The 57671-nt window shown below is 66.9% G+C and carries 50 protein-coding genes and 2 pseudogenes (1 of these 52 running past the window's edge); 20 read left to right on the top strand and 32 right to left on the bottom strand.

All coding sequences use genetic code 11. The features are described 5' to 3' along the window. Window positions 1-794, top strand: the 3' portion of a protein-coding gene (locus H6717_38340; protein MCB9582960.1) for a DUF4388 domain-containing protein. Its footprint begins 181 nt before the window's first position; only the last 794 of its 975 coding nucleotides appear in the window; its start codon lies beyond the left edge, outside the window; it ends in the stop codon at window positions 792-794. A 1100-nt stretch (window positions 795-1894) separates the two neighbouring features. Here H6717_38340 and H6717_38335 read toward each other — a convergent pair. The 5 genes from H6717_38335 to H6717_38315 all read right to left on the bottom strand — a co-directional run bounded on the left by H6717_38335 (window position 1895) and on the right by H6717_38315 (window position 12477). Continuing rightward, a complete protein-coding gene (locus H6717_38335) occupies window positions 1895-6448 on the bottom strand; it encodes a hypothetical protein (protein MCB9582959.1) in 4554 nt (1517 codons plus the stop codon). Between the two features lie 260 nt (window positions 6449-6708). Continuing rightward, window positions 6709-8046, bottom strand: coding sequence for a histidinol dehydrogenase (gene hisD / locus H6717_38330; GenBank protein ID MCB9582958.1), 1338 nt, complete (start codon window positions 8044-8046; stop codon window positions 6709-6711). Beyond that, window positions 8007-8555, bottom strand: a complete 549-nt coding sequence (locus tag H6717_38325; GenBank protein MCB9582957.1) for an SMI1/KNR4 family protein — start codon at window positions 8553-8555, stop codon at window positions 8007-8009. The genes hisD and H6717_38325 overlap by 40 nt, the downstream gene beginning before the upstream one ends. 225 nt (window positions 8556-8780) lie before the next feature. Then, complete coding sequence (locus H6717_38320; GenBank protein MCB9582956.1) at window positions 8781-9818, bottom strand: hypothetical protein; 1038 nt, start codon at window positions 9816-9818, stop codon at window positions 8781-8783. 4 nt (window positions 9819-9822) lie between these two features. After that, on the bottom strand, window positions 9823-12477 hold the full coding sequence (locus H6717_38315; GenBank protein ID MCB9582955.1) for a protein kinase: 2655 nt from the start codon (window positions 12475-12477) through the stop codon (window positions 9823-9825). A 212-nt stretch (window positions 12478-12689) separates the two neighbouring features. On the opposite strand from H6717_38315, the gene H6717_38310 reads away from it, so the two are divergent. Further along, a complete protein-coding gene (locus H6717_38310; protein MCB9582954.1) occupies window positions 12690-13739 on the top strand; it encodes a hypothetical protein in 1050 nt (349 codons plus the stop codon). 57 nt (window positions 13740-13796) lie between these two features. On the opposite strand, the gene H6717_38305 is transcribed toward H6717_38310, so the two are convergent. From H6717_38305 to H6717_38285, 5 genes are read right to left on the bottom strand one after another with little or no spacing between them, the layout of a single operon-like run. After that, window positions 13797-14954, bottom strand: a complete 1158-nt coding sequence (locus H6717_38305) for a CoA transferase (GenBank protein MCB9582953.1) — start codon at window positions 14952-14954, stop codon at window positions 13797-13799. A gap of 3 nt (window positions 14955-14957) precedes the next feature. Continuing rightward, window positions 14958-16472, bottom strand: a complete 1515-nt coding sequence (locus H6717_38300; GenBank protein ID MCB9582952.1) for an acetyl-CoA carboxylase biotin carboxylase subunit — start codon at window positions 16470-16472, stop codon at window positions 14958-14960. A 33-nt stretch (window positions 16473-16505) separates the two neighbouring features. Then, window positions 16506-17429: a cysteine synthase A gene (gene cysK / locus H6717_38295; GenBank protein ID MCB9582951.1), complete on the bottom strand. Its 924-nt coding sequence runs from the start codon at window positions 17427-17429 to the stop codon at window positions 16506-16508. Window positions 17430-17432: 3 nt separating this feature from the next. Then, window positions 17433-18323, bottom strand: coding sequence for a sulfite exporter TauE/SafE family protein (locus H6717_38290; GenBank protein MCB9582950.1), 891 nt, complete (start codon window positions 18321-18323; stop codon window positions 17433-17435). A gap of 3 nt (window positions 18324-18326) precedes the next feature. Beyond that, on the bottom strand, window positions 18327-18473 hold the full coding sequence (locus H6717_38285; protein MCB9582949.1) for a hypothetical protein: 147 nt from the start codon (window positions 18471-18473) through the stop codon (window positions 18327-18329). 95 nt (window positions 18474-18568) lie between these two features. On the opposite strand from H6717_38285, the gene xseA reads away from it, so the two are divergent. From xseA to hflC, 8 genes are all read left to right on the top strand, one after another. After that, complete coding sequence (gene xseA / locus H6717_38280; protein ID MCB9582948.1) at window positions 18569-19909, top strand: exodeoxyribonuclease VII large subunit; 1341 nt, start codon at window positions 18569-18571, stop codon at window positions 19907-19909. Continuing rightward, the gene (locus H6717_38275; GenBank protein ID MCB9582947.1) at window positions 19906-20724 is read left to right on the top strand and encodes a shikimate dehydrogenase; all 819 of its coding nucleotides are present in this window, start codon (window positions 19906-19908) and stop codon (window positions 20722-20724) included. The genes xseA and H6717_38275 overlap by 4 nt, the downstream gene beginning before the upstream one ends. After that, entirely contained in the window at window positions 20721-22724 is a 2004-nt protein-coding gene (locus H6717_38270; GenBank protein ID MCB9582946.1) for a glycogen debranching enzyme family protein, read from the top strand. The genes H6717_38275 and H6717_38270 overlap by 4 nt, the downstream gene beginning before the upstream one ends. After that, a complete protein-coding gene (locus H6717_38265; protein ID MCB9582945.1) occupies window positions 22724-23650 on the top strand; it encodes a two-component sensor histidine kinase in 927 nt (308 codons plus the stop codon). The genes H6717_38270 and H6717_38265 overlap by 1 nt, the downstream gene beginning before the upstream one ends. After that, window positions 23637-24332, top strand: a complete 696-nt coding sequence (locus H6717_38260; protein ID MCB9582944.1) for a response regulator transcription factor — start codon at window positions 23637-23639, stop codon at window positions 24330-24332. Before H6717_38265 ends, H6717_38260 begins: the two co-directional genes overlap by 14 nt. A gap of 57 nt (window positions 24333-24389) precedes the next feature. Further along, window positions 24390-24857: a DUF3293 domain-containing protein gene (locus H6717_38255; protein ID MCB9582943.1), complete on the top strand. Its 468-nt coding sequence runs from the start codon at window positions 24390-24392 to the stop codon at window positions 24855-24857. A gap of 75 nt (window positions 24858-24932) precedes the next feature. Continuing rightward, window positions 24933-25931, top strand: coding sequence for an FtsH protease activity modulator HflK (gene hflK / locus H6717_38250; protein MCB9582942.1), 999 nt, complete (start codon window positions 24933-24935; stop codon window positions 25929-25931). 1 nt (window position 25932) lies between these two features. Further along, the gene (hflC, locus tag H6717_38245) at window positions 25933-26784 is read left to right on the top strand and encodes a protease modulator HflC (protein ID MCB9582941.1); all 852 of its coding nucleotides are present in this window, start codon (window positions 25933-25935) and stop codon (window positions 26782-26784) included. A gap of 34 nt (window positions 26785-26818) precedes the next feature. Here the strand turns inward: hflC and H6717_38240 are convergent, their stop codons facing one another. The 4 genes from H6717_38240 to H6717_38225 are packed head-to-tail and all read right to left on the bottom strand — an operon-like array spanning window position 26819 to window position 33625. After that, window positions 26819-28555 (bottom strand): VCBS repeat-containing protein, encoded by a 1737-nt coding sequence (locus tag H6717_38240; protein MCB9582940.1) that lies wholly within the window; start codon window positions 28553-28555, stop codon window positions 26819-26821. A gap of 50 nt (window positions 28556-28605) precedes the next feature. Continuing rightward, a complete protein-coding gene (locus H6717_38235; GenBank protein MCB9582939.1) occupies window positions 28606-30720 on the bottom strand; it encodes a hypothetical protein in 2115 nt (704 codons plus the stop codon). 23 nt (window positions 30721-30743) lie between these two features. Further along, a complete protein-coding gene (locus H6717_38230; protein MCB9582938.1) occupies window positions 30744-32828 on the bottom strand; it encodes a molybdopterin-dependent oxidoreductase in 2085 nt (694 codons plus the stop codon). Then, on the bottom strand, window positions 32825-33625 hold the full coding sequence (locus H6717_38225; protein ID MCB9582937.1) for a class II aldolase/adducin family protein: 801 nt from the start codon (window positions 33623-33625) through the stop codon (window positions 32825-32827). The genes H6717_38230 and H6717_38225 overlap by 4 nt, the downstream gene beginning before the upstream one ends. Window positions 33626-33733: 108 nt before the next feature. On the opposite strand from H6717_38225, the gene H6717_38220 reads away from it, so the two are divergent. Beyond that, window positions 33734-34468 carry a triose-phosphate isomerase gene (locus H6717_38220; GenBank protein ID MCB9582936.1) on the top strand — a complete coding sequence of 245 codons (735 nt, stop codon included), beginning with the start codon at window positions 33734-33736 and terminating at the stop codon, window positions 34466-34468. On the opposite strand, the gene H6717_38215 is transcribed toward H6717_38220, so the two are convergent. Both H6717_38215 and H6717_38210 read right to left on the bottom strand, forming a co-directional pair. After that, window positions 34455-34913 carry a hypothetical protein gene (locus tag H6717_38215; protein ID MCB9582935.1) on the bottom strand — a complete coding sequence of 153 codons (459 nt, stop codon included), beginning with the start codon at window positions 34911-34913 and terminating at the stop codon, window positions 34455-34457. The genes H6717_38220 and H6717_38215 overlap by 14 nt on opposite strands. A 167-nt stretch (window positions 34914-35080) precedes the next feature. Further along, window positions 35081-35503, bottom strand: a complete 423-nt coding sequence (locus H6717_38210; protein ID MCB9582934.1) for a hypothetical protein — start codon at window positions 35501-35503, stop codon at window positions 35081-35083. Between H6717_38210 and H6717_38205 the strand changes: the two are divergent. Further along, window positions 35492-35959 (top strand): annotated as a pseudogene (locus H6717_38205) (hypothetical protein). The gene H6717_38210 and the pseudogene H6717_38205 sit on opposite strands and share 12 nt — an antisense overlap. A gap of 259 nt (window positions 35960-36218) precedes the next feature. On the opposite strand, the pseudogene H6717_38200 reads toward H6717_38205, so the two are convergent. From H6717_38200 to deoC, 10 genes and pseudogenes are all read right to left on the bottom strand, one after another. Continuing rightward, window positions 36219-36743, bottom strand: a pseudogene (locus tag H6717_38200) (Uma2 family endonuclease). A 61-nt stretch (window positions 36744-36804) separates the two neighbouring features. Beyond that, the gene (locus H6717_38195; protein MCB9582933.1) at window positions 36805-37077 is read right to left on the bottom strand and encodes a hypothetical protein; all 273 of its coding nucleotides are present in this window, start codon (window positions 37075-37077) and stop codon (window positions 36805-36807) included. Next, the gene (locus tag H6717_38190; protein ID MCB9582932.1) at window positions 37074-37355 is read right to left on the bottom strand and encodes an ethanolamine utilization protein EutN; all 282 of its coding nucleotides are present in this window, start codon (window positions 37353-37355) and stop codon (window positions 37074-37076) included. The genes H6717_38195 and H6717_38190 overlap by 4 nt, the downstream gene beginning before the upstream one ends. Then, a complete protein-coding gene (locus tag H6717_38185) occupies window positions 37352-37990 on the bottom strand; it encodes a BMC domain-containing protein (GenBank protein ID MCB9582931.1) in 639 nt (212 codons plus the stop codon). The genes H6717_38190 and H6717_38185 overlap by 4 nt, the downstream gene beginning before the upstream one ends. Window positions 37991-38037: 47 nt before the next feature. Next, window positions 38038-39483, bottom strand: coding sequence for an aldehyde dehydrogenase EutE (locus tag H6717_38180; GenBank protein MCB9582930.1), 1446 nt, complete (start codon window positions 39481-39483; stop codon window positions 38038-38040). A gap of 21 nt (window positions 39484-39504) precedes the next feature. Next, a complete protein-coding gene (locus H6717_38175) occupies window positions 39505-39819 on the bottom strand; it encodes a EutN/CcmL family microcompartment protein (GenBank protein MCB9582929.1) in 315 nt (104 codons plus the stop codon). 81 nt (window positions 39820-39900) lie between these two features. Next, window positions 39901-40221: a BMC domain-containing protein gene (locus tag H6717_38170; protein ID MCB9582928.1), complete on the bottom strand. Its 321-nt coding sequence runs from the start codon at window positions 40219-40221 to the stop codon at window positions 39901-39903. 88 nt (window positions 40222-40309) lie between these two features. Continuing rightward, window positions 40310-40933: a hypothetical protein gene (locus H6717_38165; GenBank protein MCB9582927.1), complete on the bottom strand. Its 624-nt coding sequence runs from the start codon at window positions 40931-40933 to the stop codon at window positions 40310-40312. Between the two features lie 3 nt (window positions 40934-40936). Continuing rightward, the gene (locus H6717_38160) at window positions 40937-41572 is read right to left on the bottom strand and encodes a hypothetical protein (GenBank protein MCB9582926.1); all 636 of its coding nucleotides are present in this window, start codon (window positions 41570-41572) and stop codon (window positions 40937-40939) included. 7 nt (window positions 41573-41579) lie between these two features. Next, entirely contained in the window at window positions 41580-42989 is a 1410-nt protein-coding gene (gene deoC, locus H6717_38155) for a deoxyribose-phosphate aldolase (protein MCB9582925.1), read from the bottom strand. Between the two features lie 213 nt (window positions 42990-43202). On the opposite strand from deoC, the gene H6717_38150 reads away from it, so the two are divergent. Beyond that, on the top strand, window positions 43203-44666 hold the full coding sequence (locus H6717_38150; protein ID MCB9582924.1) for a M48 family metalloprotease: 1464 nt from the start codon (window positions 43203-43205) through the stop codon (window positions 44664-44666). On the opposite strand, the gene H6717_38145 is transcribed toward H6717_38150, so the two are convergent. Both H6717_38145 and H6717_38140 read right to left on the bottom strand, forming a co-directional pair. Beyond that, window positions 44651-45964 carry a hypothetical protein gene (locus H6717_38145; GenBank protein MCB9582923.1) on the bottom strand — a complete coding sequence of 438 codons (1314 nt, stop codon included), beginning with the start codon at window positions 45962-45964 and terminating at the stop codon, window positions 44651-44653. The genes H6717_38150 and H6717_38145 overlap by 16 nt on opposite strands. Before the next feature lie 212 nt (window positions 45965-46176). Continuing rightward, entirely contained in the window at window positions 46177-46779 is a 603-nt protein-coding gene (locus H6717_38140; protein MCB9582922.1) for a hypothetical protein, read from the bottom strand. Between the two features lie 86 nt (window positions 46780-46865). Between H6717_38140 and H6717_38135 the strand changes: the two genes are divergently transcribed. After that, entirely contained in the window at window positions 46866-48305 is a 1440-nt protein-coding gene (locus tag H6717_38135) for an aldehyde dehydrogenase family protein (protein MCB9582921.1), read from the top strand. Between the two features lie 41 nt (window positions 48306-48346). Beyond that, entirely contained in the window at window positions 48347-49318 is a 972-nt protein-coding gene (locus tag H6717_38130; GenBank protein MCB9582920.1) for a hypothetical protein, read from the top strand. Between the two features lie 31 nt (window positions 49319-49349). Here the strand turns inward: H6717_38130 and H6717_38125 are convergent, their stop codons facing one another. Then, window positions 49350-51608 carry a bifunctional salicylyl-CoA 5-hydroxylase/oxidoreductase gene (locus H6717_38125; protein ID MCB9582919.1) on the bottom strand — a complete coding sequence of 753 codons (2259 nt, stop codon included), beginning with the start codon at window positions 51606-51608 and terminating at the stop codon, window positions 49350-49352. Window positions 51609-51754: 146 nt separating this feature from the next. Between H6717_38125 and H6717_38120 the strand changes: the two genes are divergently transcribed. Next, the gene (locus tag H6717_38120; GenBank protein MCB9582918.1) at window positions 51755-52057 is read left to right on the top strand and encodes a hypothetical protein; all 303 of its coding nucleotides are present in this window, start codon (window positions 51755-51757) and stop codon (window positions 52055-52057) included. A gap of 79 nt (window positions 52058-52136) precedes the next feature. Here H6717_38120 and H6717_38115 read toward each other — a convergent pair whose 3' ends face one another. After that, on the bottom strand, window positions 52137-53132 hold the full coding sequence (locus H6717_38115) for a hypothetical protein (GenBank protein ID MCB9582917.1): 996 nt from the start codon (window positions 53130-53132) through the stop codon (window positions 52137-52139). Between the two features lie 61 nt (window positions 53133-53193). After that, window positions 53194-53988, bottom strand: a complete 795-nt coding sequence (locus tag H6717_38110; protein ID MCB9582916.1) for a thioesterase family protein — start codon at window positions 53986-53988, stop codon at window positions 53194-53196. Between the two features lie 57 nt (window positions 53989-54045). Here H6717_38110 and H6717_38105 point away from each other — a divergent pair, with 57 nt between their 5' ends. Beyond that, window positions 54046-54318, top strand: a complete 273-nt coding sequence (locus tag H6717_38105) for an oxidative damage protection protein (protein MCB9582915.1) — start codon at window positions 54046-54048, stop codon at window positions 54316-54318. Window positions 54319-54320: 2 nt separating this feature from the next. Then, entirely contained in the window at window positions 54321-55334 is a 1014-nt protein-coding gene (locus tag H6717_38100; GenBank protein ID MCB9582914.1) for a hypothetical protein, read from the top strand. A gap of 1 nt (window position 55335) precedes the next feature. Here the strand turns inward: H6717_38100 and H6717_38095 are convergent, their stop codons facing one another. Beyond that, window positions 55336-55662 carry a TerB family tellurite resistance protein gene (locus H6717_38095; protein ID MCB9582913.1) on the bottom strand — a complete coding sequence of 109 codons (327 nt, stop codon included), beginning with the start codon at window positions 55660-55662 and terminating at the stop codon, window positions 55336-55338. Between the two features lie 193 nt (window positions 55663-55855). Here H6717_38095 and H6717_38090 point away from each other — a divergent pair, with 193 nt between their 5' ends. Both H6717_38090 and H6717_38085 read left to right on the top strand, forming a co-directional pair. Further along, entirely contained in the window at window positions 55856-56416 is a 561-nt protein-coding gene (locus tag H6717_38090; GenBank protein MCB9582912.1) for a transglycosylase SLT domain-containing protein, read from the top strand. A gap of 45 nt (window positions 56417-56461) precedes the next feature. Continuing rightward, the gene (locus tag H6717_38085) at window positions 56462-57430 is read left to right on the top strand and encodes a hypothetical protein (protein ID MCB9582911.1); all 969 of its coding nucleotides are present in this window, start codon (window positions 56462-56464) and stop codon (window positions 57428-57430) included. Window positions 57431-57671 lie beyond the last annotated feature (241 nt).

The following is a 57671-nucleotide window of genomic DNA, read 5'->3' as shown; positions in this document are numbered from 1 at the left end:
CGCGGCGGCACGCCCAGATCGAGATGCGCAATGGCGTCATCACGATTCAGGACATGGGTTCGACCAACGGAACGTTCGTCAACGGTGAAAAGATCCAGTCCGCGATGTTGCGGGAGGGGGACCGGGTCCTGATCGGCACCTCCATCCTGAAGGTGGTCGCAGTCAGCGCGGAGGCTCCCTCCAGCAAGCGCGACCTGGAGGGTCTGGCCGCTCGCCGAGCCGCGCAGCGCCGTGGCAAGGACGACGCGCCGCGCATGACCGGCAACCTGGAGGAAATCCCGCTACCGGATTTGCTCCAGCTGTTCGGAACCTCGCGCAAGACCGGCGTACTCGTGCTGCGCACGGACACCAGCATCGGTCGCATCTACCTGGACCAGGGGATGATATCGACTGCGATGATCGACGGTCAGCCGGAGCTCGGTGCGCTCAAGGCGTGTTACCGCATGCTCACCTGGGCCCACGGCCTCTTCGAGCTGGATCCCCCGGCGGAAGAGCCCATCGAGAATCCCATCAGCGTGAGCGTTCAGGAAATCCTGATGGAGGGCTTCCGCCAGCAGGACGAGCTCAACGCCCTGCTCGACAAGATCCCGTCCCTCGACAGCCGCTTGGTGCTGCGCACTCCGCTGGAGGCGCCGCTCCATGAGCTCGAGCCCACGCATCTGGATCTGCTTCAAACCGCGCTCAACGCGCCCAGCATCAAGGCGCTCTTCGATCGCACGCAGCTCACGGACTTGGAAGCCGCCGAGATCATCGCCAGTCTCATCAAGCGCGGCTACCTGATGGCCGCGCCCTGATCGCGCTCCGCCACCTGATGACCGCGCCCTCATCGCGAGCCACGGCGGTGATGAGCGCGCCCTGATCGCGCTCCGCCACCTGATGACCGCGCCCAGAGCGCGCGCTTCGTTCGCCAAGACGCGCGCGCGACATTCTCGCGCGCCCGCCGTCCTTCGCCCGCGTCCCTTCAACCCCGCGTGTCGCCCTTGTCCATTTGAATGTCGGTGCGCCGCGGAACCAACTCGGAACGGACGTCGCTGCCGTCATTGCCCCACGGACGAGCTTGCAGTCGTCTTCGCGCTGCACTCGCGTTCCGACCTTGAGCGCGCCGCTGCGCCGCCATCGGCGCCGGCGATGGACAGGCGTGGTGCCGGCCGACGCTAGCCGGCGCGTGCACCGTCGCCGGCGATGGACGGCGTGGTTCCGGCCGACGCAAGGCGGCGCGTGCACCGTCGCCGGCGATGGACGGCGTGGTGCCGGCCGACGCAAGGCGGCGCGTGCACCGTCGCCGGCGATGGACGGCGTGGTGCCGGCCGACGCTAGCCGGCGCGTGCACCGTCGTCATGCGTCGCCCCGTGTTTCAGCGCCGGGCACGCTCTCGTCTGGGCGAACCTCGCGCTTGCCGAGCAACACAGGGACCCGCGCGAAAGCGGACGTGATGGCCGAGGCGCGAAGCGAGGTCTGGGCGAGATTGGCAGGACGAATCTGGGGGACGCCGCAACGCCGCACTCAGTCGTCTTGTCTGCTCGGGTGCAGGCGGGACCGGCCATCGCAGGGCGGGAGCGCGCGCGCCGGAGCGGCGGTCTTGTCCGGCCATCGCAGGGCGGGAGCACGCGCGCCGGAGCGAGCTCGCTCCGGCGCGCGTGCTTCGCGGTGTCGGACCGGCGTTCTTTCGACTCAGAAGGACGTCCGGGACGCGTCGTGGCCGCGGCGGACCAACATCATTTCGAAGAAGGCGGGGAGGGGACGGGGGACGACGAGACGAGGGGACGAGGGACGACGGGATGGCGGGACGACGGGACGGCGGGACGAGAACGAAACGAAAAGGCCCGGTGACGAGCACCGGGCCTTTCGGGCGTTCGGCGAGGGCGGCGAAGACCGCCCTCTACCGTGTTTGGGACTAGTTGAGGTCGATGCTGCCCCAGCCATTGAACGGGCCGTAGCCGACCATGTGGCCCAGCTGTACGGAAGCGTCCAACAGACCAACGTAGTTCCGGAAGTCCGTGGCTGCGCTGCCAGCGTCAGCCCGCTTCTTCGGGAACCCATCGGCATCCAGCACGTACTGCACTCGACCATAGGCGTCCAACGTGGGGTTGGTCGCAGTTCCCTGCACCTCGTAGGCCAGGGCAGCAAGCAGGTTCGCCATGTGCAACATGCGCGAAGCGATGCCCTTGTCCACGGTCTTGCCGTCGATCTGCCAATTACCATAGCGGCGAGCCACGTAGGTGTAGCCAGATTCGGGGTCGGTGAAGAGTGCCTTCTGAGCGTCCGGGATGTTGATCTGGTCGACGCCGCCGTCGATCCAAATGCGCATCTTGTTGGCGAGAGTCAGGTCTCCATTGAGTCGAGCGAAGATGTGCGCGAAGACCAGCGTTCCGACCTGCTGCTTGTAACCCACGTTGGGGAACAGCAAGTACGAGCCAGCAGGACGAGTGGGTTCGGCAGCACCCCCCAGCTGGAACGAATGAACCGGCGGGTTAGGTCCGTCCGCCGCGAGCACGTACGGGGCGACGGTCTCGAAGTCTCCGGAGAGAACACCACCCAAAAGACGATCGATCGCCTCGGGCATGTCGCTGCGGAAGTTGATGTTCACGTTACGGCCGTCCAGGTAGTTCTCACGCGAGATGGTGAACAGCACCGCACGTCCGTCCGTCAGGGTGCGAGACGCATCCGACTTCTCGAACGTGAAGCCCGCGTGGTTCACGTAGTTCTGGTAGTCCCAGGAACCGCCACCACCAGCCGTCGAATCGAAGTCCGGGTCGACGTACCGCCCAGTGGCGGCATCGATGCTGAACGACGATGCGATGTTCAGACCACAGTCCGAGTCCCACAGCGTAGCCGTGGTACCTGCCGGCTTGATGCAGCTCTGATACTCGCCGATCTGCGGGGCCATGAAGGCTTCCGAGATTGCGTCGAACGTCTTGGTTTCAGCCATGATGTAGGGACGCCACCAGTCGTCGCTGCCTGCGGCCTGAGCGAAGCTGCCGTTCTCTTGGAGTCGCGCGTTGTTGATCGCGGTGTTCCAGTGGTATGCGCGCAGCCGCTCGTAGAACTCGCGGGACACGCGCGACGGCAGGTTTCGGTAGTTCCAGTCGCGGTTCTGACGCCGGAAGTAGGTCCAGGGATATCGGTCCTGGAACTTGTTGATGGTCTGAACCGTGGCCTCGTACATGTCCGCGCCCGCATCCGACGGGTTGGTGTGGAGGTACGCGTTCGAGCTCACACCCCAGCGGTAGGGCCAGCGAACGCTGCCCGCGTTGGGGATGTCGGCCTTCACGTGCACGCGCGGGGCGGTACCCCAGCCCTCCCAGCCTGACACCGTGGTCGAATCGAAGTCCTGCCAGAAGGCGTAGTCCTTCGGAGCGGCGGAGCAGACCTTGCCGTGAACGATACGCCATTCACCGCGGGCATAGTCGTCTTCCGTGGCGTCGCGGCAGCGTGCGGGATCGAACACCTTCATCAGGCGTGCTTGCTCCGTGTAGTGAACGACTCCGACGCCAGAATTGACGAGGTTGAAGTCGACGAGCTGGCTGAGGAGCCGGGGCGCGAAGACCTGCTGTTCGTCCGTGCTCATGATGTCGGGATCGAACGTTTGGAGCACGCGGCCGTACAGCACGTTCATGGTGTGCAGATCGTACTGACCCAGACCCACGTTCTCGAAGAAGCGCTCGTTCTGGTACTCCATGGTGGAAGTGTTGGCGAAATAGTTGATGCCGGGGCGCGATTCCGAGCCCTGACCCATCTCGTCCGCCGTCTCCGGATCGAGGTAACGGGGACCCATGCAGGTGTCGTTCTCGATACAGGCAGTGTCGCCGGGATTGCATCGGGCCGCACCGTTGCAGCTCTGGGATGCCGTGGCGTCGCCGTCGTGGGTCCGGAGCTGCCAGTACTGCGGGTTGTAGTTCGCGCTGTCGAAGGACGACGCAAACTGGTGCAGCATGCCCAGGGAGTGACCGACCTCGTGGAGGGCGATGCCCTTGTAGGTTTCCTTCCACAGGTGATCGTAGATGAGGTCCGCACGCTTCTTGGACAGCGCCGCCGCATCCGCTTCCGCGTACTCGGGGAAGTTCTGCTTGATGCTGTCGTCGTTGTACTTGTTGGCGAACCACTTGGCGACGCCCTGGACATCCAGGTTGCCAACGTTGCCAGCGTAGATGTCGCCAAAGCAGATGCCGCGAGCCTGCATGCGCAGATCCACGAGCTGGTTCAGCTTGTCGGTCTGGGCCACGTCCATGCCTCGCAGGGGCGAGACCATGTCCATGATGTTATCGGCGGTGACGTCAGAGGGATTCATGCCAGCGACGTCGAGAGCCCAGTTCGGATCCACCATCTGAGTCTCAATCGGCTGGCCACGAACCTTCTTCGCGATGGCATCGTACTCAAGGTAGGACGTGGACTGGGGTCCGGGCCATGCGACACTGTTCTTCTGTGTTTCGGCGATTTGCATCAGCGATTGCCGGGCCGTCGACGGTGCCGCCTTCTTGAGCGGGCTGCCGATGGAGAGGGACGCGTGCTCTGCGTCGATCATGCTGACCCGACGCTGGATCTCGTCGTTGCTCATGACTTCCGGCGTGCGGCCATCCCGCAGGCGCTTCTCATACAGGGCTGCCGGGGTTCCGTTGGTGATGTCCTCGAAGGAGAGCTCGCCGTTGGCCACCATGATGATGTCGCGAACCATGGCCGCGGCGTAGGTCGCGGAACGACCCATGGTGGTGGCGGCGGCACCGATGATCATGCCGGTGACCGGATCCGCTTCCCAGTTGGCGATGCCGCCCCAGGGCGCGCGGGAGGCGTAGGGCCAGTAGTACATGAAGTTGCGACGGATATCGCCGACGCGAGCCGTGGTACCCCGAGGGCCGCAGGCGGCATTGTCGTACGGGCGCACGGGGTTGTGGCACATGGTGAGCACCTGGTCCTCGAGACCCGCGGCGTTCTCCTGGCTGCCGTCGTTCAGGCGGGGCTTCTCGATGTCCCAGGCGCCGAAGCTCACCATCTCCGTCTGGTTTGGATAGAAATAGTAGCCGTGGCACGTGCCCCGGTCGCCGGTGTTCGTGCGGCGGCACTCGACTTCTCGAGCCTTGGCCACGCTGAAGCGCATCAGCTGGTTCCAGGATTCGATCAGATCCTCGCTGGACCCGACGTCCAGACGCTGCCCGCTGTTCGGATCCCAGTGGTCCAAAAGCTCCGCGGGGATGTCCTGGTTGACCCAGTAGGTGACTGGCTTGATGCGCCGGTCGCGGATGGGCAGCGTGCACCAGTTACGGCTGCTGCATTGCGAGCCCTGGTTGCCGCTGTAGCCAGTGTTGGCGTTTTCACACTGGTCGTCCGTACCGTTGTTGTCGGCATCTCCGCGCTTGTCGTAGCTGCAGGGTACCGTGCAGGCCTTGGCGCCGTTGCCGTCCGGCGTGAGGACGCAGGAGCCGCCACCACACTCCGCATCCGTGGTGCAGGAGCCGCGCATGATGTGGCTCTGCTTCCAGATGTTGTGGACGTGCATGTGGGATTCCATGCCGGCGTCCGTGTAGCCGTACTGTGGATCCCACTCGACCCGGGGCGGCGTCACGATGCCAACCTGGAAGCTGTCGCCCAGACCACCGGGGTTGCCGACGATGTCCAGCGCCGCGTGCGTGTTCTCGAGCGGCTCGAAGTCCGCCGCCGAGGGCACCTTGTCCATCTTCCAGTAGGAGCTGCGGACCACCGCTTCTTGCGGGTCGCAGCTGTCGACCGCAGAGCCAGTGTACAGGCCCTGGATCACGCAGGAGGGGATATCCATACCCCACATGTGCGTGGACTCGGGCTCGACCCAGAACTTGCTGGTGACGTCGAAATAGCCCTGCTCCGGCTCGAAGTGCGGCGCGTCCGGATTGCTGCGGTCGTTCACGTAGTACGCGAGGGGGGTGACCTTGATGTCACCGAAGACCTTGCCGGCGAACATGTCGAACCACAGCGGGGTATCCACCAGGTTCAGCGACCAATCCACCCGCATGTGGTCGCGCTGGTACCAGACTCGATCCGTCGTGTTCTCGGTGACGACGTTCAGGTCCTCGCCCGTCTGCGGGTTGTAGGCACGCTTGATGTCGAAGTGCTTGGTGATCGGGTAGGCGGCGACGATTGAGCCGTTGGTCTTCCCGGGATCACCCTTGTTGTCACCCGCGATGTTGTACGCCCTGCGGGCGATCAGCATGTTCTCGGTGATTTCCCACTTGATGCGGTCCACACCGCCCCAGGACCCGATGCCCACCATCGATTGGGCCTCGGAGCCATCCACCACGAAGTTCCGCCAGTAGAAGATCGGATCGTCAGACGGATCCGAAATCTTCCCGACGAAGAACTCCTTGGACAGGGCGTCCGCCTGAACCTGGTTGATGGGCTCACGCTCCTGGGCGCAGCCCACCGCGTTCAGCGCGATGAGTCCAAGGCCCGCAATGAGCCTTCTCGTCCATCTCGAGTTCATGCCGTTCTCCTTCAAGATCTCAGTGCTTGTTCGGTCGCTTTTTGTCGCTCGGGGGGCGTCGCCGCGACACCGTGTTCCCGAGGACAAAGTCGAAGCCGTCGCGGTATAGGCAAGAGCCGAGCCAGAACGTTTCCCCTCAGAAACAGCCCGTTTTGGCGTGGTGCTCACCGGCCGGGAAGGCGGCGCGCACCCTAGCCGTTAGACCTCTAACTGGCAACGAGGATGTGACGTCAGTGTGACGCGCTGCGTTACGCGACGCGTTACGAGGTTCGACGCGTCCGGATGCTGACGGCGCGGGCGTGGCCGCCGAGGCCTTCTGCCTCAGCCAAGGCCTCGATGGCGGGCCCATGGGCCGAGAGGGCCTCCGCGGTGTACTCGATGACGGAGCTGCGCGAGACGAAGTCGTAGACGCCGAGGGGCGCGGCAAAGCGCGCGGCGCCCCCAGTGGGCAGGACGTGGGAGGGGCCGGCCAGATAGTCGCCGGCGGCCTCTGGGGTGTTCGGCCCGATGAACAGCGCGCCGGCGCGCTCGATCTGGTCCGCCAAGGCGCGTGGGTCCCGCACGTGAAGCGCCACATGCTCCGCGGCAAGGAGATTGGCGACCTCGGCCAAGCGCTCCCGAGTGGACACGACCAAGGCCATCCCGTTGTCTCGCAGCGCCGCCGTCGCCACCGGTCGGCGCGGGAGGTCGGCCAGCTGGGCCGTGAGCTCGCGGCGCACCGCCGCGACCAACGACGCTTCGGTGGTCAGCAGCAGGGCGTAGGCCGCCTCGTCGTGCTCCGCCTGGGACAAGAGGTCCGCGGCGACGATTGCGGCGTCTGCGGTCTCGTCCGCGATGACCAAGATCTCGCTGGGGCCCGCGATGCTGTCGATGGCGACCTCGCCGAATACCAGACGCTTCGCCGCTGCGACGTAGATGTTTCCGGGGCCGACGATCTTGTCGACCTTGGGAACGCTCTCAGTGCCGTAGGCCAACGCGGCGATCGCCTGGGCACCGCCGGCGTCTAGAATGGCGCGGACTCCCGCCAGGTGGCACGCCGCCCGCACCTCGGCGCTGGCGTTGGGTGTCGCCACGAAGATCTGGCGAACGCCAGCGACGCGGGCGACGACGGCGCTCATCAGCACGCTGGACGGATAGCGCGCCTTGCCGCCCGGCGCGTAGACGCCTACTCGTTCCAGCGGCGTCACGCGAGCACCGAGACGCACGCCGTCTTCGTCGTAGACGAAGCTCCGAAGCTCCTCTGCCTGACGTTGGTGGAAGCGAGCGATGCGATCTGCGGCGGCGCGAAGGGCATCGGCGACGGCAGCTGGGAGCGACGCGAGGGCTTCCGCACCCCCGTAGTCGCTGACGAACAACGGGTCGGGCTGCCGCCCTTCGAACTGCTGCACCAGCGCGAGCACGGCCTGATCGCCGCCGTCGCGGACGGCATCCAGTACTTGCCGCACCGCGGGCTCGACCCGGGCCAGATCCGTGGCCCCGCGCTCGCGCAGCCGTTTCAGAGCTGCTTCGAGCTCCGGCGTCCCCTCCACCGCCTCGACGGAGAAGGGAGACGAAGACGTCACGTCCAGTGACCCGCCTTCAGGGCTGCAGGGTCGTATTCGCGGATCTTCGGACCGAAGGTGTCCCGAAACACCTGTTCGTCGTCCATGTCGATGTCGTCGTCCGCGAACCCTTCTGCCAGCTCCATGCCCAACGCCAGGATGCGAACGAACAGCGCGAAGCTGGACGCGCACAGGCGCGGCTTCCACAGGTCCGTCCCGCTCATGGCGGTGAACACAGGACAGTCGCCTTCGGCGTCGGGACTGGAGATGTCGAGGAAGTAGGGATCACCCAAGAGCGCACTGTGCCCGACGATGATCCAGCTCGGACGCCAACCCGCGGCCGTTGGCTTGTCGATCAGCTCTCCGGCATCCGTGAGGGCGAAGTCCTTTTGCTCCTCTTGAAGCTGAGCGGCCGGAACCAAGCGCACGCGCTCGGAAGGCGTCCGCGTTTCCACATCCGCTGGATCGGCGTGCAGTAAGAACTCACGGTAACGCCGAGGGATGCGCAGCAGGCCCCGCAAGCTCTCGACGAGCGCTGGGTCGGCTTTGGCGAAGTTGGCTGGCACGGCGCGGCGTTCGAACGCCGCCTTGAGCGCGGAAACCGCTTCCGCAAGATCGCTGTCCACGTGAAAACCTCTCCTCGGGCCGGGGGGTGCGCCCTCGAGGCCTCGATCAAGGATGGGGCCGGTCGGCAACCTTGGCCGACGGGGACCTCACCCTAGCGGTAGCGCGGACGGTTTTCCAGGGCCGGCCGAAGGGCCGGTGCTGGTTGTGGTCGTTTCGGCGTTTCATTAGCGGCGCCGGTGCCGGTTTCTCCCGCCACGGTGCCGCTCCGCGAGCTCCAAATAGTCGAGGGCAGGGCGCTCCAGACCCGGGTGAGTGGTCTCCGCGGGCAACTCGGCCAACGCCTCGCACATCCGCTCCACCTCCACCGCCCCGGCGAGGCGCCCATCCAGGGCGCGCTGGGCGGTCAGCAGCGCTCGAGGCAGCGCGCCCGCCTTCAAGTGACCACGGCGCATCAGCTCCTGATAGCTGCGCGCCAGGGCGTCGGAGTCGAACCGGTGCTGGGTGACCAGCTCCGAAGCCACCCGCAGCACGGCTTCGGCGGGTAGGCAATCGTCGGCGGCCAGGACGAAGGCGGCTTGCAGGTAGTTGTAGAACGGAACGACACGAGCGCCGTAGTCCGCGAACTTGCTGGGAGGCGTCTGGCGATCCAGATGGATCAAGATGCGCCGCACCACGGGTGCTCGTTCGAGCTCGTCGAAGGCCGCCAGGGCTGCCTGTGCCTGGTCCGGGTAGAGCTCACCTCGGGTCAGAATGCGTGAGAGCTCGCTGCGCGATACCTTGCCGGCGCACACGTCCGCGTATAGCGAGTACACGAAAGCGTCGGCTTCTGCGTCGTCGCCGACCAGCACTTCGCGCACCTCCTGGTTGGCGTCGAAGGCATGTTGATCTCGCGCGCGCGCCGCGAGCAACATGGGTAGCTTGTAGCCCAGCTGATCCCGCATCGCGCGAAAGCGTAGCCGCATCATGTTGCCGAGATTGGGCTTCAGCGTGAGGTCGTCCCAGCGCACGCGGTCTATGAGGAGCTTCTCCTCGAGGCGGCCCCGCATTTGGCGCGGGCTTCCGCTCAAGATGTGGATGCGTGCACCGCTCTTTCCGATCTCGCGGAGCAGCGCGGCCGCTCCCGGGACGCTCCTCTTGCGGTCCGGTCGTTCCACGGCCGTGCGCAGCAGGTCGGAAAACGTGTCGAACTCGGTTCGCAGGTAGGTCTTGTCCAGATCCCAGCGGGCGACGAGCTGCACCGCCCCATCCGCTGCCGTGGTCATGGCTTCAAGAGGCCCAGGCGCGTCGCGTGTCGCTGAAGGCGCTGACTAGGTCAAAGGCCCCCGATTCGCGGGCCGTTTCGATGGCCTGATCGATGTAACCCAGGGCTTCGTCTCCGCGTCGCCGACCATGCGCGACCTGGGCAAGGCTTCCGAGCACCTTGGCGCGGTCAGGGCCGCTCGGCCCGGCGATGTCCAGCGCCTCTCGCAGCACGCCTTCGGCATCCGCGAAGTTGCCTGCGCGCGTCAGCGCCGCGCCGAGCTTGCGGCTGAAGATCAGCACGGCGCGCAGGGGATCGTCGAGCTCACCGCGGGCGATCTCGCGACGCGCTACCTCGAGCCCGCGCCGAAGAGCCTCCACTTCGGTCGCCGTGTCACCGCGGGACGCAGCCCTTTCGGCGACTTGCTCCAGGAGCAAGAGCGCTTGGAACGAGTCCTGTGCTTCGTATGCGTGCAGGGCTTGGGCTTCGATGGGTGCGGAGCGCTTCTCGCAGGCTCGCAGCGCCTTGGCGTGGAGCTCGCGGCGCACCGCGGCGGGGAGGCCGGCGAGGACGGTCTCCCGAAGCAGCGGGTGATCCGCGGACACGGTGCCGTCGTCCCGACGGATCATGCCCGCCCGGACCAGCACCGACAGCGCCTCTTCCACCGGGTGGCTCGCCGGTAGAAGCTCCGCCATGGCCTTGAGGTCCGTCTGGTCACCCAGCACGGCGAGGGCCTGCAGGGCACGCCGCGCGTCGGGGTCGAGCATGTCCACGCGCTGCGCGATGAGATCCGCGAGGCGGGGTGGCGGATCGTTGCCTCCGTCGATGGAGAAGCGAGTCAGCTGCTCCACGTACATGGGGAGCACGCCGCGCCCGGGATCTTCGTCCGCGACGGGTGAGAAGTTCGAGGGCAGCTTGCGGAGCAGTCGCGACAGCGCTGGGGGCGGCAAACCCCCGAGCAATCGGGCGGCATGCGTCGCGCCCCAGCCGGATTCGAAGCCGGGAGCGTGGGTGCAGATCATGAGCACGCCGGCCTCCGGCGGCTCGCCGATGGCGTCAGCGAAAGCGAAGCGACTCGGAGGGTCGACGCGGTGAAGCTCGTCCACCGCCAGGATCACGCGGCGACCGTCGGTGCGCTCGAACGCGCGAACCATGGCCCAGCGTAGGGCCTCGGCGACGGCGTGTCGCCGCTCTGGGGGCGAGTGCTTTCCGTCGTGGCGTCCGTTGTGGAAGACGTCCTCCAGTCCCCGTCGGGCTTCCGAGCTGGAGCTGGGGAAGCGCTTGGCGGCGATGTCCTCCAAGCTCAGGCCGGCCAAGTCCGTGATCGCCTGCCGGACGGCGTGGTAAGCGACCTCGGACCAAAACGGATCAGGAGACGCCTGAACGACCAAGTCGCCCTCCGCCTCGGCGCGCTCCAAGAACTCGCGGAGGAGCCGGGTCTTGCCCGAGCCGGGTTCCCCGACGATGCGAGCGCCGATCACCGTGTCCGCCAGCTGCTGGCGACGGTCCTCGAGCCACGCGAGATCTTCGTCGCGACCCAGGAAGGGCAGCGGCAAGGTGAGGGCGGTGTCCTGCGGATTGGCCTTGACCGGGAGTCGGATGCCGCACTCGCAGCAGAAGCGAGCGACGGGGACGACGGAGTTGCAGTCGGGACAGGCCATGGTGCTGCCGGGCACCAGGGACATGGGCGGCAATGAGCTGGTGCGATCGGGGGGGCCGCTTTCGGCCAGGGCCAGCGCTTGCTTGAGCCCATCCGCGAACTCGATGGCGTCCTGGTAGCGGGAGGCCGCGTCCTTCGCCAAGGCCTTCAAGCACACGTCCACCAAGGATTCCGGGATGTTGCGCTCCGGCGCTACCTGCCGGGGATCCGGCACTGGAATCGACAGGTGCATCATCACCACCTGCGTCGGGCTGTCTGCCTCGAAGGGCAAGCGACCGGTCAGCAGCTGGAACAAGATCACGCCGACCGCGTACAGATCACTGCGCCCGTCGATGGGATCTCCGCGGCCTTGCTCCGGCGCCATGTAGTCCGGCGTCCCGCACACGATGCCGGGGCTGGTGACGCTGGTCGATTGGCCATCCGTCGCCTTGAGCTTCGCGAGGCCGAAGTCCACGACCTTGACGAAGTCGCCCCCGCGCCGAAGCGGCTCCAGGATGACGTTTTCCGGCTTGAGGTCGCGGTGCACGATCCCGAGATCGTGCGCTTCTCCAAGAGCTGCCAGCACTTGGCGCAACACGTCCACGATGCGTGCGAATGGCAGCGGGCCTTCCTCCCACGCAACCCGGGCTAGGTCCTTGCCTCGCAAGAACTCCATCACCAGGTACGGCTGGCCGTCGTCCGTACGTCCAAAATCGAAGACGGCGATGGAGTTTGGATGGTTGAGCTGGCTGGCTGCCCGCGCTTCCGTCATGAAGCGCACGGCGGAGTTCTCGTCCGACAGCAGGTGCGGGTGGATGACCTTCACCGCGACGGTGCGCCCGAGAACGCTCTGCTCCGCTCGATAGACGCGGCCCATACCACCGACGCTGATCAGATCGATGATGTGGTAGCCGCCCGGCAGAGTGCGTCCGATGAGCTTGTCCTCGTTGGACTTGCCCACGGTGCCCACGGGAAACCCGCACGCAGGGCAGTAGTGGTGGTCCGCCGAGCACGCCGAACCGCACTGAGGGCACGGTCGCATCGCGTTCGAGGAGGTTACCACGGGATCGAGGTCTTTCTGCCCGCGCTCGGGCCCGCGGGCCTGACCAGTATTGACCCGGCGGCGCCGGGCGCAAAGGCGAAAAGGGGAGGGGCGCGGACCGCGCGGGGTCAAGTGTGGGGTCGGGGCGGCGTCCGCGAATTATCGCAGAAACATTCCAGTGACGGCGAGCGCGGCTGGTAGACTGACGCGGAATGACGGCGCCGAGAGTCCCGCTCGGGGAGCTTCTGGTCGAAGCTCAGATCATCACCCGAGAGCAGCTCGAAGAGGTTCTGGAGCTGCAGAAATCGGATGGGCGCCGGCTAGGTACGCTCTTGGTGGAGACTGGTGTCGTCACCGAAACGCAGGTGACCCAGATCTTGAGCCAGCAGCTCAGCGTACCGTGGGTGTCGCTGTACCACATCGACTTCTCGCGTCAGCTGCTCAACTTGGTGCCTCGAGAGCTGGCTGAGCGCCATTGTTTGGTCCCCATCTTCGTCCGGCGGGTGCGCGGGCAAGGGAACACCTTGTACGTGGCGATGGATGATCCGGCGAACCAGGCCGCTCAGCAGGACATCCAGCAGTTTGCCGGCTTGCCCGTGCGGGCGATGATCGCACCGCCGTCCGACATCCTGTCGGCAATCCGCGTGTACTACGGTGGCGGTGGAGAGCGCTCCGCGTCCCTGTCCGAAGCGGAGGCCGAGGTCGCAAGTGAAGCGCGCCCGGAGCCTAGAGGCGAATCCTCGGAGCCTCCGCCGAAGCCAGTTTCGACCCCGCCAATGGCGAAGTCGACGTCGGAGCCCCCCGAGCGCACATCAGAGCCCCCCGGGCGCACGTCGGAGCCCCCGGAAGCTCAGCCGCCAGGTCCTGCGGCACTTCGGGAGGCGGTGCTTCGGCCGCGCACGGAGACCCCTCCCCCCGAAAGCGCGCCTGCGATTTCCGCGCGTGAGGTCCACATGCCGGCGCCCAAGCGAGGCGCTCCCGGTCGCATGATCACCCTGACCTTGCTGGACGGCACCCAGGTGAACCTTCCGGCCAAGCGCGCCGCCTCCACCACGAGCAGCGAGGAAGCCGCGCCGGGTGCGGATCTGACGGCTCGAGATCTGGTGGCGGCGCTGCGCGCCGTGGCTCATGGTGCGGACGCCACCGAGATCTTGGGGGAGAACGTGCGCTGGGAGGCCTTGTTTGCCGCCCTGCTCAGTCTGCTGCTCAAGAAGCACCTGATCGCCGACTGGGAGTTCGTCGAGGAGTACAAGAAGATCTGAGTGTCCGGGGCGCGACGGGATCGCGCCGGACCAACAAAAGAAGATCCGGGATGCGCGTCAGCGGATCGCGCCCGCGGCTCTGAGCTCGGCGATCTCTTCGGCTGAGAAGCCCGCTTCGGCGAAGATGGCGTCGGTGTGCTCGCCGTGCCTTGGAGCCGGGCTCGGCACGTGGGCCTTGTCCGTGATTGGCGTGCGGTACAGACCCACGCTGGCGTCGCCCACGGGCGCGTCGAAGAAGACGCCACGCTGGGAGAGCTGCGGGTCGGCGCGCAGCTCGTCCGGGCGCAGCACGGGCTCGAGGCACACGTCGTGCTCGGCGTTGAAGGCTTCCCACTCCGCTCGCGTGCGTGAAGCGAAGACCTCGGTGAAGCGCGCCTTCAGGGCCGCTTGGTGGGGGCCTGGCAGAAGCGCGCTCATGTCCGCCTGGATGCCGGCGGAGGCGCAGAACTTCATGAGGAACTTCGGCTCCAGCGCGCCGAGGCTGATGGCTTCGCCGTCTTGGGTGGCGTAGGTGTCGTAGGGGGCGATGCCGCCGGTGAGGAGCTCTTGGCCGCGGCTGGGGAGCTCACCCCCGAGCAGCCGACTGAGGGTGACGGTGGCGAAGGGGATGACCGAATCGAGCATCGCGATGTCGATCACGCGGCCCTTGCCGGTACGCTCCCGCTCGAAGAGTGCTGCTTGAATCGCGATCACGCTCCACAGACCACCGGACACGTCCGCCAGCTGGAACGACGGTAGCTGCGGCTTGGCTTCGGCGGGACCTTGCAGGCCCAAGAGACCCGCGCGTGCCATGTAGTTGATGTCGTGCCCGGCGCGATCCCGGAGCGGGCCGTCTTGCCCGTAGCCGGTGAGGGCACAGATGACGAGGCGTTCGTTCTCTCCGAGCAGCGTCTGGTGACCGACGCCGAGGCGCTCCAGGACCCCCGGTCGGAACTGTTCGAAGACGACGTCGTAGTGGCGGACCAAGCGCTTCAGCGCGCTGACTCCGGCGGGCGACTTCAGATCCAGCGCGGCGCTGCGCTTGCCTCGATTGAGCACGTGGAAGGCGGTGCCCAGGTCGCCGACCATCGGAGGCGTGTGGCGCAAGTAGTCGCCCGCTCCAAGGTCTTCAATCTTGTCCACCTGGGCGCCGAGATCCGCGAGCACCAGCGTGGCAAAGGGCCCTGGCAACAGCCGCGTGAGATCGAGAATGCGGACGTGATCGAGGGCGGCCATGGCTCAGGCCCGCGGTCCGCGACCGAGGCGGGCGCGATGCTGCGAGACCCAGGCGGAAGGGCCGCTGGTCTTTGCAGCGCCGTTGTCGCCGCGGTGATGGCGCTCCGCGCGATACGCCGCGACCGCCACGGCGGCGGCGAATTCCGCCTTGGCGTCTTGGGGGATGCGGGTGCCCTGGAGCAGTTGGTCCTTGTGGCGATCGATGAAGCCCGTGTCGTAGTCCCCCGCGACGAACTCCGGCTGTTCGAACAAGCGCTCGTGGAACGGCAGGTTCGTGCGAATGCCGGTGACTACGTACTCGCCGAGCGCTCGGCGCATGCGTTCCACTGCTTGTGCGCGCGTGGGTGCCCACACGCTGAGCTTGCTGATCAAGGGATCGTAGTTGCCGCTGATGGTGCAGCCCTCGTAAGCGCCACTGTCGTCTCGCACGCCGGGTCCGGCGGGGGTGCGCAGCTTCTGGATCACGCCAGGGCTCGGCAGAAACCCGGTGCTGGGGTCCTCCGCGTAGACGCGGCACTCGATGGCAGCGCCGCGACGAGTGACGTCCGCCTGCTCGAACCCGAGCTCTTCTCCCGCGGCGATGCGGATCATCTCACGTACCAAGTCGAACCCGGTGCAAAGCTCGGTGATGGGATGTTCCACCTGCAGCCGGGTGTTCATCTCCAAGAAGTAGAAGGACTTGTCCTGCGACAGCAGGAACTCGAACGTGCCGGCGGAGTAGTAGCCCACGGCCTTGGCGCCCTGAACGGCGGTCTCGCCCATGCGTTGGACGATCGCGTCGTCGATAGCCGGACACGGCGACTCCTCCACCACCTTCTGATGGCGGCGTTGAATGGAGCAGTCCCGCTCGAACAGGTGCACCACATTTCCGTGCTTGTCGCCGAGCACCTGGATCTCCACGTGACGCGGGCGAATGATGGCCTTCTCGAGGTAGACGGTCTCGTCCCCGAATGCCTTCTTGGCTTCGCTCTTGGCGCGGTCGAGGGCGCTCGAAAGCTCGGCCTCCGAGGACACCAGGCGCATACCCTTGCCGCCGCCGCCGGCGGTCGCCTTGAGCATGACGGGATAGCCGATCTCCGCGGCGGTCTTCTTGGCCTGCTCCAGCGTGTCGGCGCTACCCCCGGGGACCACCGGCACGCCGGCGGACGCCATCTTCTCGCGAGCTGCGGTCTTCAGACCCATGGCTCGCATCGCGCTGGCCGGCGGTCCGATGAAGGTGATGCCTGCGGCCTCGCAGGCCGCGGGCAGCTCCGGGTTCTCCGACAAGAAGCCGTAGCCTGGGTGCAGGCCGTCGCAGCCCGCCCGGCGTGCCACGTCCATCAGCTTGTCGATGCGCAGATAGCTTTCGGCCGCGGCGGCGGGTCCGATCTCGTAAGCTTCGTCCGCCACCCGGACGTGCAGCGCGTCTCGATCCGCCTCGCTGTACACGGCCACCGGGCTGATGCCCATTTCGCGCAGCGTGCGCGCGACCCGCACGGCGATTTCACCGCGATTCGCGATCAGGACTTTCTTGAACATGGCGGCTCGCGTCATATCACGAGCGGCATCCGCTCAGCCACCGAGAGCGCCGAACCACGGCGTGGACGCATAGCGTTCGCCGGTGTCCGGAAGCACCACCACGATGCGCCGCAAGCCACCGCGCTTGGCAAGGACCGTTGCGGCGGAGAGCGCTGCGCCGCTGGAAATCCCGCCGAGCACTCCGTCCCCGCGTGCCATTCTTCGGGCGGACGCGATGGCCTCGTCTTCGTTCACCGTGATGATCTCGTGCACGACGCTACGGTCCAACACCGGGGGCACGAAGCCCGCGCCGATCCCCTGCAGGCGATGCGGCCCCGCCGAGTGCCCGGAGAGCACAGCGGCGGAGCTCGGCTCCACACCCACTACGCGTGCGCTGGGCAGTCGCTTCGCCAGCACGCGTCCGACGCCGGTGATGGTGCCGCCGGTCCCGATGCCGGCGACGAAGGCGTCGAGCTCGCCGCCGGTGTCGCGCCAGATCTCTTCCGCGGTGGTCCGCTCGTGGATGCGAGGATTTTCCGGGTTGTCGAACTGCCGTAGGAGCACTGCACCCGGCGTGGTCTCGCCCAAGAGCTCCGCTTGCTCCACCGCCTGGCGCATCAGGGTGCCGGGCGTGAGCACTACCTCTGCGCCGTAGGCCCGGAGCAGCGCCACCCGCTCACGGCTCATCGCCTCCGGCATCGTCAACGTGAGACGGTAGCCGCGTGCTGCTGCAATCATGGCCAGCGCAATGCCGGTGTTGCCACTGGTGGGCTCGATGATGGTCGCGCCGGGGGTGAGCTGGCCGCGCTGCTCGGCATCTTGGACCATCGCATGGGCAATGCGATCCTTGACACTTCCGGCGGGGTTTTGGCCTTCGAGCTTGGCCAATACCTCGACTCCGAGCTCCGAGCTCAAGCGCTCGAGACGAACCAGGGGCGTGTTGCCGATGACATCGGTGATGGCGCTGGAGATGGGCATGGCTCACGTGAAGCGGCGCACGAGGTCCCACAGGATGGCGCCGATGGTCAGGAGGACGAGGCTGGCGAGTCCGCGCCGCAGCAAGCCGGCGGGGAGCTTGGAGGTCGCCAGTGCACCGAATTGTGCGCTCACGCTGGCGCCGATGACGAGCACCATCGAGAGCCCGAGATGAACGTTTCCGGAGAGGGCGTGGGCGATGGTGCCGCCGACGGAGGTCACCAACAGCACCACGATGCCGGTGCCCGCAGCTTGCCGCAGGGGGAAGCCGAAGCCGTACATCAACACGGGCATCAGAGCGATTCCGCCACCAACTCCCAAGACGCCACTCAAAAAGCCGAGGCCCAATCCCACGTAGGCCACCACGATGGCGCTCACGCGAGCGAGGGGCAGGCTCGGAAGGTCCACGTAGGGAGGCAGGCGCACCCTGGCGAGGGGACCGCGCCGCACGTAGCTCAGCACTTCCACGTTGCCGCGGGAACGCTTGAGCAGGACGAAACCGCAGCACACCAAGAACACGACGTAGGAGCCGTACAGCGCGGGGGTGACCACGGGAACGCTCTTTCCGAACAGCGTGGTGGTTCCCGCGTGCTCGAGGGCGTTCACCACGCGGGCGCCGGTGGTCACGCCCACCAAGCTGCCTGCCAGCATCAGCGCGTCGAAGCGCAGCTCGCCCTGACCCAGCTTGCGATGACGCAGCAGCGCGACGGTCGCAGTGCCGACCATCTGGCACAAGCCACTTCCCACGGCGATGGGCAAGGGCACGCGCAGTACCACGCTGAGGAGCGGGGTCAGGATGAAGCCCCCGCCCACGCCGAACAGCCCGGCGACGAAGCCCACGATGACGCCGAGGGCAATCAGCGCCGGGAGGCTCACGCTTTGGCCGGCGACGTCCACGCTCTAGATCGAGTAGTCGATGGGCGGCGGCCCGTCTTTGGGCGCCCGCCGCCGGCGCGCGTCCCAGTAGCCGAACACGAAGTACATCAGGACGCCCCAGACCGCGGGTACGACCACGCAGGCCAGGGCGTAGGAGAGCGAGGAATTCACCGAGACACAGTCTAATCGAGGCGGAACGTCGGCGAAAATGACCTCCATCCACCAGGCCCGGCACGCGCTCACGAGCCCTGCTATAAGCCCGCGCCGTGAGTGGGACGGAGGACATCATCACGGTCGCGGAGCTCGACCGGCGCCTCAAGCGCGCGGTGGAGTCCGCCACCGGGTCGGAGTGGGTGCAGGGGGAGATCGGCTCGCTCAAGATCCCGCCCAGCGGTCACGCCTACTTCACGCTGAAGGACGAGGCAGACGACGCCGTGATCGATTGCGTGCTGTATCGCTTCAACGCCCAGCGGGCCCGCCGCCACCTGGCCGAGGGCGCTCGGGTGCAGATCTTCGGACGCGCCACGGTGTGGGCGCCGCGAGGACGGCTACAGCTGGTGGGGGAGCGGCTCCGCCCTGCGGGCCGCGGTGCCCTGCTCGAGGCGCTGCAGAAACTGAAGGAGCGACTGGCGGGCGAGGGGCTGTTCGACGCCGCACGCAAGCGAGCACTACCCAGCGACCCACGGGTAGTGGGCGTGGTCACGAGCAAGTCCGGAGCTGCCTTCCACGACATTCGCACGGTGGCGTTTCGACGGGGCGGAGTGCGTCTGGTGTTGAGCCCCGCCTTGGTGCAAGGCGAGGCTGCAGCCGATAGTCTGGTGCGGGCGCTCGATCTGCTCGAGGGCTACCCTGGCCTCGATGCGGTCATCATCGGCCGCGGCGGAGGATCCTTCGAAGATCTCATGCCGTTCAACGACGAGCGCGTCGTGCGGCGGGTGGCCGCGTGCCGCGTGCCCGTCGTGAGCGCCGTGGGCCACGAGGTGGACACCTCGCTGTCGGACCTCGCGGCCGACGTTCGCGCTGCGACGCCGTCTCAGGCGGCGGAGCTCGTGATCGCGGACCACGGAACACGGGCCGAGCACGTGCTGCAGATGGAGCGTCGGCTCACCCGCGCCGCCCTCGCTCGTCTGGATCGGAACCGTGCGGGTCTGGAGCGCCTCGACCGCCGCCTCGGAGATCCAAGGCTGCTCATCTTCGAACGGCAACAGTTGATGGACGAGCTGTGCTCGAGCCTCGAGCGGCATGGTCTTCGGGCCATCGGGCGGGAGCGCGGCCGTTTGGAAAAGCTGGACCGGCGGCTCGCCGGCCGTCATCCCCGAGCGGTTCTGGCGCGGGCCCGGGCGGACATGGCTCGGCTGGAGGGGCGCCTTTCCGGGACCACGCGGCTTCGCGTGGGGCGTGCCGCGGGGCAACTCGCGGCGATGGCAGCGCGGCTCGATGGGCTCTCGCCGCTGGCGGTGCTCGGTCGTGGCTATGCCATCGCCCTCGACCAGAACGGTCGGGCGCTGCGCTCTGCGCGGGAGACGGAGCCGGGGAACGCCATCGGCATTCGCCTGCATCGAGGACGCATCACGGCAACGGTCACCGACGTGGAGGACGGAGAGTGACGCGCTTCGCGCTGGTCGGACATCCGGTGGCGCACTCGCTGTCGCCGGCAATCCACGCCGCTGCCTATCGCGCCCTGGGCGAGGAGCACGAGTACGAGCTTCGCGACTGCCCGCGAGAAGGGGACGTCCGTCAGGTACTGGCGGAGCTTCGCGCCGGCGAGCTCGGCGGCGTGAACATCACGCTCCCGCACAAGCGCTTGGCCCTGGCTCTGGCGGATCGCGGCGACGAGCTGGCTACCGCGGCGGGCGCCGCCAACGTGTGGGCGCGCGCCGGAAGCGAGGTGATCGCCTACAACACGGACGTCACTGCGTTGGTGGAGCGCTTCCGCGACCTCGCTCCGCGTCGCGCATGGGTGCTGGGCGGCGGCGGTGCCGCGCGGGCGGCGGTGACGGCGTTGCGCGCCGTGGGCAGCGAGAGCATCACGCTGATCGCGCGGCGTCCGAGCGACATCTCCGGCGTGGACGAGTGCGCTTGGGACGATGCTGCGGCGCGGCTGTCGCACGAGGCGGCGACGGTGGACGTCATCGTGCAGGCGACGAGCGCGGGCATGGCCGGCAAGGACCCGGGACAAGGCGTGGCGGCGCTGATCCCGTGGGGACGTTTGCGCGCGACGACCTTGGCCTACGACGTGGTGTACGTACCCAGCGAAACGCCGTTCTTGCGCGCCGCGGCCAGCGCGGGCGTGGCACGGGAAGGGGGGCTCGGCATGTTGGTGGGGCAGGCCGTTCGCGCGGTGGAAATCTGGCTATCGCGGCGACCGCCGGAGGCGCCGATCCGCGAGGCGCTGGCGCCGAGGTTGGGGGGAGACGCATGAGCCGAAACGGAGCTCGGGACTTCAAGGTGGGCCGGGGGCCCTGGCCGGTCATCAACGTGGGCGGAGAGCTCGAGCGCGCCGAGCGCGAGTGGCTGCACACCAACGGAGCGGGGGCCTACGCCATGAGCACCCTCGCCCTGATGCACACGCGCCGAGAGCACGGCTTGCTGGTGGCGGCGCTCGATCCGCCGCTCGGCCGCACCGTGGTGCTGTCCCACGCTGAAACCAGCGTGTCCGTCGGCGATCGCAACTATCGCCTCTCCACCCACCAGTTCCCGAACGTTGCGCCGACCCCCGGCTATCGCCTGCTCGCGCAGTTCTCCCAGGATCCCCTGCCGCGCTGGCGCTACCGGTTGGGCAAAGCGTGGTTCGAGCGTTCGCTGTGCCTGGTTCGCGGTCGGAACGCCGCCGTCATGCGCTACCAGTGGCACGGCTTTCATCCCGCCCGCTTGAGCGTGATGCCGTTGATGCCCCTGCGCCGACAAGATCGTCTGGCCCGCGAGCACGGAGGCATCGTGCAACGGGTGACGCTACGCCCGGGCCAGGTGGAAGTGCGCCCGGTCAACGAGCTTCCGCCCATCGTGTTCGCCCACGCCGGCATGTTCATGGGCTCGCCGGACTGGTGGCGTCGCTTCGAGTACGTAGACGACCGTGGGCGCTACGACGACTGGCAGGAGGACATGTGGACGCCAGGAACGTTCGAGCTGACCATGGAGCCCGGCGCCACGACCTACTTGCTGGCGGCCGTTGGAGAGCTGCCCAAAGAGGCTCCGGAAGCGCTCATGCAGGAGGCCATAGACTTCCTGCGTGCGCAGGATCCTGGTGAAACCCACAGCGGCGTGGTGCGCACCCTTTCGTTGGCTGCGGCCAGCTATCGCGCGGAAAACTGCGGACGCGCCGCCGTGCTCGCGGGCTACCCTTGGCTTGGGGCCCCCTTTAGGGATTGGCTGATATCCATCGATGGCTTGTACCTGGCGTGCGGCAAGATCGACGAGGCCAAGCGGACCCTGGCCACGGTGCTCGAGCATCAGCATGCGGGGCTCTTGCCGGAGATGCTTCCGGAAGCCGGCATGCCGCAAGCGCGGCCCTGTCCGGACGCGACGCTGTGGCTGTTCCACGCCGCCGGTAAGCTCGCCAGCAAGGTGGGGGCGAACGATCCCTTCGTGCAGGCAGAGCTCTATCCCGCGTTGGTGCGGGCGTTTGAGCGCTTGTCGCAGACCGACGCCGAAGGCGTGCGTGCTACCCCCCACGGGCTGCTCGTCACCGAGGACGAGCGGCAGCCGGTCACCTGGATGGACGCGCGCGGATCCCATGGCGCCGTGACGCCGCGCAATGGCGTAGCAGTGGAGCACCAAGCGCTGTGGGCAGCGGGAACCGAGGTGCTCGCGAGGCTCGCCGACGCGCTGGACGACGTTGCCACGCTCGAGCGGGTGCGCCCTGCATCGATGCAGGCGCGCTCGGCGTTCCGAGCGCGGTTCTGGTGCAACGAGACGGAGTACCCCTTCGACTGCATCAGCGAAGTCGGTGACACGGCGGACGCCTGGGCGGACCCGACCATCCGGCCCAACGCAGTGCTCGCGCTCGCCGCGGCACCGGAGCTGTTCGACGAGTGGCAAGCGCGGTCGATCGTCACTCGGGCCAAGGACGAGCTGCTCACTCCGCGTGGGCTTCGCAGTCTCTCGCCTCGGGATCCCCGCTACGAGGGCGTGTACGCCGGCACGCCGGGGGAACGCGACGCCTCCTACCACCAAGGCACCGTGTGGAGCTTCTTGCTGGGCGCCTACGTTCGAGCCAGCCTGAAGGCCCATCCGAGCGACATGGCACTTCGAGAGGAGCTTCGCATCTTGTTGGAGGAAGCCGTCGACGGCGGCCCCGTGCTCGGCCACCCGGCTCAGCTGGCCGACGGAGAGCACCCGCATCGCCTTCGTGGTTGTCCGGCGCAGGCATGGAGCGTGGCAGAGCTCCTCTCGGCGCTGGTGGAGGACTTGGTGGTGAGCTGATGGCCTCGCGAGATCTCGCTGCGCTGGGCTACCGCCGCATCGTCATCTTGCTCGTGGCACTGGTGGTGGTGCCCACCTTCCTACTGATCGCCGTCGGCGCGATCATGCTGTTCTTGGGGGAGGTTCAGGTCAATCTGCTGATGGGCATCCTGGTGGTGGCCCTGAGCGGTGCTGCGGCCACGGGCGTGGTCCTCGTCTGGGTCTTCGTCCGGCGCGAAGCGAACCTCTCCCGGCTGCAGAGCGACTTCGTATCCAAGGTGTCACACGAGCTCCGGACCCCGCTCACCTCCATTCGCCTGTTCACCGAGACGCTCGCGCTTCGCCGCGGCGATGTCGCGGCCGAGGACAAGTGCATCGAGGGCCTCGGTCGGGAGAGCATGCGGCTTCAGGAGCTGATCGATCGGCTCTTGGATTGGGGTCGCATGGAGAGCGGCCGCCGCGAGTTCGTCCTGGAACGCGTGGACGCGACGGAGATCGTTCGGGAAGCGATGAACGCCTTCGCCCCGGTGGGGGAGCGACGCAAGACTGCGACCGTCGTCGAGCTCCCGGAGGAGCCGGTGTTCATCGAGGCGGACCGGCCCGCGATGGTCGACGCCGTGTTCAACTTGCTGACCAACGCCCAGAAGTACGGAGGGGATCCGCCGAAGATCCGCATCACGTTGGAGGCGCGCGGACGAGAGGCTCGCATCTCCGTCGCGGACAACGGTCCCGGCATTCCGGCTTCCGAGCACAAACAGATCTTCCAGAAATTCTATCGCGTGGACGATCGCCTGTCGCGGGACCGGGAAGGGTCCGGGCTGGGCTTGGCCATCGTCAAGCATGTCACCAAGGCGCACCGCGGCCGCGTGGAGCTGGACAGCGCCCCGGGAGAAGGCAGTACCTTTACGCTGGTGGTGCCGTACAAGGAGTCGGATGTCCGGGCCTAGAAAGCACATCCTGGTGGTCGAGGACGACGAGAGCATCACTCTCGGCCTGCGCATGAATTTGGAGGCGGAGGGCTACGACGTCACCGTGGCGGAGGACGGCGACATCGCGTTGGAGCTCGCCGGGAGCGGTCGGTTTTCCCTGATCGTGATGGACGTGATGCTGCCCAAGATGAACGGCTTCGAGGTGGTGCGGCGGCTGCGGGACGGCGGAAGCGTGGTGCCCATCGTGATGTTGAGCGCTCGCGGCGCCGAGATGGACAAGGTGATGGGTCTCGAGCTCGGCGCCGAGGACTACATCACCAAGCCGTTCAGCTTGGCGGAGTTCTTGGCGCGCGTGAAGGCCGTGCTCCGACGCGATGCCATCGCGCGACCGAACAAGCGCCGCGTGGTGGAGGCCGGGGATCTCCGCGTGGATCTCGACACGCGCGAGGTGACCCGGGACGACCAGCTCGTGGAGCTCACGCCCACGGAGTTCGACCTCTTGGTGTGCTTGGTGGAGGCCGGGGGCAAGGTGCTCAGCCGCGGGGAGATCCTCACGCGTGTGTGGGGCCCGGGGCATCACGGTACACTGCGCACCATCGACAACTTCGTCCTGCAGCTGCGCAACAAGCTGGAGAAGGACCCGAGCGAGCCCAACCATCTGCTCACGGTGCGCGGGGTGGGCTACCGGTTTCAGGCTTGAACCGACGGTTTTTGTTGTCGCCGGCCCGCACGCTCTGGTAGGCCGCACGGAGGAAGCGTGGACCAAAACCAACTCCGATCCTACTTCGCGACCGTGTACGAGCTCCCGACCGAGTCGGGATTGCTCCGTGTCAGCATGGATGGAGAAATCGTCCAGGACGTGGGCACGCTCCCGGAGTTGCTCCGCCGAGAGTTCGCGATCCTCACCGCGTACAACCCGCGCTCCATGCTGCTGCCCCGGCGGGTGAACGAGGGCCGGCATCAAGTGATGCGCGACTTGCTCATTCTGGGCTGTTACCGCGTGGAGCACTGCGTCGGATACGACGAAGAGCCGGAGGGCGTGTGGCGCGAGCCTGCCTGGGTGGTGCACGGCATTGCGCGTGACGAAGCCATCTACTTTGGCCGCACATTTCGCCAGAACACCATCGTGTACTGCCGTGACGTCCGCCCCGAGCTGATCGTCACCGATCCCACGTGTGACGAAGTGGGAAAGACGTATCAAGGAAACTGGCGGGTTCGGCAGTAGCGGCGCGGAATTTTCGCCTTCTCCAGCCGCATTTCGCATTGCGCCGAGGGGAAGGCGGGACCATGACTCTGGCCCATGAGGAGCCAGTTCGACGATGATGGCGCGCGCCCGGACGTCACCGAAGTGGTGGCTCAGGTCTCCGACGCGTTCAAGAAGAACCTGAGGAACGTGGGGCCCATCGTGGTCGGCCTGGTAGTGCTCCTGATCCTCGCGACCGGGTTCTACAAGGTGGACCCGGGGGAGCAGGGCGTGGTCCGCACCTTCGGCCGCGAAACGTCCAAGACGGGACCGGGACTGCACTACCGCTTTCCCTTCGTCCAACAGAAGGACGTGGTGAACGTGGAGCAGATCCGCCGCCTGGAGGTGGGGTTCCGTGGAGATCAGCGGGTGCCGCACGAAGCGCTGATGCTCACGGGTGATGAGAACATCGTGGAAGCCCAGATGATCGTTCAGTACCGGGTGACGGATCCTAGCAAGTTCCTGTTCGAGATTTCGAATCCCGAGGACACCCTGCGCGCCACGGCGGAGGTGGCCCTCCGCAGCATGGTCGGGCGCACCAAGATCGACGATGTTCTGACCACGGATCGAGAGAAGGTACAGAGCGAAACCCGAAGCTGGCTCCAAAAGCTCATGGACGAATACCAGAGCGGCCTCAGCATCACAGAGGTCAAGCTGCAGACGGTGGACGCTCCGGACGAAGTAAAGGAAGCGTTCCACGACGTGGTCCGCGCCCGTGAGGAGAAGGAAAAGGTCATCAATCAGGCGAAGGGCTACCGCGCGGACCAGATCCCGCGCGCCCGCGGCGAAGCGCAGAAGATCGAGCGTGAGGCAGAGGGCTACAAGGAGCAGCGCGTGCTTCGAGCCAACGGCGACGCCAGCAAGTTCGAGGCCATGCTCACGGAGTACTCGAAGGCAGAGCGCGTGACCCGCGAGCGTCTGTATCTGGAGACCATGGAACGCTTGCTGTCCAAGGTGGACAAGAAGGTGATCGTGGACAAGGACCTGGCCAAGGGAGCGCTGCCGGTGCTGCCCATTGGTGGAGCTGGCGTGCTCGGCGCCGCGGGAGGCAAGTGACATGAAGGCCTCCCTGGTGATTTTCGTGCTTTTGGCCCTGTTCGTGGGCTGGTCCAGCGTCTTCGTGGTGGACGAGAAGGAGCTCGCCATCGTCACGCAGTTCGGCGAGTACAAACGCACCGCAGAGCGTCCGGGGCTGTACTTCAAGATCCCGTTCGCACAGACCGTGACCTTCATGGAAGGCCGCATCCTGGGCAGCGACACTCCGCCCGCGGAGTATCTCACGCTGGACAAGAAGCGCCTGGTAGCGGACCCGATCACGCGTTGGCGCATCACGGATCCGCTGATGTTCTTCAAGACCGTGCACGACGAGAGCGGCGCCAAGGCACGCTTGGACGACATCATCAACAGCGAGCTCAGGAGAGAGCTCGCCAGCCACAACTTCGGCGACATCGTGGGCAACGCTCGTGATCCGATGATGCAGCGCGTGGCCTCGTCCGTACGGGCGCAGACCAAGAGCTTCGGCATCGAGATCGTGGACGTCCGTATCAAGCGCGCGGACCTTCCGCGCGAGGTTCAGGACAGCGTCTTCGCCCGCATGCGCGCCGAGCGCGATCGCGTGGCCAAGCAGTACCGCTCCGAAGGAGAGGAAGAGGCCCAGAAGATCCGCGCGGAGACGGACAAGGAAAAGACCATCATCCTGGCCAAAGCCTACGAAACCTCGCAGAAGGTCCGCGGCGAAGGCGACGCGACCAGCATCAAGGTGTACGCGGAGGCCTACGGGAAGGACCCGGAGTTCTACGCCTTCACGCGCAGCTTGGACGCATACGAGAAGTCCGTGGACGACAAGAGCACCGTCGTGCTCAGCAGCGGATCGGATCTGTTCCGCTACTTCGGGCAGCCGAAGCCGTAGAAAGATCTTGTTGGTCCGCCGCGGAAACGCCGCGTCAGGGCACGTACCCCTGACGCGTGAGGCTGCCGCGGCCGGTGCCCCACAGCACGCAGTTGTCGCTGGAGCCCGGTAGATCCCAGATCTGCACGCCGCCCTTGCCGCCACCCAGGGTGTCCTTCAAGGAAATCACCAGCTCCAGCTGTCCGTCGCCGTCCAGATCCGCCACGGAGGGAGCCGCCATGGAACCGCGCCCGAAGATCTCCACCTTCTGGAGCTCGTTGCCACCGGCGTCCAAGATGACCAGGTGGGCCGGCGTGTCCGGCTGCTTTGGCGCACCGGAGGAGAACGTGGTGAACAGGATCTCGGGAACGCCGTCGCCGTTGAGGTCCACCACCAGCGGCTCGCCGGCGCCGGTGTACGGGCTCGGCGAGCTGCCGAAGGTGTAAAACCACAGTTCCTCCCCCGTGGGGCCGAAGCAGTGCAGCTTGCCGTCGTAGGTGGGCACCAGGATTTCCAGCCCGGGCTTTCCGTCCAGATCCGCGACGGCGGGGCTGGGTCGAGTCGGAACGATGTTCTGTCCCAGATTGGAGGACTCGATGGGGAGACCGGTGTCCTTGGGCGGATCCCAACCGGTGGGTCGCGTCATGTCGTGATTCAAGACCCAGACGGTGATGCCCTTGTTGGTGGTGTCGTTCGAGTGCTCGTGGTCCCCCGCCAGCACGATCTCGTGATCGCCGTCTCCGTCGATGTCCGCGATCACCGGCGGAGAGTAGGTGAACTCCGAGCGATCTCCAGTGCCCCAGCCCTGCTGGGAGAGCTTCAAGTCGTGATACGCCTCCACGGCGGTGATCACCTTGTCCGTGAAGCTCGCGTCCGTCGGGAACGGCGTGCCATCCCCCTTGAACACGCCGAAGCCGATGGCGTCGTAGCTGCTGACGACGTCGTCCACGCCGTCGCCATCCAGATCCCCGGCAGCGATGTTCTGGTTGTAGCCGCCAAAGTCCCAGCACTCTTCCGCCGGGGGTGGGGGATCACAGCTCGGGCTCACCTGGGGAAAGCCCGGGTGCATCGAACCATCCAGCTCGTACACGGCGGTGGCGGGCCCGGTGTTGGTCTTGTTGACGAGTATCTCGAGCTTGCCGTCGCCATCCACGTCGGCGGCGGCGATGCTGCGCACCTCGTCGCTGCCACCGAAGTGCACCGGCCAGCCGGGCATCAACTCGCCGGTGTTGTCGTACACGGCCACGTTCACGTTGGAGCTCGAGTCGGCATCGCTGCCGACGGCGATCTCCACTTTGCCGTCGCCGTCGAAGTCGCCCACCACCGGCGAGGCCCACATGCGGCTCTGGCCATGCTCGGGCGAATTCGAAGCGGAGCTCGCCCATGCCGTCTGCCACAGCGGCTGCCCGTCGTGGTGCCAAGCGTACAGAACCGAGTGGCGCGCTGCGACGATGTCGAGCTTGCCGTCACCGTCCAGATCCGCGAGCGCCGGCGCCGCGAGCCAGTTCTCGTCCCAGCTCCCGTCCAGCGTCGCGCGCAGCGTGGGCGCTTGCACCGGGCCGGAAGAGCCGTTCGCCGCTGCACTGCAGGACGGCGTGGTCGGAACACCCGCCGAACCGCCGTTTCCTCCGGTAGAGCCCCCGCCCGTGCCGCCGCCGGAGCCGCCGGAGCCGCTGGAGCCGGAACCGCCCCCGCTACCGCCGTCGCCCGCGTTGCCCGAGCTCGAATCACTGCTGCACGCCGTCATCGCAAGCAGCACGCCCATCACCACACCCAAACGTGAGCCCACCATGTCACTAGCGGACTCCTCGGCGTGGGATCTGTCAACCGTCGAGCGTCACCTCACTGCGGCACCTGCGGCGAGCAGAACCCGCCGAGACACTTCACACCTGAGCTCACACCGCAGCAGTCCGCGTCCGTCGTACATTTCTCGCTGACTTGCGAACAGCCCTGACCTTCACCGCACACCTTGGGGGACGTGGGATCCAATGGATCACTCGGACGACAGAAGCCATCGCAACACTGGTCCCCCGTCTCGCAACTCTCGCCCTTGGGCTTGCACGGGTCCAGCGCCCAGAAGCCACGCTCGTTCTTGGTCTCGGTTTGGTTCGGTAGGAAGAAGGGCGGATGGCTGGGGTCCGCACCTGCCGTGGCACCGGGCGTGATCGCGGCAACCCACAGCTGCTTACGAATCCCGCCGCCCTGCTGCAGGTTGCCGTACTGGCGGATGCTGGTGAACACGACCCAGTAGTAGCCGCCGGAGGCGATGGGCAGCGCGAAGGGCTCGTAGTTCTTGTTGGCGTCCTCCGGAATGATGCCGCTGTTCGCATTGCCCAGCTCGATGTGCGTCTTGTTGGCGAGATCCACGAAGTGGAGCTTGCCAGTGCAGCCGCCGTAGGCGTTGTTGTCCCAGCTGGGTAGCATGCCGCTGTAGGAGTTTTCCCCTGCAGTGCCTTCCTGCAGCACGATCAGGTTGGAATCCGGCAGAAACGTGACGAACTTCGCGACGGAGCCGCTGCCGCCGTTGTCCACGGGGACGCTGCGGTTCGAGAAGGTGAGCGTCCCAGCGGCGCCGGCGGTCTCGTCGATCTTCACATCCATCACGCTGATGGAGCGCCGCGGCGTGCCGGGCGGCGCGCTTTCGCCGTCACCGTTGGTGAAGGCGTAGCGCTTTCCGTCCGGAGAGAAGGCCGGCAAGAACGCGCTGACATCGGCTCCGAGTCCCACCACCGTAGCGGGGTCGAGCTTCTTGCCGGCCGCGTCGATCTTCCACGCGAGCTGGTTCACGCCGCCCCAGAAGTTGTTCTCGCTGCGCATCACGTACTTGCCGTCCGGCGTGAAGGTCGCGAAGGAGAGCCCACGCGTGTCACCACCCAGGTTCGTGGGCGCGCCGGTGATCTGCGTGGCCTGCCCGGTCTGGTCCACCGCGTACACGCCGCTCTCCGGCAGGAGCGATGCAGCGTCGGCTCCGGTCGCGAGGTACTTGCCGTTCGCGGCCACGGAGTGACACACCACACAACCTTGCTTCACCTGGGCGGCAGCCTGCTGTTCGCCGGGCCGCACGGCCCAGATGCCGGTCTTTGGGTCTTCGTAAGTCTGGTAGTAGACGACGCCGCGGAGCGAGCCCGGCGCGACCACCACGTCGACGGCGTAGGGGCCGTAGGCCGTGCCCGCCAGAGCCTTGGCCACCTCCAGCTTGAGCTTCTTGCCTTGCGAGCTGTACAGCGCCGCATCCCACACGTTCTGCGGCACGGTGAGCCGCGGCGCGTTGGGATCCGCCACGGTGTAGTAGCCCTGCCAGCTGAAGTTCTGCCCCGTGAGCGTCAGCTTCGCGCTGCTGGGCGCCAAGCTGCCGGCGGAGAACATCACCAGCGGCGCGATCAGTCCGCGGGGCATCACCGTCTGGTCGTAGGGATACAGGAACTTCGAGGCATCGGGTCCCGGGTCCGCAGCGGGCGCGCCGCCGAGGGCGCCCTTGTCGGCGGGGGCCACGCTCGGGTCGACGTCCTCGCTCAGATCCACCTTCACGATCACGTCCGCCGTCGCCGTCTTGCCGTTGTAGGTGGCGGTCACCACCGTCTTGCCGGCCAGGATGCCGGTCGTGGTCGCGAGCCCCGACGCGTCGATGGTGATGATGTCGTAGGTATCGAGCGTCCAGCTGGCGTTCACCGGGGAGCCGTTGGCCTTGGCCGTGAACTGCTGCGAGGCGGGTGACGCCGCGCCGTTCACCGTGAGGGTGATGGTCGCGGGTTCCACCGTGAGGGACTGCGTGCCGCCGTCCACGTCGATGCCGCCGCCGGTGCCCGCGCCATTGCCGCCGCTGCCTGCCTTCGCGCCGCTGCCCCCGGTATTGGATGCCACACCGCTGTCGTCACCACCGCCACAACCGGCGATCGCGGCCAGCGCGACGGACAACCAAAAAACCAAAGACAAGGCGTGACGGCGGAGCGAGTGCATCGCCGTCAGGATACGGGATCTTCCTACAGTAGCTCCACCGTTACCGGAGTTCCGCTGAAGGCGGCGTTGCCGGAGGCGGCGTCCAAACGTGACGCGTCGGTGACGTCGTTGATGCTGGCGCCGGCGTGGCCCGAGGCGATGCGCAGGCGAATGCCCGGGCGATCGTGGCCAAAGCCGTGAGGCAGCGATACGACGCCGCGCATCATTTCGTCCGAGAGCTCCACGCTCACGACCACGCTGCCCGCCTCCGAAGACAACCGCACGCGGCTCTCGTTCGTCACACCGCGGGCCTTGGCGTCCTCCGGATGCATGAGCAAGGTGCAGCGCTCGGGTCCCTTGATCAGCCGCTGGCTGTTGTGCATCCAGGAGTTGTTGGAGCGCAAATGCCGGCGGCCGACCAGGGTGAGGCCGGGACGGGCCACCGTGGCCTCCAGGCGCTCGAGGTCTGCCAAAAGCGGGCGTGGGGTGACCTCGACTCGCCCACTTTCGGTGCAGATGCGCTTCGCGAGACAGGGTGAAAGCGCTCCGAGCCAGACGCCGTGAGGTCTCCTCTCGAGCTCCGACAGGGACAGACCGCGGCGACCGGGGACGAATCCGGCCCCGTAGGGTCCGCTTCGGAGGGCGATGTCGAGCAAGCGCCGCGGGCCCAGCGCTTTCATCGCGCGCCACTTGGCGCGGCTTTCCAATCGTGCGCCGAGCTCGCAGAAGATCTCCCAGTCGTGGCGCGCGTGCGGCGGTCGCTCGAACAGGGCAGGAGAGTACTTGGCGGTGTTTTCCACTGCCAAGACGTGGAACGCCAAGTCGTAGTGGTCGTGCGACAAGGGGGGCGTGGGCGGCAGGATCACGTTCGCGTGACGCGTGGTCTCGTTCAGGTAGAAGTCGATCGAGACCATGAAGTCGAGCTGCGACAGCGCTCGGTCGAGCTTCGTCCCCTGAGGCGTGGACAGCACCGGATTGCCCGCCGAGGTGACCAAGGCGTGGATAGCGCCAGCCTCGATGTCTTCGGCGAGGGCGGCGACGGGGAGCTCTCCGCCGAACTCCGGGAGACCTCGCACGCGACTCTTCCAGCGTCCGAAGCTGCCGCGTCCCGTGAGCTTGGGACTGGCTACCAGATCCACCGCCGGTTCGGCGAACATCGCGCCGCCCACTGCGTCCAGGCGGCCGGTGACCAAGTTCAAGAGGTTCATGAGCCACGCGCACAGCGTGCCGAACTCCTGCGTGGAGACGCCCATCCGCCCGTAGCAGACGGCGCGCCGCGCGGTGGCGTAGTCTCGGGCGATGCGGCGCATGTCATTCGCGGCGACGCCGCACTGGGCTTCCGCGCGCTCGGGCGAGAAGCGCTTCACCAGGGCGCGTACGGGCGCGAGATCTCCGGCGAGGGGCGAAGGCCGTGTGAGGCCTTCCTCGAACACGACGTGAAGCAGCGCGAGCAGGAGCCAAGCATCGCTTCCAGGACGAATGAAGTGGTGCTCGTCCGCGAGCTTGGCCGTCTCCGTGCGGCGGGGGTCCAACACCACGAGCTTGCCGCCTCGCTTCTGAATCGCGCGCAGCCGCCGCTCGATACCCGGCGCCGTCATCAGACTGCCGTTGGACGCCAGGGGGTTCGCGCCGAAGATCAGGAAGTATTCGGTGCGGTTCACGTCGGGCACCGGCAACAGCAGCTGATGGCCGAACATCCAGTATGCCGCCAGCATGTGCGGAAGCTGGTCCACGCTGGTGGCGGAGAAGCGGTTCTTGGTGTGCAAGGCGCGAACGAAGGGCGGCGCGTACAAGAGCGACCCGTAGTTGTGCACCGTAGGGTTGCCGAGATACACGGCCACGCCGCTCTTGCCGTGGGCTCGTTGCACCCGGCGGATGCCGTCCGCAGCACGATCGAAGGCCTCGTCCCAGCCGATCTCCCGGAGCTTGCCGTCGGCTCTCAGCAGGGGGCGTTCGAGGCGATCCGGATCGCTCTGGAGGTCGCCCAGGGCCACGGCCTTGGGACACACGTGACCGCGGCTGAAGGGGTCCGACTGGTCGCCGCGGATACGCGTGACGACGCCGTTCGTGGCTTCCACCTCGATCCCGCACATCGCTTCGCACAGCGTGCAGGTGCGGAAGTGGGTCATCGCTTGGAGCCGAGGGCGAGGGTGACCTGTTCCTGCACGCGAGCGATCATCGCGGTGTGGTCGTCCTGTCGGGGCGTCGGCTCACGTGAGGCCATGCCGGGGCAGGCGTTGCAGTGGTCGCAGGGCGATCCGGCTACCTTGCGGGGCGGCAGCCCGAGCGACTGCCCCACCTCTTGCAGCCGACCGATCTGCGCCGCCGACAGCGGGCGAATCGGCCCCAACTGGCGCGCCCGAAAGGTGATCTCCGCCACGTGCTCCATGCGCTCGAGCTTTCCGTAGGCTTCATCGAGGTTGGCGCCCACGGTTAGGCTGCCGTGTCGGTCGAGGATCATCGCGTCGTAGTCTCGGAGCCACTTGCGAATTTCCCGCGGCACCTCCTCCGTGGTGGGCGTGGTGTAGGCCGTGGTGGGGATGGAGCCGAAGGTGAACACGATCTCGGGAAGCAGGCACTGCGCCAGGCTGACGCCTGCGAGAGAGAACGCGATGCAGTTGGTGGGGTGAGCGTGGACCACCGCCCGTACCTCGGGGCGCTCGTCGTAGGCAGCCAGGTGCATCTGGATCTCGCTGGACACGCCGCGGGTTCCGCTCAGGCGCTTGCCCCCGAGGTCGATCACCACCAAGTCCCCCTCGCTCATGAAGCCCTTGTGGATGCCCGTGGGGGTGGCGAGCACGCGATCCTGCCCCAGGCGCACGCTGACGTTGCCGTCGGTCGCGGCCAGCCAGCCGTGGGCGTAGATCCGCTTGCAGATCTCGACGATCTCCCGGCGGAGCTCGCGCTCGGGTCGTTCCGTGTGCATGGGGGCTCAGGGTGCCACGAGAGGGCCGCCGCGAGAAAGCCTCGCTTTGTGCCATGATGCGCCGCCGTGAACCCCGCTCGGAAGCCCCTCGTCGCCGGTAATTGGAAGATGCACCACGGAGGCCCCGAAGGGGTCGAGCTCGCGGTGCAGGTGGCGCGCACCGCTGCGTTTCTACCCGGTGTGGAAGCCGTGGTGGCACCGCCGCACCTCGCCATCGTGCCCGTCCTTCAAGAATGTCGCGAGGTCGCACGGCAGCTCGGGAGGCCGCCCATCGGCGTGGCCGCGCAGAACGTGCATCCCGAGCCCAAGGGCGCGTTCACTGGAGAAGTGAGCGCTCCCATGCTCCACGACGTCGGCTGCGAGTGGGTGATCGTGGGTCACAGCGAGCGCCGCGCGTACTTCGGCGAGACGAACGAGCTGGTCCGGAAGAAGACCGAGGCGGCGCTCGACGCCGGGCTCACGCCCATCGTGTGCGTGGGGGAGACCCTCGAGGAACGCGAGCGGGGGCGCACATTGGACGTAGTGCTGGCCATGGTGGACGCCGTCCGACTGCCGCTCGCGCGCGGCGGCGTGATCGCCTACGAGCCGGTGTGGGCCATCGGCACCGGACAGGTGGCCACGCCACAGGATGCGGAGCAGGTACACGCCGCGATCCGCGAGCGACTGGGCCCCGACGTCGGCCAGCGGACGCGCATACTCTACGGAGGCAGCGTGAAGGCGGACAACGCGCCGGAGCTCCTCTCGCAGGCCAACATCGACGGCGCGCTGGTGGGGGGCGCCTCGCTCACGATCGACGCTTTTGCCCCGATCCTGCGCGCCGCCCAGACGCTCAGCGAGCGCTGAACCGCAGCGCGTTTCCCAGCCGGGCGGAGCAAGCCACCGCCGAGCGACTCGTGGGCGCCGGCTCCGAGCGCGGGGGCGCCACGCTCACGTTCTTCGCCCGCAGTGCTCGCTCCAGGCAGCCGATGAGCACGTCCTCGTCAATGGGTTTGAGCAGTACGCGCTGCACGTTCTTCGGCAGTAGGCTTCGGCGAGCCAGATCCGGCCGTCGAGTGACGATCAGGCAGGGCAGCGACGGCTCCTGCTCGGCGACCCACGAGAGCAGCCGCCCCGCGGCTCCACCTTCGAAGGTGACGTCGGTGATGAGCACGTCGATTTCGTTGCTGAGCACGAAGGCGCGGGCTCGCTCCGGCGACGTGACCCACACCATCTGCCAGCTCGGGTGTCGACGACGGAGCGCGCGGTGCGCTCCCTCCAGCGCGCGGCTGTCCGAGTCCAGCCACAGCATTCGCGGAGATCCTCGAGACATGGGCGCACAGCACCACTTCGCCGCGCCGCCGTCCAAATTCCGGACACGCGCGCCGCTTTCTTGACACGGAGCCCGTAGATTTCCGATTTGATTGTTGGCTCGGCGCGATCTCCGTCGCGGACGCTGGACGTCAGAGGTCAATTCCGTCAGTCTTCGAGCATGCGGTGGGTACTTGCTTGTGCGTCGGTGTTGGTGCTGGTCGGCTGCGGCGGGAGTGACGACGCCGCGCTGTTCGGCGGTTCCGGCGCGGGAGGACAGGACGCCGGCGTGACGGGCGGCAGTGGCGGCAGTGGCGCCGTGGGCGGCGTTGGCGCGACCGGCGGCAGTGGCGCCGTGGGCGGCACCGGAGCGACCGGCGGCAGTGGCGCCGTGGGCGGCGTTGGCGCGACCGGCGGCGTGGGCGGCACGGGAGCGACGGGTGGCGCCGGCGGCACCGCGGCGAGCGGCGGCAGCGCAGCGCGGCGGCCAGTGGGGGCACGGGAGCAACCGGTGGCGATCCCGGCACCGGTGGCACGGGGGCGACGGGCGGCACGGGGGGTGCGACGTCCCTCGGCCTCTGTGCCGGGCACTGCGGCAGCGGCCAGCCCGTCACCCCAGAAAACTGTTACTGCGACGAGGCCTGCGTCAATTCCAACGACTGCTGCCCGGACTACGGCGCGACCTGCCACAAGGTGGCCGGCCCCGGTCAAGTCACCTGCGGCAGCACGACCTGCAGCACTGCCACGGACTTCTGCTGCCAGCAGTTCACCGGAGCTGGGCTCAGCCCGAAATGTCAGACGGGGGGCACGCAGTGCCAGGGGCCGGACATCTACTGTGACGGCCCGGATGACTGCGGCAGCGGCCAGGTGTGCTGCAGCACGGTGGTGCAGCAGAACAACGTGAACTTCGAGTGCAAGCTTCCGGCGGACTGTTCCGACCCCAGCCAACGCATCGTGTGCGGAAACGACGCGAGCGTGTGTCAGACAGGACAGAAGTGCGTTCCGCACCCCTGGGTGCCCCAATACAACTACTGCGCGGTGAACTGACTCAACTGCGCTTCAACGCTTCCAGCTCGGCGGCCAGCCGGTTGGCGCGCTCGGCCTCGGCGTTGGCGCGCTCGGCCTCGGCGTTGGCGCGCTCGGCCTCGGCGTTGGCACGCTCGGCCTCGGCGTTGGCACGCTCGGCCTCGGCGTTGGCGCGTTCTTCCAGAGCGAGCGCCGCCTCGGTTGGCACCTGCAGCACATCGCCGGTCGTGTCGAGCCAGCGCAGCCACGGCGCCGTGATGCCCCACAGCGTGCTTGGGACGACACCAAGGAGCAGTCCCAATCGCTTACAGCTCAAGCGACCCTGGGCATCGGGGGTCTTCCTCACGTACTCGGCCGAAGGCGCGTCGAGCTCGTAGCCCTCGAGCAGCGCCGAGAAAGGATCGAACAGGAAGTACTCGGCTACGCGGAGCGCGCGGGAATAGACGCGCATCTTTTCGCCGCGGTCGACCGCCTCCGTCGACGCCGATAGGAGCTCTATGATCACATCCGGCGCCTGCCCGCCTTCCTCCCATACCACCCACGCTTTGCGTTCCTTGCGGGTGGTGTTCATCACCACGAACACATCGGGTCCGCGAAAATCGTTTTTGCGGGTCTGCGTCTCGCTGAAATAGAGAAACATGTCCCCGCTCACATAGAAGTCGTCTCGGTCGCGCCACGCGTGCTCGAGAGACTGGATGAGCAGGATCATCTGCTGGCGGTGACGCTCCGATTCCATCGGCTCACCGTCGTGGCAGACGAGCTGATCGGCCCCGGGCAGTGGGCGTGACTCGAAGGACTGCGTCATGACAGGGCTCCATGGTAGCAAAGCCCCGTCGACCGGGCACGCCGGCGGTTGCGCCGCTGTCTCAGTCGGTCGCGACTTCGTCGACGATTCCGACGATGACGGATCGGACGGGGCCATTCGGCGCGTCCAGCAACTGTCGCGCGCTGTTGCCCTCGTCCTCCACCACGACGGTTTCCCCCATGCCGGCACCGACGAGATCCACGGCGACCACGTAGCGCTCGCCGTCCCACTCGCCGTCGGGCGTCACCGCCCGCACGATGAGCTGCTTCTTCCCGTCGTAGAACGGGTGCTGCACGGTGCTCACGACCGTCCCACACACGCGCGCGAGGATCACTTCGCCTCTCCGTCGTAGTCGTGCTGGTCCACTATGCCCACGATGGCGTGATCCACGGGAATGAACCACGGGTCGTGGAGCAACGCCGCTTCGCGGGATGCTTCGTAGGTGACCAGGGCACCGGTGGACGCTTGGGCCGAGGCGTCCGTAGCCACGAAGGGCTCGCCTTCCACCGAGAGGTCTGCCTTCAGTGGCCGCACGATGAGCAGCTTGAGCCCTTCCGTGCCCGCCACCTTGACGGTGGCGACCATGGTGCCGATGACGCGACCGAGCTTCATCCTCGCCACTCCGTGAAAAAGCGGGTACCGCCACTGACGGCATTCCGTACTTCGTCGTCTGCGTTCGGGATCACCACGGTGTTGAGGGCATCCCGCACTCCCGGGCTGAAGGAGAGCTGCCGCGCGTTGGCGGCCTCGGCGATCTCGATGGCAGCTTCCACGTCGTGGACGTCACCCCAGAGCGTCGCCAGGGCCTTGCCGCCGAGGCCGTCCGCCAGTCGGAGCTCGACCAGATCGACTTGGGCGCCCTTGAGCGCGAGGTCGATGGCGTTCAGCAGGGTGGGGCAGGTTTCGGACTGCACCACGCCAAGCGTGTCTCCCGGTGCCGGCCAGCGAACCACGCCATTGCGGAAAGCGGGCAAGAGCCGGGGCTCCGCGTCGGGCAGCAGCACCGAGTCGCACAGCTTTCCGCCGGCGATCTCCAAAGCCCGGCCGAAGGACATCTCCACCGGCTCCACCTGTCCCGCGAAGGCGATCAGGTAGCGTCCGCACTGCACGGTGCCGCGCGCCGCGATCTCCACGAACGCTTCCTTCACCAATGCGTCCAGGGCGCGCAGACCGACGGGTACCTCGGCGATCTCGAGCAAGGCGAGGGCGGGCCCGGCGGCGGACGGCGGTTCGGGCTTCTTCGCCACCGTGCGCCTCGCGGCCGCTCGTGATTTCGCCTTGGCCCGCGCCATGCTCACACGATCCGAAACTGATCCTTGAGGGTGCAGCGCCGCCAGCGAGAGAAGGACCGCGGGCTGGTGAGGCCCTCGCCGGTAGGCGAGGCGATCGTGAACGAGGTGTAGCCCTCGCCTTCGTGCCCCAGGCCCGCCACCGCGCGACCGTTCTTGACGAAGATGCTGCAATTGCACTTCCGCGCCATCGTGCTGAGCGCCACCAGGTCGTGGGAGTGCATGGTGGCCGTGTGGAAGTTGCCGCCCTCGGCCTCCACCGCCAAGTCGATGGCTTCCTCCACGGTCTTCACGCGGGTGAGGGGCAGCACCGGCATCATCTGTTCGGTCCAGATCAGCGGGTGGTCGTTGGGTACGTCGACCAGCACGCAGCGCGCCTCCCGCCCACCCGGAAGGCCGAGCTCCCGCAAGATGAGCTCCGCGTTCTTGCCCACGAACTTGCGGTTCACCACGGCGTGACCGCGGGGGCCGGCGTTCTTCTCGAAAATCACCTTCTCGAGCCGCGGCAGATCCGAGGGCTTCAGCTCCACCGCGCCGGCCCGCTTCATGCTGGCCTTCAGGTTTTCCGCCACGGACTCGACGACGATGCACTCTTTCTCGTCGACGCAGATCACGTTGTTATCGAAAGAGTGCCCGAGAACGATGTCTCGCCCGGCCTGCTCGATGTTCGCCGTGGCGTCCACCACCGCCGGCGGGTTGCCGGGTCCGGCGCAGATGGATCGCTTGCCGGAGTTCATCGCGGCTTTCACCACGCCCGGGCCCCCGGTGACCACCAGCAAGCGCACCAGGCGGTGCTTCATCAGCTCCGTGGCCGTCTCGATCGTCGGCTCCGCAACGCAGGTGAGCACGTTCGCCGGTCCGCCCACGGACAGGATGGCGCGGTTGATGAGACGAATGGTCTCCATGCTCACGCGCTTGGCAGAGGGGTGCGCGTTGAACACCACGGTGTTTCCCGCCGACACCATGCCGATGGCGTTGCAGATGATGGTGCTCGACGGATTCGTCACTGGTGTGATCGCGCCGATCACACCAAAAGGAGCCGGCTCGATCAGGACCAGGCCGTGGTCACCGCTTTGGGCACCAGGCGTGAGCTCCTCCGGCCCGGGCGTCTTTTCGGTGACGAGCAGGTTCTTCTGAACCTTGTCTTCCCAGCGCCCGAGGCCGGTCTCTTCTTGCGCCAACTTCGCCAGGGGCTCCGCCTGGGGGCGCAGCGCCTGGCGCACGGCCTCGATCATGGTGAAGCGCTTCTCGAGGCCGACGGCGGACAGCTCGAAGAAGGCCGCCCGTGCTGCACGCACGGCAGAGTCGAGATCGGCGAAGACGCCATCCCCCAGGGCGGCCGCCGGCGCGGGCGCCGCGCGGGGCGTGCTCGAGAGGCTCACCGGCGGACCTTGCCCGCTGATCTGCTGGGCAATGGCTTCCGCGATGCGACGGATCTCTTCGGGGCTCATGCTGCTCCTCGCTCAACCGACTCAGTCGGCGTAGCCGTGCTCCTGGCCGTGCTTCTCGTAGAGCTTGTCGCCCTCGATGTCCCAGCTGTCGACGATGGCCATGATCACCGCGTCGCACGGACGATCCCGAGTGACCTCGGTCTGGCGCGCGGAAGAGCCCGACGCGTACAGCACCATCTCGCCGACGCCAGCGCCTACGGCGTCGTTCGCGACGACGTAGCCGCCTTCCTTCAGGGTCTCGGGGTTCACCTGCTTGAGTAGCAGGAACTTGAGCCCATCCACTTTGGGATCCTTGCGGGTCGCCACCAAGGTCCCGACCACCTTTGCCAGGAGCATTGCTCGATACCTTTCGCCGGCAACAAACGACAACCGCGGGGGTGGTGGCCGGAGCAGGACCACCCCCGCGTGCCGGAGCGCTTACTTCTTTCCGCCGCGGGCCGAGATCTCCTTGGAGACCTCGTCCTTGCGACCGAGCGGCAGCACCAAGTCCACGTTGACGTGCGGACGCGCGATGATGTGCGTCGCGACGATTTCGCCCACGCGAGAGGCGCCGTTCTGTCCGGCTTCCACTGCCGCCTTCACGGCGGCCACGTCTCCGCGGATCACGGCCGTCACGTAGCCGCCACCGGTCTTCTCGTAACCCACGAGCTCCACCTTGGCAGCCTTCACCATGGCGTCAGACGCCTCGACCATCGCCGCGAACGAGCGGCACTCGATCATGCCCAATGCTTCGGCCATTACCACTTCTCCCTATGTTGCGTTTTCGTGCGAGAGGCGCCCCGGGCTCGCCGAGACGAAAGCACCCATGCCGGCGAGATTGCCGGGATCATTTCTTCGCGCTCCGCCCCTTCATGCTCTTGATGGCGTTCTCCGCCGCCGGCGCCGCCACGTCGATGTCGCGGTCCGCGCCGGCCAGATACACACGGCCCAAGGAGCCAAAGGACACGATCTCCAGCACCCGGATGTGGGCGGCCTTCTCCGCTTCGTTGGCGGCGATGGCGGCGTAGGCGGCCGGCTGTACCTCCAGCGTGTAGAGCGACTGCCCGGCCACGATCATGTGGCCGTGACGGGTGCGGTTGATGAGCTGAGTCTGCCGGTCGTCCAACCCGCGAATGATGGTGGACGACTGGATCTCCGGCTGGATGCGGTCTTCTTCCGTGTGTCCGATTTCCTTCAGGATGGCCTCGCCGGCGCGGCGGACCTCGCCCTGCTCGTCATGGTGCAGCTCGAGCAGGCCGTACAGGCGCTCGACGATCTGCATGCCGGGCTTGATGCCGGTGGCCTTCACGGCGATGTCCGTGAGGCGGTTGATGGCGATGCCCGGGGCGATCTCGATGAACAGCGATGCCTGGCCTGCGACAGGCAAGAAGCCCTTGGCCACCGTGCCGAGGAAGGCGGCGTGCTGGGGCTGCAGGGAATCCAGAAATACGTAGCTTCGAAGGTCGATCACGGCTCAATCCCTCCGCGAGGTGACGCCTTCGCGCCCGGACAGGGACTCGATGGCCTTGAGGGCAGCCACGGACGCGACGTCGATGTCGCGCTGCTCGCCGCCCAGATACACCCGGCCGAACGCGCCGGTCATGCGCACGTCGATCACGTTGATCTCCGCGGCCTTCTCCGCTTCGTTCGCGGCGAAGGCGGCGTAACCGGCGGGCTCCACCTCCAAGATGTAGAGGGACTCCCCGGCTACCAACATCATGCCCTGCCGGTTTCGGTTGATGAGCTGCACCTGGAGGTCGTCCACGTGCAGGATCACCTGGGACGACAGCGCGCGCGGCTTGATGCGGTCGCTCTCTTCCAGCTCCAGGGCGTCGAGGATTGCCGCGCCGGCCTGCCGCACGTCCGCCTGAGACGGGCTGTGCACCTCCAGCATGCCGTACAGGCGTTCCACCACCTGCATGCCGGGCCGCACGTCCGTCGCCTTCACCGCGATGTCCGTCACGCGGTTGATGTCGATACCGGGGGAAATCTCCACGATGAGCGAGGCCTCGCCGGCCATGGGCAAGAAGCCCTTGGCGACGGTGCCCAGGTACGCGGCCAGCTGCGGCTGCAGCGAGTCGAGGAATACGAAGCTTCGGAGGTCGGCCATGGTCCCTTCAGTACGCCGAGCCCGACTGGGCCGTTGGGGTTTGTCCGTGCGCCTCTTGCACGATCTTGACTCCGACGGAAGCGCCGATGCGGGTGGCGCCGGCGCGGATCATCTCCTCCGCTGCCTTTGCCGAACCCACGCCGCCGGAGGCCTTGACGCCCAGCTTGTGCTCCACGGCTTGAGCCATGAGCGCGACGTCGTGCGCGGTAGCGCCGCCCTTCGCGAAGCCGGTGGAGGTCTTCACGAAGTTGGCGCGAGCTTTCTTGGCCGCGACGCAGGCGGCGACCTTCTCTTCGTCGGACAAGAGCGCCGTCTCGATGATCACCTTCAGCAGCGCGCCGCCGTCACGCGCGGCTTCCGCCACCAGGCGGATGTCGTCGTACACCGCTCGGTGGTCGCCGGACTTGAGCGCGCCGATGTTGATGACCATGTCGATCTCGCGAGCGCCTTCGCGGATCGCCCGGCGCGCCTCCAGCGCCTTGATCTCCGCCGGAGTGGCCCCCAGCGGAAAGCCGATCACGGTGCAGACGACGGGCTTGGCGCCGCGCAGGCGAGCCGCGCAACGCTTCACGTGGACCGGGTTCACACACACGGACGCGAAGCCGTACTGCTTGGCTTCGTCGCACAGCGTGTCGATCTGCTCGTAGGTCGCGTCCGGCTTCAAGAGCGTGTGGTCGATGAGCTCCGCCACGTCCTTCGGCACGGCGCCGACGCCGAGGCTGCTGGAGATGCGGCCGCCGGGGCCCACCAGCGTGCGCACCTCGCTCGGGCGTTTCGACACGCAATGACCGCAGCCGGTGCACGTGGGACAGGCGGCACCGCCGCTTTCCCCACCGCCGCCGAGCAGCGCCGGGTTCTGCGTGAGCACCTGAGTGATGGCGTTCACCAGCGACTGGTGATCGCTGTGGGCCGAGACCATGGGCAGAGTCTTCATGGGTGATGCCGATGTCGGAAGGGGACGCCCCCGATCGAGCGCGTCGATCATCGCCACCCGACGTTTGTGGCGGTCGATGGTACACTCGGTTTGCAGGAAAACGTCGACGATTTTCAGGGCCTCGGGCTCGGAGAGGTAGCCCGCGCCAAGGGTCAGCACGTTGGCGTCGTTGTGCTCTCGAGCGTTCTTGGCGGTGGCCTCGTTGAAGGCCATTCCGGAGCGCACGCCGGGGATCTTGTTGGCGACCATGCCGGAGCCGATGCCGGCGCCGTCTACCATGATGCCGCGAGCGGCCTCACCGCGCGCCACCGCTTGCGCGACCGCTTGGGCGAACACCGGGTAGTCGCACGCCTCCGTGGAGTGCGTGCCAACGTCCAGCGCGCTCACTCCCCGGGCCTCGAGATGACGCACGATGGCCTGCTTCAACGCGAATCCGCCGTGGTCGCTCCCGACGGCTACTCGGCCAAGGGCTGCTGTCGTCATCTACTCGTGGTCGCCCCGCTGGGCGAGGGAGCCCGCGACCGTAGCCGAAGGCCGAGAGCCCTGGCAAGGAGCCCCGCACTCACTTCGAGGGCACCGTGATTTGGGCCAGGTCGCGCCTTTTCGAGGCCAGGCTTTTTTTGTTGGTCCGGCGCGAGCCCCGCCGCGCCCCGCCCCCCAGTGTTAGTCTGGGGCCCACCCTTGGGGGCGCGGCACATGAGGGCATCATTGGTCTTTCGGAGCGTGGTCGCTCTGCTTCTGTTCGCGGGCTTCTACCTGCTGGCCTTCGCGATGGTGCTGTTCCTCTCGTGGCTCGCGTACATCCAGTTCGTGCTCGAACGTGGCAACCTGATGATCGCGTTCTTTGGTGTGACGACCGCAGGGGTGATCGCATGGTCACTGCTCCCCAGGGGGGAGCGCTTCCGCCCTCCGGGGCCGCTGCTCTCACCAGAGAAGCACCCCGAGCTTTTCTCCATGATTCGGGAGGTCGCGAGAGCCACGGGGGGAGAGATGCCCAGCGAGGTGTACCTCGTTCCGGGAGTGAACGCGTTCGTGACCCGGCGCGGCGGAGTGCTGGGGCTGTTCGATCGCCCCGTCATGGGTCTCGGGCTGCCGCTCTTGGCGCTGCTCACGGTGTCGCAGCTCCAGGCGGTGCTGGCCCACGAGCTCGGTCATTTTCACGCGGGTGACACCCGCCTCGGTCCTTGGATCTACGCGCTTCGCGCCGCCATCGGCCGCACGATCATCGGGCTCGCCAAGCGTGGCTTCATCCGCAAACCCTTCGAGTGGTACGGAATGATGTTTCTGCGCGTGACTCGCGGGATCTCCCGGTACCAGGAGCTCGCGGCGGATCGCCTCGCGGCGCGCGCCGTCGGAGCACCGCACTTGATGTCGGCTCTGAAGACGGTTCACGCCGGGAGCGTCGCCTATCAGACGTTCCATCGAGACGAGTACGAGCAGATCCTGCAGGCAGGCTACCGCGCCCCTCTGGCGGAGGGGTTTGGAGCGTACTTCAGGGCTGAACAGGAGCGCGGGGCGCTGGACGACGTCGTCGCGGAGGAGATCGAGTTCCCGCTGCGGCACGTGCTCGATACGCATCCACCGCTCGTCGAGCGTCTCCAAGCGCTCGCCGCCGAAACGGCCCCACCAACGCCCGACGACGATCGCCTGGCGCTGATGCTGTTGGGGGACGACGACCTGGACGGCGAGGTCTGCTACGCCGAGGTCGGCGAACGGCTCACGGAGCTTTCTTGGGCCGAGGTCCCTCGACGGGTGTTGCTGCCGAGCTGGCGCAAGCAAGCCGCTCTGTTCGCCGGCGCGACCGTGGGCGAGCTGCCCATGTCGTCACGCGCTCTCACCACACTGGGGGAGCGACTGTCCGAGGAAGACCTCGGCGAGCGACCGGATCTCGCAGCGCAATTGGGCGCCAGGGTGCTTGCGGCCGCGCTGTCCGCGGCCCTCGTCGCGGACGGCTACCGTGTGCGCTACCGCGTGGGCCGCCCGATCGAGCTCCGAAAGGACGAGCGGCGGCTGTATCCGTTTCGCGACTTCCGCGCGCTGGCGGTCGGAGCGCTGAGCGTCGAAGAAATGAAGGCCCGACTCTCCGATCAGGTGCTGAGGCTCCCGGTTCTGGCGGCGGCGCGCAGAGCGCGCACCGGCCGGCGTCAGGGAACGCCCTGAATCGTCGAGTTCTGGATGGTGAGACTGTGGCAGTTGGTGCCCACGGCGGTGCCCGCGTTCTTGGTGCTGCCGGTGGCCACGCTGGTCCAGTGACCGCCGGTGTTGCCGGTCATGGTGGTGTCGATGATCGACAAATCCCCCTGGAAGTTGTTGCTCGTGAAGAACAGTCCGCCGCCGAAGGCGTTGCTGCCCGCGGCGTTGTTCACGATCTTGTCGCCGCACAGGTTCACGTCCACGGACTGCCCGTCGCTGTAGATCGCCCCGCCGTTGCCGCCGGAGCCGATCTCGTTCTGGCCGTTGTTGATGGCGGAGCACTTGCTGGGGTCGTTGTTGTTGGCGTCGTGCCCGATGGCTTTGTTGCCTTCGAACAAGCTGTTCACGATGTTCAGCTCGCAGAACAGCCCGCCCACCGCGCCGGCGTTGCTGGCCTCGTTGTTCTGGAAGGTGCTGCCTTCGATGATCATGCCGTTCTTGCTGCCGACGACGTAGATCGCGCCGCCACCGGTGTCCGGCCCCAGCGGCGCGGCGTGGTTGTTCTTGAAGATCGAGTCGATGACCGTGAGGTTGCCGTCGCGCATGTACAGGGCGCCGCCCTCGCCGTCGTTGAACCCCTGAGAGCAGGGGGCTGGCGCCGGGGGAATGGCCTCCGTGGGCGTGGTCTTGCCGTTCACCAGGGCGATGTGCTGCAGCGTGAGGCGATGGTCGTTGGCTTGGAAGTTGGCGCTGTAGAAGCGCAGGATGCGTACCTTGTTCTGGCCATCCAGAGTCACGAGCTGACCGCCGTCGATCACCGTGTCCTTGTTGGACGGGACGTTCAGCGTTTCCGTGATGCCAATGGTGACTGGTGCGCTGCCGCAGTCGAAGGTGATGATGCCGCCGGCGGTGACCGCGCTCTTCAGCGCGGCGAAGGTGCAGCTCGCCGCGGTGCCCGTGCCCACCACCGCCGTCGGGTTCGACACGTTCGCAGGCTTTGCGCCGGCCGGCACGCCGCCGCTGCAGGAGCCGTCCGGGTTGCCCGCCGTCCAAGTGGACGTGCCGCCGCCCGTGCCCCCGCTTCCGGCTGTGCCACCCGTGCCGGAGGTTCCGCCCGTTCCCGAGCGCCGCCGCGCTGCCGTAAGCGCCGGCAGCGCCGCCCGTGCCCGCGCTGCCGCCCGTGCCCGCGCCGCCGCCCGTGCCCGCGCCGCCGCCGGTGCCCGCGCCGCCACCGGTGCCCGCGCCGCCACCGCTGCCGCTGGTGCCTGCGCCGCCGCCGGAGCTCCCCGCCGCTCCGCCCGTGCTCGGGCTCCCGCCCGAGTCACTGCTCGAGCACCCGACCAACAACGCCAGCGTTCCGATCGCGATCGCAGCTCTCATGTGCGCCTCCGGATCCACACGGTAACAAAACGCGCCGGAGGTGCAACGGGCGGAGCTTTGCAGTACGCAAACCTGCGGGGCGCGGCGCGAGGTTCCTCGCTTTCCAACTCGCTTCGAGGTTCCGACGGGGCTCGCGGCGGACCGACATGAAGATCGATCAGCGGCGGGCGACGGCGTGGGGGTGACGGGGAGCGACGTACGGCTGTTCCACGATCAAGTTCCACGGCTCGCCGTCGCGCCAGAAGCGGCCGCAGATCTCACGAACGCCCTTGGCGCGTGAGCCGATGACGACGCCGATCACGTCGCCGGCGCTCAGGGCGGGGCGACCCGCAGCGGAGGTGAGCACGTCGCCGTCCACGAGACCGATGCCGAGAGCGCTCACGCCGGAGAGCGCGAGGCCCGCTGGGCGATCGCCGCGAGCGGCAACCGGGATGCCGCTCGGTCTGAGCCCCGCGTTGGCCAGCCGCAGCACCACGTCGGCGCGAACACGAATGCCCTTCTTCGGGATTTGGGCCGCGCGAACGACAGCGCGACGCACGGCCACTTGCCGCGCGGGCGGCGGCTCGGCAGTAGGCGGTGTGACCTCCGCTTCCACGAACACCGGAGCGGGCGGCTCGTGGCGGGGGGCGAAGAGCCCGCGGGTGGCAGCGTCCAGTGACCGCGCGGCACTCTTGCCGAGCGCATCGGCGAGGCGCACGGAAGCGGCGCTCACCAGGGGCAGCGCGAAGAGCAGCAAGAGCAGTGCCAGCGCCCGTCGCATCGTGGAAAATCCTAACACAGTTGCCTCGGTGTGGCGGAAGGGCCTCGCGATCCCCCAGTCCAGCAGGGACGTGGTACGGCCAGGTCATGACGCTGCAATCGAGCTATCCGTACTACCTGGCCAACGTGGCGGAGGCGCCGAATCAGGACCTCGCCGTCGAGAACAAGTACACGGGAGAAGTGGCGACGCGGGTTGCGCTCGCGGATTCGGCCGCCATCGATCGCGGCATTGCCGCCGCCGAAGGTGCCGCAAGACACTTCGCGACTTGGCCCGCCTACCGCAGGCAAGACGTGCTGATGCACTGCGTGAAGCGCTTCCGCGAGCGCTTCGACGAGCTGGCGGAGAGCTTGTGCATCGAGGCGGGCAAGCCCATTGGTGATTCCCGCGGTGAGGTCACGCGCCTCATCGACACCTTCCGCGTGGCGGCGGAAGAGAGCGTGCGCATCGGCGGAGAAGTGATCCCGCTGGACATCTCCGAGCGCGCTGAGGCCTACCGCGGCATGACGCGGCGGGTGCCGGTGGGACCCTGCTCGTTCATTTCGCCCTTCAACTTCCCGCTGAACCTGGCGGCGCACAAGGTGGCGCCGGCGCTGGCAGTGGGCTGTCCGTTCGTGCTCAAGCCGGCGAGCCTCACTCCGGTGGGCGCGCTCTTGATTGGCGAGGTGCTGGCGGAGACGGATTTGCCCAAGGGTACGTTCTCCATCTTGCCCTGTCGCCGGGACGGCGCCGATCTGTTCACGACGGACGAGCGGCTGAAGCTGCTCTCGTTCACCGGCTCGCCGGAGGTGGGCTGGAAGCTGAAGGCGAAGGCGGGCAAGAAGAAGGTCGTGCTGGAGCTCGGCGGCAACGCCGGCGTGATCGTCGATCGGGACACGGACCTGGACGACGCCGTCGGCCGCATCGTCATCGGGGCGTTCTACCAGTCGGGGCAGAGCTGCATCAGCGTGCAGCGCATCTTGATCCACGGAGACGTTTACCAGGCCCTGAAGGACAAGCTGGTGTCCAAGGTGAAGGCCCTGAAGGCTGGGGATCCGCTGAACGACGACACCTTCATCGGGCCCATCATCAGCGAGAGCGAGGCCAAGCGCATCGAGAGTTGGATCCAGGACGCCGTGAAGGCGGGGGCGAAGCTCCTGTGCGGGGGCGAGCGGAACGGCAGCATGGTGACGCCGGCGCTCTTGGAAGACGTGCCCAAGGATCTGCCGCTGTGCGCGGAAGAAGTGTTCGGGCCGGTGGCCATCTTGAGCAAGTTCAGCGATTTCGATGCCGCCTTGGACGACATCAACGACAGCGCCTACGGCTTGCAAGCCGGCGTGTTCACTCGTGACGTGTACAAGGTGCAGCGCGCCTGGGATCGTCTGGTGGTCGGCGGCGTGATCATCGGTGACGTGCCGAGCTTCCGCGTGGACAACATGCCCTACGGCGGCGTGAAGGACAGCGGCTTGGGCCGTGAGGGCATCCGCTGCGCCATCGAGGACATGACCGAGGTCCGGCTGCTGGTGATTCGAACGCCGCCCGGCGCCTGATTGACGGCTTCGGCGCGGCCGGATACTCCTATTCGCCACGCATGACGGTCGCCGATCCCTCGCTGATCCCCGAAACGGTTGGCCCTCGCTTCAAGCGTCACGACGGCAGCGCCGCGGGCCCGGACGACGACTTTCTGGTGACGCCGGATCCCTCCATTGGCGAGGTGGTCTCGGCGTCCACCAATCGCACGCTCCGGGGCTATCACAAGGGCACGTCGAACCTGGTGAACCGCATCGCTCTGGCGGTGTTGGGTCTCATCTTTGGCGGCATGGTGAGCTTTGCGATCGTCCGGGGTGGCGTCGACTTCTTGGGGGACTTGCTCGATCTGGACATGGATCGGGACCTGCTTTCTTTGGCGGGTCTGGCCGGCGGTGCGGTGGGCGGCATCGTGTTCGGCTTGGTCGGGTTCTTCTTCCCGCTTCTGTTTCGCAAGCCCACCGCCACCTGGGTCGGCAAGCAGGGCGTCATGCGTCGTATCAAGAAGCGCACGGAGCTACTGCGCTTCGCGGATGCCGACGAGCTCAAGGTGGCTCGCACGCGGCACTACTACAACGGCGCCTACACCGGCACGAGCTACGACTACGCCTGGTTCAAGAACGGCGCACGCATGTTTCGCATCAACGGGCGCTACCACGATGGCAAGAACGTGAGCCCCGTCGATCCCGTGAACTTCGCCTTCGCCGCAGAGCGCGCTTGGACCGGCTTTCGGCTGCGTCAGATCGAAGAGCAGATGAAGCGCGAGGGCGTCGTGCGCTTCCGCGCGGGTGGGGATTGGCTCGGAGTGGGGGACGGCTTCATCGAGATCGGCTGGCGCGGCGCCGTGGAGCAGCTGCCCAAGGCCGCCATCCAGTCGCTCACGCTCTCTCAGGGCACGCTGATCATCAAGCGCCAGGGCGCCAAGGAAGGCCTGTTCCGGAGCGAAGGCGTGTTTCGCTTTCCCGTGGCCGGCATCGGAGACTTCCGCACCTTCCTGGTGGTGCTGGAGGTGTTCACCGGCTTCAAGTTCGATTGACGGCGCGACGGGGATCGCGCCGCACCAACAATCAAACGAAACGCGGGTTATAGCCCGTGATGGTCTTGTACTGGTCGGGCCATTCCAGTTGCCAGCCGAGCTCGTGAGCGGCGTGGCGGGTCCAGTATGGATCGTACAGGTGTGCGCGAGCGAGAACGCACAGGTCCGCGCGGCCGGCGGCGATGATGCTGTTGGCGTCGGTGTAGGACTGGATGTTGCCGACGGTCATGGTGGAGATGCCTGCCTCCAGGCGCACCAGCTCGGAGAATGGCGTCTGGAACAGGCGGCCGTAGCGGGGCTTCCCGTCGGCAACGGTTTGCCCCGCGGATACGTCCACGATGTCGACGCCGTGCTCCCGGAGCAGGTGTCCGATCGCGACGACGTCCTCGCGGGTGAGGCCGCCGGGCGCCCAGTCCGTGGCGCTGATGCGCACGCTGATGGGCTTCTGCTTGGGCCACACGGCGCGCACCGCGTCGAAGACCTCGAGTGGAAAGCGCATGCGGCGCTCCACGGAGCCACCGTACTCGTCCGTGCGCACGTTGGACAGCGGCGAGATGAAGCTCGACAGCAGGTAGCCGTGAGCCATGTGGAGCTCCAGCATGTCGAAGCCGATCTGCTCGGCCATGCGGGCGGCGCTCACGAAGTCCCCGAGCACCCGGTCCATGTCCGCGCGGTCCATGGGCTTCGGCGTTTGGCCGCGGGGGTGAAACGGAATGGCAGAGGCGGCGATCAGCGGCCAGGCGCCCTTCTCGAGCGGCGCGCCTCCTTCCCACGGGCGCGTGGTAGCGCCCTTGCGGCCAGCGTGGGCGAGCTGCACGCCGATCTTTGTGCGACTGTAGCGGTGGACGAACTCCACGATGCGCGCGAACGCCGGGACGTGGGCGGCGTCGTACAGACCGGCGCAGCCGGGGCTGATGCGGCCGTCGGCGGAGACGTCGGTCATCTCGCTGATGATCAGCCCTGCGCCACCGACGGCGCGGCTGCCGAGATGCACCAGGTGCCAATCGTTCACCGTGCCGTCCGTCGCCGAGTACTGGCACATGGGCGAGACGACGACGCGGTTTTCCACCACCAAGTCCCGCAGCTTGAAGGGCGTGAAGATCGGCGGCGGGATCTGGCGATCCCCGCCCAGCAACGTGACGCCGGATTGCGCTTGTGCCTTCTCCGCCACCCGAAAGTCGACCTTCTCGACGAAGCCTGGATCTCGAAGCCGCAGATTCTCGTGCGTCACTCGCAGGCTGCGAGTGAGCAGGCTGAAGGCCATCTCCATGGGTTCGAGGCTCATGTAGCGCTCGGTGTGTTCGAACCACTCGAGGCTCACCTGCGCAGCGCGCTGCGTGCGCTCCACCAGCGGGTGGCGTTCGACCTCGTAGGCTGCCAGAGCTTCCGCCACCGTGGGGTGACGCCCGAGCTCTCCTGCCAGCACGATGGCGTCTTCCATGGCGAGCTTGGTGCCGCTGCCGATGGAGAAGTGCGCGGTGTGAGCTGCGTCCCCCAAGAGCACGACGTTGTCGAAGTGCCAGCTGCCGTTCTTCACCGTGGGGAAGCTGCGCCAGATGCTCTTGTTGCCGATCAGCCGATGCCCCGCGAGCTCCTCCGCGAACAGTTTCTCGCAGTAGGCGATGGTCTCCGCTTCCGTTGCCGAGTCGAGGCCGGCGGCTTTCCAGGTCTCCTCCGTGGTCTCCACGATGAAGGTGGAGCTGCCCTCTTCGTAGCGATAGGCGTGGACGCGGAACAGGCCGTGGGCGCTGTTCTTGAAGTAGAAGGTGAACGCTCCGAATGGGAACGTGGTGCCCAGCCACACGAAGCGATTGGGGCGAAAGTCCACGTCGGGCCGGAACTTGTCGGCGTAGCGCTCGCGAATGGCGCTGTTGACGCCATCGCAGGCCACGATCAGATCCGCGGGCTCGAGCTTCGAAAGATCAGGGTCCACCACCGTCTCGAAGCAGAGCTCCACCCCGAGCTCTTGGCAGCGGCGCTGGAGGATCGCGAGCAGCGTCTTGCGGCTCATGCCCGAGAAGCCGTGGCCCCCAGAGGTCAGCACTTGGCCTCGGTAGTGGATGTCGATGTCGTCCCAGTGGGCAAAGGCTTCACGAATGGCGGCGTAGCTCTCGGCGTCGGCGTCCCCCAGATTTTCCAGGGTGGCGTCCGAGAAGACGACGCCGAAGCCGAAGGTGTCGTCGGCGCGATTGCGCTCGTAGACGACGATCTCGTGGCTTGGATCCGCCTTCTTCATGAGCAGCGCGAAGTACAGGCCTGCGGGTCCTCCGCCGACGCACGCGATTTTCACGGTCTCCTCCTGTCCCCGTCCTGGTGGTTATCGCGGACCCACCCGCGTTTCCACGACAAACCCGGCGCTTGCCGCGGTGCGGCGGACAATTTGTCTCCCACGCCCAGCTTGACACCCATCAACCCGTGCATCACACACGGAAAACCATGATCGCCTTTTCCAAGACCCTCATGATCTCCGTTGCAGCCGTTGGCCTCGCGTTTTCGGCGCCGGCCTTCGCATCCACCTCGTCCGCGACCGTCCTGTGTGGCGGCGGCAAGGACGAAAAGAAGCCGGACGACGGCAAGAAGACGAAGAACCCGTCGTCCACCGAGCTGTGTGGCGGCGGCAAGGACGACAAGAAGGACGACGGCAAGAAGACGAAGAACCCGTCGTCCACCGAGCTGTGTGGCGGCGGCAAGGACGAAAAGAAGCCGGACGACGGCAAGAAGACGAAGAACCCCGTCTGAGCTCACGCCTTCGCGCAGAAAGGCCACGCCCTGGACACGGAGCGTGGCCTCTTTGTTTTTGTCGGTCCGCCGCGGAACCCTACTTGCCGCAGCCCGCCTGGTTCACGTAGGGGCGCTGCTCCCCGCACTTGCCGCCGGAGCACGAAAGCGACTGGCAGTGTTGGAAGTTGAAGCAGCTTTCGCCTGCCGGCTTGGCCGTGGTGCACTTTCCGCCGGCGCAGTAGTAGCCCAAGGCGCAGTCCGATGATTGAAAGCATCCGGCACCGGGTTGTGCGGCTGGTTGGCAATTGTTGCTGCCGCCGGAGAACTTGCAGCTGAGGCCCTGCTCACAAATCGTGTTGTTGTCGCAGCCTTCTCCCTGCTGCTTCACGCTGCCCTGGTAGCACTGCTGGCTCTGGCTACCGCAACCCGAGTAGCCGTTGGGACCGGGGGCCGTTTGGCACTCCGTGTCCTCAGAGCACTGCGTGCCTGGGGTCTTCATCCCGTCGAAGATGCTGCGACACAGGTTCGAGGTCTTGAGCAGCGAGGCGTACAGGTCGCCCTGGAAGAAGCAGGCGCCAAGCAGGGGCTTCACGGCCTGTAGACACGCATCGATGTTTTCCGGGTGGAACGTGGCCTGGTTCGCCTGCACCAGCTTCACCTGAGCTTCGCAGTCGTTCTTCTCGTTGGCTTGGCAGTTGGCCTTGTCGAAACCGAAGGCCTGAACGCAGCATTGCTCGCGATCGGCGCAGATCAATGGGGGCAGCTTTTCGCAAACGTTGGCGAGGGTCCATCCGGGGTCGCCGCCGCTGCCGCCTGCACCCGCGGCGCCGCCGGTTCCGCCCCCACCAGTCCCGGTGCCCGCGGCGCCGCCGGTTTGTCCGCCACCGGTGCCGGCGGCCCCACCCGTCACGCCGCCATCGGTTCCGGCGCTGCCCCCGGTCGCGCCGCCACCACCACTGCCACTCGTGCCGGCACTGCCGCCCGAGCTCCCGCCGCTTCCCCCAAACAAGCCGCCTTCGTCGGAGCCTCCGCAGGCAGCGGAGACGAGGGCGACAGCGGCAGCGATCGAAAGCCGACGAAGTAGAAGCTTCATGGACCTATTTTAGCGGGCGCGGCGGTCCACGCGCGGGCTTTTCGCGCGCGGAAATCCAACGTCAGTGCAGGCTTTCAACCTCGGCGACGAGCAACGTCTGCGTGACGCGGCCGATGGGGCCCCGGGTGTCGAACAGCTGGGTGTCCGCCAGGCCGATCCCGTCAGGCTCGACGCTGGTTTCCGCGTCGAGCCCGATCCAGTCGCCTTCGGCATCTCGGTGCAAAGCGACCGACAGATCCGGGTTGGCAAAGCTATGACGACGCGTGTCGAGACGTGCGCTCACGCCGTTGCCGGAATCAGCGGCGAGCAGCACCCGCTGGAGCGGGCTCGGGGGCTCGCCTTCCACCAGGGGATGTCGCGCGCGCATCCACGCGGCGAGGGCGCCATTGCCGTACTCGCCGCGAGCGCGTTTGAGCTCCATCGCGGTGTGGTAGCCCACGGAGTGAAGGAAGAACGGCAGCTCGAGAGCTGGACAGCTTTCCGGCGTGGGCAACGCGCCGGGCACCACGGCGTCGGTGATGCCGAGGGCGCGTCGGCGGATCGCGAGCGCCCAAGCGCGCGCCACCAGTTTCCCGGCGGTCATGAGCTCCGCTTCCACCGTGCGGACTTGGCTGCCGTCGCGCACCAGTCGTGCGTGGGGCTCGAGGCGCGCGATGGGTACAGGACGCAAGAACTCCACGCGCACGCGCGCCACGAACTCGCATTCGGTGTCGAGCAGGCGCTCCACCGCGTGGCCGAGCAGGGCGGCAACCGGACCGCCGTGCTGAAAGTTCTCGTGCCACGGTCCGCGCGTCAGCTCGGAGGCGATCAACGCGTTCCCGTCTCTTCGAAAAAAGCCGCTGTCAGACGCCGACACGCGTGGGGTTCTACCACGGCAGTTGACGGGCCCGCGGGGAGCAGCCAAAACCTCCCCATGGCGAGAACGGTTCAGTGCATCAAGCTCGGTCAAGAGGCGGAAGGGCTCGAAAAGCCGCCGTTCAAGGGCGAGCTGGGTCAGCGTGTCTTCGAGTCCGTCTCCAAGGAGGCATGGCGCATGTGGCTCGAGCATTCCAAGATGCTGATCAACGAGTTTCGCCTCGATCTGACCAGCGAGCAGGGGCAGCGCATCTGGATGACGGAGATGGAGAAGTACTTCTTCGGCGATGGCTCCGAGCTGCCGCCGGACTTCGTTAACTCGGAGAAATGAGCATGCGGCGCGCTGGCCTGCTGCTGCTGCTCACGATCGCGCTCGGCGTCGGCTGCGCCGCGAAGAAACCGCCACCGCCGGTGATCGAGACGCAAGAGGCGGAGCTTGGCGGGTCGGATTCCGAAAGGCCCATCGCCAAGAAAGCGCCGGTGCTCGAGCCCAAAACGACGGCGGCGCCTACGCCCGTGGACGACGACGCGGCACCGAAACCGCTGGGAGGAACTGCCTCCGTGGGCAGCACACCGGTGGTCAAGCTGCTCGAGCCCGGTAAGGCGCCCCGCAAGGTGGCCAAACACACCTTCAGGACGGGCTCCACCCAGAAGCTGATGATGCGCTCCAAGACGCGGGTGAGCGGCAATCTGCCGGTGCCCACTCTCACGCTGGACGGTCCCATCAACGTAAAGATCACGGAGGTGAATGGTGACGGCGCTGGGCGCTTCTCCCTCGACGCCGGTCCCTTCAAGCAGGGGCAGAGCGCGCCCAAGGGCGGCGGTGGTCTGAGCGGCATGCTCGGAGGCCTCTTGGGCGGCCTCGGAGGCGGAGCGGCCTCGGCGATGGGCGGCGGGCCTCCCGAGAAAATCGCGGGTTGGGGTTGGGTCAATCCCCAAGGCTCGGTCACGGAGTTCCACGTCACGGAGGGTGCTGGGGACGACCAAGCGCCCGTGGAAGTGGGGGACGCGTTCCCGACGGAGCCCATCGGCGTGGGAGCTCGCTGGGAGGTGCGCGTCACGATCGACGACAAGGACGGCCCGGTCGAGCAAACCAGTACCTACCAGCTCGTCTCCTTCTCCGGCACCACGCTGAAGGCGAAGGTGAAGCGTGTTCAGGTCCCCGCGAGCGGCAGCTCGTCGGATGATCCGGGCGGGGGGGAGAGCGAAGGCCTGCTCACCTTCCACCTCGGGTCGCTCTATGCCACGGGCAAGACGACCATGCAGAAGGCGTTGAAGCTCAATCTGCCCGGCATGGACAACGCTCAGTTCAAGATGTCCTCGGAAGTGGACATCCAGAAGCGCTGAGTCAGACCAGCAGCTGTTCGAGAAGCTCCAGGTCTTCCTTCTCCGCCGCGTCGATCTCGCCGTCAGCGGCGATGATGCGGCGGGCCGCATCCAAGAACAGATCCTTGTGGCCGCGCGGGATGCGGTTGGGATCCACTTCTTCCGGCTTGGGGGGCACCTTGAGCCACTCCTCCACCTGTTGGGCTTCGTCCTTGCCCAGCGCCAGCTGCTTGACGAGGCGATGCACGAAACGGCGCTCGGACGCCTTCACTTCGAGATCCGCCCAGGCGAACGCGCACACGAACTTCAGGAGCAGCATGCGCTCTTTCTTATCCAGCTTCTGAAGCATGGCGGGAAGTTAGCTCAAGGGGCGAGCGCTGGACAGACCCAAGCCGGCTGCTCCGCGGCGAGCCAGGAAAGGCGCCATAGCGCCGCGTTTTCGCGAACATGGCGCCACGCAGGCGGTCGTTTTTGGACCATCTGCTCTCGGTTTGCTAGAGCAAGGCCTCGCTCCGCCCTGACGCCGGCGCTGCCGACTCGCCATGCTTCGCCCCCTCGCCGTCATCGTCTCCGCGATAATGCTTTCGCGACCTGGCATGCCCCAGGACGACGCCAAGCACTTCGCCACCGTCCTGCAACAGGAAGCCAAGGAGCATGGCTTCGATCCCTTCACCGGGGTGGCCATCGTCCACTTCGAGAGCGGATGGTACCCGGAGATGGTGAGCGAGAACGGGGAGGACTACGGTCTCGGTCAAATCCGTGCGCGGTACATCGGTGCGTGCCGCAAAGACGAAGACCCGCTGAACGATCCGAGTCCCGAGTGCAAGGCGGTGAAAGCTTCGCTGCTCACGGCCGAGACGAACATTCGCACCATGGCGCAGCTCATCACCAACAATCGGAAGCTGTGCAAAGAGAAGACCGGCAGCGCGCTGTTTCATCAGTGGCTGGCGAGCTACCAGGGCCGGAACTTCCCCAAACAGAACCGTTGGTGCCAGCCTGGGGACAAGACCTGGCAGGTCATCAAGTATCGGCGCCACCTGATTGACGAGCTGGTGCACAAGAAGCACCCACCAGCGAAGACCGCGAAAAAGTCCAAGAAGTGACGCTGCGGCGGCATCGCGCTATGCTGAGGGCATTCGGAGGGCGCCGTGAACCTCGATGTAATGCTCGAAAAATGCCGGCGCGAGCAGTGGAACGTCGGTGACTTGGATTGGGACGGTCGTCCCCGCGACATGAGTCGGGACGACGAGATCGCCATCGTCCAGTACTTCACGGACATGGCGGGGATCGAGCGGCTGGCGGCGGCGTTGTTCGCTGCGCAGGAGAAGAACGCTCAGGACGAGCGGCTGCGGGAGATCTTCCAGAGCTTCGTGAAGGACGAGATCCGCCACGCCCATGCGGCACAGATGTTGGCGGACTACTACGATGTCCACCGCTACCAGACGTACCAGGCGAACCCCGCGCTGATGCGCTTCACGCCGCACTTCGTGAACGCCATCCGCTATTTGCCGCCGGAGATCGCCAACACGTACATCACCAGTGGGGAGCTGATTCTGGACGTGGCGCTGCTCAGGTCCATCAACGACCACGTGGGGGATGCCATGAGCGAGAAGGCCATGGCACTGATCAATCGCGACGAATCCCGGCACATCGCCATCGACTTCCACATGGTGGAGCACTACGCCTCCCGGGAGTACAAGCGAGCGCAGCGGGAGCGCCCTCGCGCGCCGGTTTCCGAGCGCATCCGGGCGGCGTGGGCGTTCGTGAACGTGCTCTACTACGGCGCGCCGTTCTTCAAAGGCGTGTTCTTCCAGCCCATGCGCGTCGTGGATCCCACCGGCAAGAGGATGCGCCAAGCGTTCAAGCGCATTCAGCTCCTCGGCACCAAAGGGGAGCTGCGAGAGCACCCGTTCACCAAGTTCATGACGGGGCTCCAGGACCTGTACAACGATCACCCCGTGGTGCGTCTCACCTTTGGTCGCCTGATCGAGCGCATCGTGGGCGTGGATCCGTCGCTCATCGCGCGGCTCTACGACGAGAAAGACGTCTCCCGGGCCGCCCGCATGAGCTTCGACGAGCTCGCGGAAGACGCGCTCTCCGCCAAGTACGCCAGTTGACGATTTCTTTTGGCTCTCCTGACATCTTCGTGGGTGAGGAATCGTCGGCCTTGGTGCGCCGGTTCCCGCGTTTCGGCCATCGGGAAAGAGGCGAAGCGAGGCGCTGTCGAGCTCCGCAATTGAGCCCGGTGCTTCTTTGACGCACAACGCGGAAAGGGTTCGGGAGAGGTGTCGCCGTTCAGATGCGTGACCTTCGCCAGCGAATGGAACCCGCGCAGCGCGTGGCGTGAGCCCCCCGAAG

The organism is Polyangiaceae bacterium (genome assembly GCA_020633235.1).
Lineage (GTDB): Bacteria > Myxococcota_A > Polyangia > Polyangiales > Polyangiaceae > JACKEA01.
Note: the sequence above shows the minus strand (reverse complement) of the source record. Positions and strands in the feature narration are given on the sequence as shown.

What these genes read in the sequence shown, in the direction of transcription:
- H6717_38335 (MCB9582959.1), bottom strand. Translation starts at nt 6,448, where the DNA reads ATGAACTCGAGATGGACGAGAAGGCTCATTGCGGGCCTTGGACTCATC.
- H6717_38320 (MCB9582956.1), bottom strand. Translation starts at nt 9,818, where the DNA reads ATGACCACGGCAGCGGATGGGGCGGTGCAGCTCGTCGCCCGCTGGGAT.
- H6717_38315 (MCB9582955.1), bottom strand. Translation starts at nt 12,477, where the DNA reads ATGCGACCGTGCCCTCAGTGCGGTTCGGCGTGCTCGGCGGACCACCAC.
- H6717_38310 (MCB9582954.1), top strand. Translation starts at nt 12,690, where the DNA reads ATGACGGCGCCGAGAGTCCCGCTCGGGGAGCTTCTGGTCGAAGCTCAG.
- H6717_38305 (MCB9582953.1), bottom strand. Translation starts at nt 14,954, where the DNA reads ATGGCCGCCCTCGATCACGTCCGCATTCTCGATCTCACGCGGCTGTTG.
- H6717_38300 (MCB9582952.1), bottom strand. Translation starts at nt 16,472, where the DNA reads ATGTTCAAGAAAGTCCTGATCGCGAATCGCGGTGAAATCGCCGTGCGG.
- cysK (MCB9582951.1), bottom strand. Translation starts at nt 17,429, where the DNA reads ATGCCCATCTCCAGCGCCATCACCGATGTCATCGGCAACACGCCCCTG.
- H6717_38270 (MCB9582946.1), top strand. Translation starts at nt 20,721, where the DNA reads ATGAGCCGAAACGGAGCTCGGGACTTCAAGGTGGGCCGGGGGCCCTGG.
- H6717_38265 (MCB9582945.1), top strand. Translation starts at nt 22,724, where the DNA reads ATGGCCTCGCGAGATCTCGCTGCGCTGGGCTACCGCCGCATCGTCATC.
- H6717_38260 (MCB9582944.1), top strand. Translation starts at nt 23,637, where the DNA reads ATGTCCGGGCCTAGAAAGCACATCCTGGTGGTCGAGGACGACGAGAGC.
- hflK (MCB9582942.1), top strand. Translation starts at nt 24,933, where the DNA reads ATGAGGAGCCAGTTCGACGATGATGGCGCGCGCCCGGACGTCACCGAA.
- hflC (MCB9582941.1), top strand. Translation starts at nt 25,933, where the DNA reads ATGAAGGCCTCCCTGGTGATTTTCGTGCTTTTGGCCCTGTTCGTGGGC.
- H6717_38240 (MCB9582940.1), bottom strand. Translation starts at nt 28,555, where the DNA reads ATGGTGGGCTCACGTTTGGGTGTGGTGATGGGCGTGCTGCTTGCGATG.
- H6717_38235 (MCB9582939.1), bottom strand. Translation starts at nt 30,720, where the DNA reads ATGCACTCGCTCCGCCGTCACGCCTTGTCTTTGGTTTTTTGGTTGTCC.
- H6717_38230 (MCB9582938.1), bottom strand. Translation starts at nt 32,828, where the DNA reads ATGACCCACTTCCGCACCTGCACGCTGTGCGAAGCGATGTGCGGGATC.
- H6717_38225 (MCB9582937.1), bottom strand. Translation starts at nt 33,625, where the DNA reads ATGCACACGGAACGACCCGAGCGCGAGCTCCGCCGGGAGATCGTCGAG.
- H6717_38220 (MCB9582936.1), top strand. Translation starts at nt 33,734, where the DNA reads ATGCACCACGGAGGCCCCGAAGGGGTCGAGCTCGCGGTGCAGGTGGCG.
- H6717_38215 (MCB9582935.1), bottom strand. Translation starts at nt 34,913, where the DNA reads ATGCTGTGGCTGGACTCGGACAGCCGCGCGCTGGAGGGAGCGCACCGC.
- H6717_38190 (MCB9582932.1), bottom strand. Translation starts at nt 37,355, where the DNA reads ATGAAGCTCGGTCGCGTCATCGGCACCATGGTCGCCACCGTCAAGGTG.
- H6717_38180 (MCB9582930.1), bottom strand. Translation starts at nt 39,483, where the DNA reads ATGAGCCCCGAAGAGATCCGTCGCATCGCGGAAGCCATTGCCCAGCAG.
- H6717_38175 (MCB9582929.1), bottom strand. Translation starts at nt 39,819, where the DNA reads ATGCTCCTGGCAAAGGTGGTCGGGACCTTGGTGGCGACCCGCAAGGAT.
- H6717_38170 (MCB9582928.1), bottom strand. Translation starts at nt 40,221, where the DNA reads ATGGCCGAAGCATTGGGCATGATCGAGTGCCGCTCGTTCGCGGCGATG.
- H6717_38160 (MCB9582926.1), bottom strand. Translation starts at nt 41,572, where the DNA reads ATGGCCGACCTCCGAAGCTTCGTATTCCTCGACTCGCTGCAGCCGCAG.
- deoC (MCB9582925.1), bottom strand. Translation starts at nt 42,989, where the DNA reads ATGACGACAGCAGCCCTTGGCCGAGTAGCCGTCGGGAGCGACCACGGC.
- H6717_38150 (MCB9582924.1), top strand. Translation starts at nt 43,203, where the DNA reads ATGAGGGCATCATTGGTCTTTCGGAGCGTGGTCGCTCTGCTTCTGTTC.
- H6717_38140 (MCB9582922.1), bottom strand. Translation starts at nt 46,779, where the DNA reads ATGCGACGGGCGCTGGCACTGCTCTTGCTGCTCTTCGCGCTGCCCCTG.
- H6717_38135 (MCB9582921.1), top strand. Translation starts at nt 46,866, where the DNA reads ATGACGCTGCAATCGAGCTATCCGTACTACCTGGCCAACGTGGCGGAG.
- H6717_38130 (MCB9582920.1), top strand. Translation starts at nt 48,347, where the DNA reads ATGACGGTCGCCGATCCCTCGCTGATCCCCGAAACGGTTGGCCCTCGC.
- H6717_38120 (MCB9582918.1), top strand. Translation starts at nt 51,755, where the DNA reads ATGATCGCCTTTTCCAAGACCCTCATGATCTCCGTTGCAGCCGTTGGC.
- H6717_38115 (MCB9582917.1), bottom strand. Translation starts at nt 53,132, where the DNA reads ATGAAGCTTCTACTTCGTCGGCTTTCGATCGCTGCCGCTGTCGCCCTC.
- H6717_38105 (MCB9582915.1), top strand. Translation starts at nt 54,046, where the DNA reads ATGGCGAGAACGGTTCAGTGCATCAAGCTCGGTCAAGAGGCGGAAGGG.
- H6717_38100 (MCB9582914.1), top strand. Translation starts at nt 54,321, where the DNA reads ATGCGGCGCGCTGGCCTGCTGCTGCTGCTCACGATCGCGCTCGGCGTC.
- H6717_38095 (MCB9582913.1), bottom strand. Translation starts at nt 55,662, where the DNA reads ATGCTTCAGAAGCTGGATAAGAAAGAGCGCATGCTGCTCCTGAAGTTC.
- H6717_38090 (MCB9582912.1), top strand. Translation starts at nt 55,856, where the DNA reads ATGCTTCGCCCCCTCGCCGTCATCGTCTCCGCGATAATGCTTTCGCGA.